The 57313-nt window shown below is 43.1% G+C and carries 57 protein-coding genes (2 of these 57 cut by a window edge); 22 read left to right on the plus strand and 35 right to left on the minus strand.

Going from position 1 to position 57313, the window contains the following annotated elements; translation table 11 throughout:
- On the minus strand, positions 1 to 731 hold the 5' portion of the coding sequence (locus IAE45_RS02540; RefSeq protein WP_200124785.1) for a glycerate kinase family protein. Its footprint begins 421 nt before the window's first position; only the first 731 of its 1152 coding nucleotides appear in the window; its start codon is at positions 729 to 731; its stop codon lies off the left edge, out of view.
- A gap of 170 nt (positions 732 to 901) precedes the next feature.
- Between IAE45_RS02540 and IAE45_RS02545 the strand changes: the two genes are divergently transcribed.
- Genes IAE45_RS02545 through IAE45_RS02560 form a run of 4 tightly spaced genes read left to right on the plus strand, consistent with a single transcriptional unit; the run spans position 902 to position 3981 of the window.
- Positions 902 to 2092 (plus strand): helix-turn-helix domain-containing protein, encoded by a 1191-nt coding sequence (locus IAE45_RS02545; protein ID WP_200124787.1) that lies wholly within the window; start codon positions 902 to 904, stop codon positions 2090 to 2092.
- On the plus strand, positions 2085 to 2312 hold the full coding sequence (locus IAE45_RS02550; RefSeq protein WP_074931695.1) for a PLD nuclease N-terminal domain-containing protein: 228 nt from the start codon (positions 2085 to 2087) through the stop codon (positions 2310 to 2312). The genes IAE45_RS02545 and IAE45_RS02550 overlap by 8 nt, the downstream gene beginning before the upstream one ends.
- On the plus strand, positions 2309 to 3220 hold the full coding sequence (locus IAE45_RS02555; protein ID WP_200124789.1) for an ABC transporter ATP-binding protein: 912 nt from the start codon (positions 2309 to 2311) through the stop codon (positions 3218 to 3220). Before IAE45_RS02550 ends, IAE45_RS02555 begins: the two co-directional genes overlap by 4 nt.
- Positions 3217 to 3981 (plus strand): ABC transporter permease, encoded by a 765-nt coding sequence (locus IAE45_RS02560; RefSeq protein ID WP_200124791.1) that lies wholly within the window; start codon positions 3217 to 3219, stop codon positions 3979 to 3981. The genes IAE45_RS02555 and IAE45_RS02560 overlap by 4 nt, the downstream gene beginning before the upstream one ends.
- Positions 3982 to 4027: 46 nt before the next feature.
- Here IAE45_RS02560 and IAE45_RS02565 read toward each other — a convergent pair whose 3' ends face one another.
- The 4 genes from IAE45_RS02565 to IAE45_RS02580 form a co-directional block, all read right to left on the minus strand.
- Positions 4028 to 4651 (minus strand): YitT family protein, encoded by a 624-nt coding sequence (locus IAE45_RS02565; protein ID WP_200124793.1) that lies wholly within the window; start codon positions 4649 to 4651, stop codon positions 4028 to 4030.
- Between the two features lie 166 nt (positions 4652 to 4817).
- Positions 4818 to 5378, minus strand: coding sequence for an NAD(P)H-binding protein (locus IAE45_RS02570; RefSeq protein ID WP_200124795.1), 561 nt, complete (start codon positions 5376 to 5378; stop codon positions 4818 to 4820).
- A gap of 67 nt (positions 5379 to 5445) precedes the next feature.
- Positions 5446 to 5850 carry a MerR family transcriptional regulator gene (locus tag IAE45_RS02575; RefSeq protein WP_096741333.1) on the minus strand — a complete coding sequence of 135 codons (405 nt, stop codon included), beginning with the start codon at positions 5848 to 5850 and terminating at the stop codon, positions 5446 to 5448.
- A 75-nt stretch (positions 5851 to 5925) separates the two neighbouring features.
- Positions 5926 to 6906, minus strand: coding sequence for an aldo/keto reductase (locus IAE45_RS02580; RefSeq protein ID WP_200124797.1), 981 nt, complete (start codon positions 6904 to 6906; stop codon positions 5926 to 5928).
- 209 nt (positions 6907 to 7115) lie between these two features.
- Between IAE45_RS02580 and IAE45_RS02585 the strand changes: the two genes are divergently transcribed.
- Positions 7116 to 7481, plus strand: a complete 366-nt coding sequence (locus tag IAE45_RS02585) for an HIT family protein (protein ID WP_074931717.1) — start codon at positions 7116 to 7118, stop codon at positions 7479 to 7481.
- 66 nt (positions 7482 to 7547) lie between these two features.
- Here IAE45_RS02585 and IAE45_RS02590 read toward each other — a convergent pair whose 3' ends face one another.
- Genes IAE45_RS02590 through IAE45_RS02600 form a run of 3 tightly spaced genes read right to left on the minus strand, consistent with a single transcriptional unit; the run spans position 7548 to position 11760 of the window.
- Entirely contained in the window at positions 7548 to 8396 is an 849-nt protein-coding gene (locus IAE45_RS02590; protein WP_077454460.1) for a PRD domain-containing protein, read from the minus strand.
- A gap of 20 nt (positions 8397 to 8416) precedes the next feature.
- Complete coding sequence (locus tag IAE45_RS02595) at positions 8417 to 9880, minus strand: glycoside hydrolase family 1 protein (protein ID WP_200124799.1); 1464 nt, start codon at positions 9878 to 9880, stop codon at positions 8417 to 8419.
- Positions 9881 to 9927: 47 nt separating this feature from the next.
- Positions 9928 to 11760, minus strand: a complete 1833-nt coding sequence (locus tag IAE45_RS02600) for a beta-glucoside-specific PTS transporter subunit IIABC (protein WP_200124801.1) — start codon at positions 11758 to 11760, stop codon at positions 9928 to 9930.
- Between the two features lie 335 nt (positions 11761 to 12095).
- On the opposite strand from IAE45_RS02600, the gene IAE45_RS02605 reads away from it, so the two are divergent.
- The 8 genes from IAE45_RS02605 to IAE45_RS02640 all read left to right on the plus strand — a co-directional run bounded on the left by IAE45_RS02605 (position 12096) and on the right by IAE45_RS02640 (position 19400).
- Complete coding sequence (locus tag IAE45_RS02605; protein WP_200124897.1) at positions 12096 to 12986, plus strand: dihydrodipicolinate synthase family protein; 891 nt, start codon at positions 12096 to 12098, stop codon at positions 12984 to 12986.
- Positions 12987 to 13008: 22 nt separating this feature from the next.
- Entirely contained in the window at positions 13009 to 13656 is a 648-nt protein-coding gene (locus IAE45_RS02610) for an HD domain-containing protein (RefSeq protein ID WP_200124803.1), read from the plus strand.
- Positions 13657 to 13969: 313 nt separating this feature from the next.
- Entirely contained in the window at positions 13970 to 15034 is a 1065-nt protein-coding gene (locus IAE45_RS02615; protein ID WP_005235249.1) for an ABC transporter permease, read from the plus strand.
- 11 nt (positions 15035 to 15045) lie between these two features.
- Positions 15046 to 15762, plus strand: a complete 717-nt coding sequence (locus IAE45_RS02620) for an ABC transporter ATP-binding protein (protein ID WP_005225713.1) — start codon at positions 15046 to 15048, stop codon at positions 15760 to 15762.
- A complete protein-coding gene (locus IAE45_RS02625; RefSeq protein WP_200124805.1) occupies positions 15759 to 17246 on the plus strand; it encodes a phytoene desaturase family protein in 1488 nt (495 codons plus the stop codon). Before IAE45_RS02620 ends, IAE45_RS02625 begins: the two co-directional genes overlap by 4 nt.
- Positions 17236 to 18159 (plus strand): phytoene/squalene synthase family protein, encoded by a 924-nt coding sequence (locus IAE45_RS02630; protein ID WP_200124807.1) that lies wholly within the window; start codon positions 17236 to 17238, stop codon positions 18157 to 18159. Before IAE45_RS02625 ends, IAE45_RS02630 begins: the two co-directional genes overlap by 11 nt.
- Before the next feature lie 2 nt (positions 18160 to 18161).
- Positions 18162 to 18722: a TetR/AcrR family transcriptional regulator gene (locus tag IAE45_RS02635; RefSeq protein WP_200124809.1), complete on the plus strand. Its 561-nt coding sequence runs from the start codon at positions 18162 to 18164 to the stop codon at positions 18720 to 18722.
- Positions 18723 to 18821: 99 nt separating this feature from the next.
- A complete protein-coding gene (locus tag IAE45_RS02640) occupies positions 18822 to 19400 on the plus strand; it encodes a TMEM175 family protein (RefSeq protein ID WP_010747949.1) in 579 nt (192 codons plus the stop codon).
- Positions 19401 to 19506: 106 nt separating this feature from the next.
- On the opposite strand, the gene IAE45_RS02645 is transcribed toward IAE45_RS02640, so the two are convergent.
- From IAE45_RS02645 to IAE45_RS02680, 8 genes are all read right to left on the minus strand, one after another.
- Positions 19507 to 20511 (minus strand): sugar kinase, encoded by a 1005-nt coding sequence (locus IAE45_RS02645; protein WP_140964961.1) that lies wholly within the window; start codon positions 20509 to 20511, stop codon positions 19507 to 19509.
- 9 nt (positions 20512 to 20520) lie between these two features.
- The gene (gene dagF / locus IAE45_RS02650; protein WP_200124811.1) at positions 20521 to 21270 is read right to left on the minus strand and encodes a 2-dehydro-3-deoxy-phosphogluconate aldolase; all 750 of its coding nucleotides are present in this window, start codon (positions 21268 to 21270) and stop codon (positions 20521 to 20523) included.
- Positions 21267 to 22373: a DgaE family pyridoxal phosphate-dependent ammonia lyase gene (locus IAE45_RS02655; protein ID WP_200124813.1), complete on the minus strand. Its 1107-nt coding sequence runs from the start codon at positions 22371 to 22373 to the stop codon at positions 21267 to 21269. Before IAE45_RS02655 ends, dagF begins: the two co-directional genes overlap by 4 nt.
- The gene (locus tag IAE45_RS02660) at positions 22357 to 23469 is read right to left on the minus strand and encodes an amidohydrolase/deacetylase family metallohydrolase (protein ID WP_200124815.1); all 1113 of its coding nucleotides are present in this window, start codon (positions 23467 to 23469) and stop codon (positions 22357 to 22359) included. Before IAE45_RS02660 ends, IAE45_RS02655 begins: the two co-directional genes overlap by 17 nt.
- Positions 23470 to 23473: 4 nt before the next feature.
- Positions 23474 to 24568 carry a DUF871 domain-containing protein gene (locus tag IAE45_RS02665; RefSeq protein WP_200124817.1) on the minus strand — a complete coding sequence of 365 codons (1095 nt, stop codon included), beginning with the start codon at positions 24566 to 24568 and terminating at the stop codon, positions 23474 to 23476.
- Between the two features lies 1 nt (position 24569).
- The gene (locus IAE45_RS02670) at positions 24570 to 24821 is read right to left on the minus strand and encodes a hypothetical protein (protein WP_200124819.1); all 252 of its coding nucleotides are present in this window, start codon (positions 24819 to 24821) and stop codon (positions 24570 to 24572) included.
- 27 nt (positions 24822 to 24848) lie between these two features.
- Positions 24849 to 26147, minus strand: coding sequence for a PTS sugar transporter subunit IIC (locus IAE45_RS02675; RefSeq protein WP_005225702.1), 1299 nt, complete (start codon positions 26145 to 26147; stop codon positions 24849 to 24851).
- A 304-nt stretch (positions 26148 to 26451) separates the two neighbouring features.
- Entirely contained in the window at positions 26452 to 26937 is a 486-nt protein-coding gene (locus IAE45_RS02680) for a GNAT family N-acetyltransferase (RefSeq protein ID WP_086292127.1), read from the minus strand.
- Positions 26938 to 27108: 171 nt separating this feature from the next.
- On the opposite strand from IAE45_RS02680, the gene IAE45_RS02685 reads away from it, so the two are divergent.
- On the plus strand, positions 27109 to 27372 hold the full coding sequence (locus IAE45_RS02685) for a hypothetical protein (protein ID WP_086292126.1): 264 nt from the start codon (positions 27109 to 27111) through the stop codon (positions 27370 to 27372).
- A 117-nt stretch (positions 27373 to 27489) separates the two neighbouring features.
- Here the strand turns inward: IAE45_RS02685 and IAE45_RS02690 are convergent, their stop codons facing one another.
- The 3 genes from IAE45_RS02690 to IAE45_RS02700 form a co-directional block, all read right to left on the minus strand.
- Complete coding sequence (locus tag IAE45_RS02690) at positions 27490 to 27660, minus strand: hypothetical protein (protein WP_170924020.1); 171 nt, start codon at positions 27658 to 27660, stop codon at positions 27490 to 27492.
- Between the two features lie 131 nt (positions 27661 to 27791).
- Positions 27792 to 28667: a cation diffusion facilitator family transporter gene (locus tag IAE45_RS02695; RefSeq protein ID WP_077454478.1), complete on the minus strand. Its 876-nt coding sequence runs from the start codon at positions 28665 to 28667 to the stop codon at positions 27792 to 27794.
- A 200-nt stretch (positions 28668 to 28867) separates the two neighbouring features.
- A complete protein-coding gene (locus IAE45_RS02700) occupies positions 28868 to 29893 on the minus strand; it encodes an NAD(P)/FAD-dependent oxidoreductase (protein WP_077454479.1) in 1026 nt (341 codons plus the stop codon).
- Positions 29894 to 30159: 266 nt separating this feature from the next.
- On the opposite strand from IAE45_RS02700, the gene IAE45_RS02705 reads away from it, so the two are divergent.
- Both IAE45_RS02705 and mprF read left to right on the plus strand, forming a co-directional pair.
- Complete coding sequence (locus tag IAE45_RS02705) at positions 30160 to 30885, plus strand: alpha/beta fold hydrolase (protein WP_005225694.1); 726 nt, start codon at positions 30160 to 30162, stop codon at positions 30883 to 30885.
- A 2-nt stretch (positions 30886 to 30887) separates the two neighbouring features.
- On the plus strand, positions 30888 to 33434 hold the full coding sequence (mprF, locus tag IAE45_RS02710; RefSeq protein WP_200124821.1) for a bifunctional lysylphosphatidylglycerol flippase/synthetase MprF: 2547 nt from the start codon (positions 30888 to 30890) through the stop codon (positions 33432 to 33434).
- 66 nt (positions 33435 to 33500) lie between these two features.
- Here the strand turns inward: mprF and IAE45_RS02715 are convergent, their stop codons facing one another.
- On the minus strand, positions 33501 to 34460 hold the full coding sequence (locus IAE45_RS02715) for an SPFH domain-containing protein (protein WP_200124823.1): 960 nt from the start codon (positions 34458 to 34460) through the stop codon (positions 33501 to 33503).
- Positions 34457 to 34669, minus strand: coding sequence for a hypothetical protein (locus tag IAE45_RS02720; RefSeq protein WP_005225691.1), 213 nt, complete (start codon positions 34667 to 34669; stop codon positions 34457 to 34459). Before IAE45_RS02720 ends, IAE45_RS02715 begins: the two co-directional genes overlap by 4 nt.
- Positions 34670 to 34918: 249 nt before the next feature.
- Between IAE45_RS02720 and IAE45_RS02725 the strand changes: the two genes are divergently transcribed.
- Together IAE45_RS02725 and IAE45_RS02730 are read left to right on the plus strand one after the other, a co-directional pair.
- Positions 34919 to 35329 (plus strand): organic hydroperoxide resistance protein, encoded by a 411-nt coding sequence (locus IAE45_RS02725; protein WP_081118133.1) that lies wholly within the window; start codon positions 34919 to 34921, stop codon positions 35327 to 35329.
- Between the two features lie 58 nt (positions 35330 to 35387).
- Positions 35388 to 35822, plus strand: coding sequence for a MarR family winged helix-turn-helix transcriptional regulator (locus IAE45_RS02730; protein ID WP_081118006.1), 435 nt, complete (start codon positions 35388 to 35390; stop codon positions 35820 to 35822).
- A gap of 50 nt (positions 35823 to 35872) precedes the next feature.
- Here the strand turns inward: IAE45_RS02730 and IAE45_RS02735 are convergent, their stop codons facing one another.
- The 5 genes from IAE45_RS02735 to IAE45_RS02755 all read right to left on the minus strand — a co-directional run bounded on the left by IAE45_RS02735 (position 35873) and on the right by IAE45_RS02755 (position 41400).
- Positions 35873 to 36235 (minus strand): hypothetical protein, encoded by a 363-nt coding sequence (locus IAE45_RS02735; RefSeq protein ID WP_077454481.1) that lies wholly within the window; start codon positions 36233 to 36235, stop codon positions 35873 to 35875.
- Between the two features lie 276 nt (positions 36236 to 36511).
- On the minus strand, positions 36512 to 36880 hold the full coding sequence (locus IAE45_RS02740) for a DUF7006 family protein (RefSeq protein ID WP_077454484.1): 369 nt from the start codon (positions 36878 to 36880) through the stop codon (positions 36512 to 36514).
- Between the two features lie 682 nt (positions 36881 to 37562).
- Positions 37563 to 39731 (minus strand): L-type lectin-domain containing protein, encoded by a 2169-nt coding sequence (locus IAE45_RS02745; RefSeq protein ID WP_200124825.1) that lies wholly within the window; start codon positions 39729 to 39731, stop codon positions 37563 to 37565.
- Between the two features lie 33 nt (positions 39732 to 39764).
- On the minus strand, positions 39765 to 40808 hold the full coding sequence (locus IAE45_RS02750) for a DUF916 and DUF3324 domain-containing protein (RefSeq protein WP_200124827.1): 1044 nt from the start codon (positions 40806 to 40808) through the stop codon (positions 39765 to 39767).
- Between the two features lie 16 nt (positions 40809 to 40824).
- Positions 40825 to 41400 carry a WxL domain-containing protein gene (locus tag IAE45_RS02755; RefSeq protein WP_200124829.1) on the minus strand — a complete coding sequence of 192 codons (576 nt, stop codon included), beginning with the start codon at positions 41398 to 41400 and terminating at the stop codon, positions 40825 to 40827.
- Between the two features lie 180 nt (positions 41401 to 41580).
- On the opposite strand from IAE45_RS02755, the gene IAE45_RS02760 reads away from it, so the two are divergent.
- On the plus strand, positions 41581 to 43089 hold the full coding sequence (locus IAE45_RS02760) for a helix-turn-helix domain-containing protein (RefSeq protein ID WP_200124831.1): 1509 nt from the start codon (positions 41581 to 41583) through the stop codon (positions 43087 to 43089).
- A gap of 85 nt (positions 43090 to 43174) precedes the next feature.
- On the opposite strand, the gene IAE45_RS02765 is transcribed toward IAE45_RS02760, so the two are convergent.
- From IAE45_RS02765 to IAE45_RS02795, 7 genes are all read right to left on the minus strand, one after another.
- Complete coding sequence (locus tag IAE45_RS02765) at positions 43175 to 44062, minus strand: SDR family oxidoreductase (RefSeq protein ID WP_005225682.1); 888 nt, start codon at positions 44060 to 44062, stop codon at positions 43175 to 43177.
- Between the two features lie 238 nt (positions 44063 to 44300).
- Positions 44301 to 46001 (minus strand): DUF4091 domain-containing protein, encoded by a 1701-nt coding sequence (locus IAE45_RS02770; RefSeq protein ID WP_200124833.1) that lies wholly within the window; start codon positions 45999 to 46001, stop codon positions 44301 to 44303.
- Positions 45998 to 46975, minus strand: coding sequence for an alpha/beta hydrolase (locus IAE45_RS02775; RefSeq protein WP_200124835.1), 978 nt, complete (start codon positions 46973 to 46975; stop codon positions 45998 to 46000). Before IAE45_RS02775 ends, IAE45_RS02770 begins: the two co-directional genes overlap by 4 nt.
- Positions 46976 to 46978: 3 nt before the next feature.
- Positions 46979 to 48343 carry a glycoside hydrolase family 1 protein gene (locus IAE45_RS02780; RefSeq protein ID WP_200124837.1) on the minus strand — a complete coding sequence of 455 codons (1365 nt, stop codon included), beginning with the start codon at positions 48341 to 48343 and terminating at the stop codon, positions 46979 to 46981.
- The gene (locus IAE45_RS02785; RefSeq protein WP_200124838.1) at positions 48336 to 49241 is read right to left on the minus strand and encodes an ROK family protein; all 906 of its coding nucleotides are present in this window, start codon (positions 49239 to 49241) and stop codon (positions 48336 to 48338) included. The genes IAE45_RS02780 and IAE45_RS02785 overlap by 8 nt, the downstream gene beginning before the upstream one ends.
- Before the next feature lie 9 nt (positions 49242 to 49250).
- On the minus strand, positions 49251 to 50603 hold the full coding sequence (locus IAE45_RS02790) for a PTS sugar transporter subunit IIC (protein ID WP_200124839.1): 1353 nt from the start codon (positions 50601 to 50603) through the stop codon (positions 49251 to 49253).
- A 19-nt stretch (positions 50604 to 50622) separates the two neighbouring features.
- Complete coding sequence (locus IAE45_RS02795) at positions 50623 to 52824, minus strand: glycoside hydrolase family 3 N-terminal domain-containing protein (protein WP_200124840.1); 2202 nt, start codon at positions 52822 to 52824, stop codon at positions 50623 to 50625.
- Positions 52825 to 52983: 159 nt separating this feature from the next.
- Between IAE45_RS02795 and IAE45_RS02800 the strand changes: the two genes are divergently transcribed.
- From IAE45_RS02800 to IAE45_RS02810, 3 genes are all read left to right on the plus strand, one after another.
- Positions 52984 to 54159, plus strand: coding sequence for a helix-turn-helix domain-containing protein (locus tag IAE45_RS02800; protein ID WP_200124841.1), 1176 nt, complete (start codon positions 52984 to 52986; stop codon positions 54157 to 54159).
- A 106-nt stretch (positions 54160 to 54265) separates the two neighbouring features.
- Positions 54266 to 54523 carry a hypothetical protein gene (locus IAE45_RS02805; RefSeq protein WP_200124842.1) on the plus strand — a complete coding sequence of 86 codons (258 nt, stop codon included), beginning with the start codon at positions 54266 to 54268 and terminating at the stop codon, positions 54521 to 54523.
- A gap of 341 nt (positions 54524 to 54864) precedes the next feature.
- Positions 54865 to 55128: a hypothetical protein gene (locus IAE45_RS02810; RefSeq protein ID WP_200124899.1), complete on the plus strand. Its 264-nt coding sequence runs from the start codon at positions 54865 to 54867 to the stop codon at positions 55126 to 55128.
- Here the strand turns inward: IAE45_RS02810 and IAE45_RS02815 are convergent.
- Together IAE45_RS02815 and IAE45_RS02820 are read right to left on the minus strand one after the other, a co-directional pair.
- The gene (locus IAE45_RS02815; protein WP_077454569.1) at positions 55097 to 56566 is read right to left on the minus strand and encodes a glycoside hydrolase family 1 protein; all 1470 of its coding nucleotides are present in this window, start codon (positions 56564 to 56566) and stop codon (positions 55097 to 55099) included. The two genes, IAE45_RS02810 and IAE45_RS02815, sit on opposite strands and share 32 nt — an antisense overlap.
- 91 nt (positions 56567 to 56657) lie before the next feature.
- A protein-coding gene (locus IAE45_RS02820) for a beta-glucoside-specific PTS transporter subunit IIABC (RefSeq protein WP_200124843.1) crosses the window boundary here: on the minus strand, positions 56658 to 57313 show its 3' end. Its footprint extends 1261 nt past the window's final position; the window shows 656 of its 1917 coding nt (coding positions 1262–1917); the start codon falls outside the window, past its right edge — the gene reads right to left on this strand; its stop codon occupies positions 56658 to 56660.

Here is a 57313-nt window from a genome sequence, read left to right on the forward strand (position 1 = left end):
GCCGCACCAGCACCAGGGACTTCCAGATCGGTCCCCGTGGTTTGCTTGATGTGTTCAGCCAAACGCTTTGCTTGCTGATCCAACTGCTGGATCGTTTCTTTGGATGCCCCTTTTTGCGGACCAAAAACCGGCGCAAATCCTTGTTCACCTGAATAAGGATTTGTTACATCAGCTAAGGCAAACAATTCAATTTGCTTAAGTAGAGGATTCAACTCGCTGAGTTTTAATGCATCTGTTTGCAACAATGGATTTTTTTCCATTTGCCCATTTGTTGTGATTTTTGCTCCTAACGCAAGTAAAAAGCCTACGCCCCCATCAGAAGTGCCGCTACCGCCAAGGGTCAGGTAAATTTTTTTCACTCCTTTCTTGCAAGCTGCTAAGACCATTTGGCCTAACCCAAAAGAAGAGCTATTGCGGGTGGTCTCATCACTAGGTTCCACGAGTTGCAACCCAATCACTTCTGCAGATTCAATCAGGGCTATTTTTTCTTCCTTGATTTTTGTGATCAATATACGAGCTTGCAACTTACCGCCTAATGGCGCGGTCACTGAAACCGTTTCGTAATTTCCTCCCAGCGCAGCAATGACTGCTGCCATTGATCCTTCTCCCCCGTCAGCGATGGGAATACTGCGTTTTTCCCACTGGTCTGAGAAGCCGCTTAAGACCGCTTGATTTAATTCTGCGGAAGTGGCACTTCCTTTGAAGGAATCAATCGCTGCTACAATTTTCATTTTTCTACCTCTCATTTACGACCATCTCTTTCCCAAAGATTGGAATACTTTGTCTTATAATCAACCTTTAGTTAATTAAATCAACCAAAAATTAACTAGCAATCCATTGTAAGTCATCCCTTCTCCTCTTATGATAGAAGTATACCAAACAAACCTATCGGAGGTGCACTATGGACTTACCAATTGGCGAGGAAATCGCTCGGAGAAGAAAACAACGAGGTATTACCCAGCAAGAATTAGCAGTGTTTATGAATGTGTCCAAAGCATCCGTTTCGAAATGGGAAACGGGACAGTCTTATCCAGATATCACCTCGCTGCCCTTATTAGCAGCGTATTTTGATTGCAGCGTCGATGAATTATTGATTTTGGACTCGCAGCTATCCCCTAAAGAGATTCAACGGATTTACCAACTATTAAAAGACGCCTTCCAAACAAAAACATCGACGGAAGTTCTCGCTCTTGCTCAAAGTTTTACCAAACGGTATTACTCTTGTTATCCGTTCTTATTACAAATGGGATCCTTTTACTTAAATCATTGGGATCTACTGCCGGATGTCCCTGTAGAAAGCATCCCAGAAGGACAAACTTACGAAAACGCTCTAATGGAAGCGAAGAAAAACACCTATTTGAAGGAAGCAGAAACCCTGTACCAACGGATCATGGACCAAGGAGACAGTGAGCTGGCCCAACAAGCGAAACAGATCGATGCTTATTGTCTGCTGATGAGAAACAAGCCCGATGAGGTCTTGGCGATCCTTGGCACGAAAACGCCGACTTTTTTACCTAGCGAACCGTTGATTGCCGCAGCATTTCAGCAAAAAAATCAGTTGCAACAAGCTGAGATCGTTACGCAAAGTGCGATTTATCAATACTTGATCCTTTTTATGAGCTTACTGACGAATTATTTGGCAATGCTCACTCATGATGAAAACAAAATGGAAAAAACCTTCGAACGTGGATTAGCACTCATTGAGCATTTCCAACTGACCCAGCTGCATCCTATTTCTGTGCTGAACTTTTTAGCCGCTGGAATGGTTTCTTTTGCCGCTTTAGGAAAAGAGGACTTACTAGCAGATGCATTAGAAAAGTACGTCAAAACGATAGCAACAACACCTGAAGAAATCGTTTTAAAAGGGGATGATTATTTTAACGATATCGATGAGTGGATCAGTGAATTAGAATTAGGTAGTCAGATCCCGCGTAACTCAGGTAGTGTCAAAAAACAATTTCTCGAAATCGCGCAGTTCACACCATTATTTGAACCGTATCAAGAAAAACCCCCATTTAAAGAACTATTTCAGCGCTTGAGCAAACTAGCTGAGCAAGCATCTAATTCCCAAAGGAGTGATTCCCATGGATAGTGTTCAACTAAATATTCCAAACAATATGGCTGATTATTTGCCCATACTGATTCCCCTAATTATCTTACAACTGGTCTTAATCGTCCTGTCAGTTCGGGATATTTTAAAGCAGGAACAGTTTAAATTTGGCTCTCGCACGTTATGGCTTTTAATATCATGTTGTATTAGCCTGATTGGTCCTATCCTTTATTTTGCTTTCGGAAAAGAGGACCAACAATGAAGATGATCGAGATCAATCATTTATCCAAGCGTTTTGGGCACAAACAAGTGCTACAAGACCTAACCTTTTCGGTTCCAAAGGGCAGCGTTGTGGGTTTTGTCGGAGAAAATGGTGCCGGCAAAACAACGACCATGAAGGCGATTTTAGGATTACTCCCCATTGATGAAGGAGAAATCACCGTTTGTGGCGAACCGGTGCAATTTGGCTCAGCCAAGACCAATCGCTGGATCGGCTATCTGCCAGACGTGCCGCAATTTTACTCTTTTATGACAGCTGCAGAATATTTGACTTTCTGCGGGAAAATCCAGCCCAATCAAGAACCTTTTCAACCTCAGCGGGTAACAGAAGTCTTAGAATTGGTAGGTCTAGAAGCTTCGAAACAAAAAATCGTTGGCTTTTCTCGTGGTATGAAACAGCGTCTCGGGTTAGCCCAAGCTCTGATCAATCGCCCGGCCATCTTGATCTGCGATGAACCAACATCCGCACTAGACCCTTTAGGTCGCAAAGCGTTTCTTGATGTATTGGCAAAAATCAAAGAAGAAGCAACGGTTCTTTTTTCATCACATATTCTTGCAGATGTCGAGCAGCTGTCAGATTACATTGCGATTTTGCACAAAGGCCAGATCCTGGCATTTGAAACGATGGATTCCTTAAAAAACCGTTATCGAAAAACCGCCTTTGGGATTGTCTTTGCCGACGAAGGTGAGCATGTGAAATTTGCCAATGTGTTAGCATCCCACGGCATTGCGGCGAAAAGAAAGAACAATCAATTATTGATCGACGAAACTGCTGACACGAATGTTGGAAAGCAGTTGCTGCGATTGCTCAATGAACAACAGATAGTACCTGAATCCTTTCAACGAATCGAACCAACGTTAGAGGCGATTTATTTGGAGGTGATCAAATGAAGACGTTTCTTGTTTTCTTAAAGAAAGAGTTTCTCGGCGGTCTTCGCAGCAAGAAATTGTTGATTTGCTTGATCCTGTTTGCCCTGATAGGTATGCTTTCTCCCTTTACTGCCAAAATCATGCCTGATCTGATGGCCAGTATGATGCCGGAATCGATTGAAATCACGATTGCTGATCCGACTTCGATCGATGCATGGCTTCAGTTTTACAGCAACATCGGCACGATCGGGTTACTAGTGTTTGTGATTCTTTTTACCGATACGATCTCCGCCGAAATCAGTCATGGCACCTTTATTCAACTGATCACGAAAGGCTTACCGAAAACCACGATCGTCTTAGCCAAAGCTTGCTATTTATCGATCCTTTGGTCTTTGAGTTTCGTCCTAAGTGCCAGTGTCAGTGCTTTTTATACGATGATTTATTTCCATGATGACAGCGCTGTTCAAGTCCCTAGCGCTTTGGTCAGCTATTGGCTCTTCGGTTTATTAGCAATCAGCATCCTGCTCCTGGGTTCTAGCTTTGCTAAAAGTATCTATCAAGGACTGTTGTTTCTTGGTGTCTGTTATCTGATGGGCATGTTAGGCAATCTGTGGAGTCAATTAACAAATTGGAACCCTTACTCCCTTTCCAGCCAATTTCCTAACTACTTAACCGACCAAATCAAGTTAGGGGAACTGCTGCCAGCACTGTTGTTAACTTGCTTTTTGATCATCGCTTGTTTGACTGGTGCCATAGCTGTTCTAAGAAAAAGAAAATATTAAAAAACATCGGTGCAGATTTTTGCATCGATGTTTTGTTACTGCTATTTTACTCAACTTTTGCTGTCTCTTGGACTTCAATAGATTTTTTAGCCTGCATTCTTTGCTCGAGCCGCATGAAAAGCCGCATGAAGAAGGCAATCAAGTAAATTGAAAAGGCAGAAATAAGCGCTTCTTGCCAAGAAAAGATCAAAAGGTTCAGCAAGATGATGATCAAATTAGTTAAGAAAACCCCACTAGATCTGCGAATGCCATAGTATTTTTCCAAAATCAGCGGTGGGATCGTTACGCCACCGTTAGAAGCACCAATTTTATAGAGCGAAAAGATGCCAAAGCTAAAGAAGAAACTACCTAAAATCAATGAGATGGAATAAAAGCGCAGTACCATGATTTCCGGTAAAAGCGCCAGTAGAACGGGAAATGACAAACTACCGATAACCGTATTGACAAAGACCTCTCGTTTCAAAAGTAAAAACGCAAGGGCTAGCATCAATAAATTGATGCCCCAGACAATGATGTGCCGATTAATGGACCATCCAGTTTCAATAAGATACCCAATCGAACCAACGCCGGCAGAAGCAATGCTATGAGGTAACAGAAAAAAATTTAAAGCAATGCAAATCCACAGCACCCCAAGCAATAAAGCAAGATTTTTTTTGATTAATGAGTCCATCAACGTTCTCCTTTCAATCTGGCACCTATTTTTATGTAGAAAAGCTTCTGTTTATTCTATCAAAAAAATACTAAAAGAAAGAACCAATTTTTTCATGAAAACATGAAAAAATTGATTCTGACCTTCAAGAAAGTATTCTTGGTTTTTTTCACCAGAGAAGGTGGCCTTATGCAGCACAACCATGAAATATCGCCAGAATCTCATCTGCGATCGCTTTTTGCCAGGCATTTCGCTGCGCCATGCGTTCCTTCTCTGACGGCAAATGGACAAAGGAAACAATCAATTCTGATCCCGCAATCAAATGATAGGACATCAACCGATTTTTTTGCTGCAAAAGCAGCTGATGCGTTTTTGGGGGAAGGGAAAGATCAGATGAGGTTGCCAATTGCTTTAATGCCTCTGGCTGACACAGGTTTCTTTCTGGTGCAATACTGATCAACTTTTTGACGCCTGCTAATTTCATTGCTTCGATCACCCGTAGCGTTGCCCGCGGATCGTGAATGTCCGTCAGACAAACATACTGACATCCTTGAAAAGCGCGAACCAGTCGACCCAAGTCCAGAAAGTCACCATCTATGATGGTCTCACGTTCTGGATCTGCTGATTGCAAACGCTCCTTTGCACGACGAGCATAAAGTACCAGGGATAAATTGGTTCTTTCTAAAATTTTTTTACGTGTCAGCTGCCCAATCGTCCCAGCAGCACCTAAAATCGCAAGTTGTTTCATAAGCTTCCTTTCTTTTCGATTGTATTATGCAGAATGCTTCTGGTTTCCATTGCAACAAATTCAGTCATTAAGACTTAGTGACTAAATTGGCTTTTCGTTGACGCAATCGTTCTTCTGTCGGTAAAACATGCTCATCATAATGTTCAAGTTTGTATTCTAAGCGCTCGACAGCTTCCGTCATATCAGAGATTTTCTCCCTCAGTACCGCTATTTGGTCTGCTAGGAGCTGCTTTCGTTCAGGAACCGTCTCTCGTCCTTCTTCAAATAAAGCCAGATAATGACTTAGACCCTCAATCGATAATCCAGCATTGCGCATTTGCCTTGCAAACGTGATCCACTTTAAGTCGTCATCATCAAATTCACGAACACCGTTTTTATTGCGTTTGACCGGCGGAATCAGCCCAATTTTTTCATAGTAACGGATGGTATCAGCCGAGACACCGCTCAGTTCACTGACTTTTTTGATATTCATGGCTTCACTTCCTTGTTTTGCATTTTTTCCTTGATCGTTTTGTATGCTACGAGCCAGAAGCCCTTTTGTTACTCGTTATACCGCCCCTACCACTGCATGAGGCAAGTAAGGTTCTTCCAAATACGCAATCTCTTCGGCTGTCAGCTTCAAGTCAAGGGCTGGTAATGCATCCAATAAGTGGCTTTCTTTTGTTGCGCCAATAATTGGTGCGACCACTTGTTCTTTTTGTAATAACCAAGCCAAGGCGATTTGCGCCCGTTTGCTTTGGTGTTTGTCAGCAATTTGTGCGACCCGCGCCACGATCTCCCGGTCTTGTTCCATCGTTTTGTCGTACTTTTGATTGGCGGTTTTATCCGTTAAGTACCGCTTGGTCTCTGCACCCCAATCTCTTGTTAAACGTCCGGCTGCCAATGGGCTATACGGCGTCACGGCAATTTTTTGATCGGCACACAAGGGCATCATTTCTCGCTCTTCTTCTCGATAAAGCAAGTTCAAGTGATTTTGCATCGAAACAAATTTGGTCCAGCCATTTTTTTCAGCGACTGCTTGCGCTTTGGCAAATTGCCAAGCATACATCGCGGATGCACCAATATAGCGCACTTTTCCAGAAACCACCAAATCATGTAAGGCCTTCATGGTTTCTTCAATTGGCGTGTGGTAATCCCAACGATGGATGATATACAAATCAATGTAGTCCATTTGCAGGCGTTTTAAGCTTTGCTCGACTTGATAAAAAATCGCTTTTCGGGATAAGCCTCCACTGTTAGGTCGCTGCTTCATTTTAGAATATAGTTTTGTCGCAACCACGATCTCATCCCGGGGCGCAAAATCATACAATGCTCGACCGACGATTTCTTCGCTCGCTCCATAAGAATAAACATTTGCCGTATCAAAAAAGTTGATGCCTAGATCCAAGGCTTTTTTGATGACTTCACGACTATCGTCTTCTTCTAAGACCCACTCATGAAAGCCGCTGTTGGGATCGCCAAATCCCATTGTCCCTAAACACAAAGGTGACACATCTAGTCCTGTATTGCCAAATTTTACATAGTCCATTTGTACGTCCTCCTGTTTTTTAAGTTACACTAAGCATACAGGTTGAAGTGCACTCTAAGTCAAGTGAATCTATAAACTTTTTTTATTTTACTCGCAAATGATCCAAAATGCCATTTCATTAGCATTGTGTATTCTTTTAAATCAGCTTTTGGTAAACTAAAACCAAGTATCGATTCGCTATCTAGCTGATAAAAAAGGAGCGGAAGATTTTGACTTGTATTTTTTGTACTGCCTCAAAACATGCGATCATTGAAAACGAACGCTTTTATGCGATCGCTGATAAATACCCCGTCACCCCTGGACACCTGCTATTGATCCCCAAAGCGCATCGCAGGGATTATTTTGCCCTCACCCAAGAGGAATTACAAGACTTGCAGGCCTTGTTGCAGGAAGGCAAAGCCTATTTATTGGAAACCTATCGACCAGACGGCTTCAACATCGGCTTCAATTGTGGGGAGGCTGCTGGACAGACGGTCTTTCATTGCCATTGTCATTTGATCCCACGTTACCAAGGCGACGTGGAGCAGCCAAAAGGTGGCGTTCGAGGCGTGATTCCTAACATGCAAGCCTACTAAACCCAAACAAGCCGTTTCCTCCAGTGAAGGGAAACGGCTTGTTTGGGTTTGTTAAAATAAGGACGCTTAGGAATTGATCGCTGAATGGTTCATCAACCGATTGATATGAACGCCTAGATAGACGATTTCATTGACAGGGATCTTCGTTTGGTATTCTTTATCGATATAGGCTTTGACTTTTGTCGCGATCTCCATAGCATTTGGATAAAGAGCCCACATTTGACGGTATAGTCCTTCATCTTCTTCTTGCAGCAGACCATCCAAAAAGAACCGGTCAACGAAGAAACGCACGTGGGTAATAAAGCGATTGTAATGGATCGAATTGGTGTTGACGTCTTGCTGGATCGAGTAGCGCACCATATTGACGATCAACCCGATCAATTTGGCTTTTTTCAGCCCATCTTGATTTTCCTCGGTGTTCGACTGGGCATTGATCAAATGAAACGCGATATTGGAGGCTTCTTCTTCTGGTAGATCAATTTGATACTGCTCTTTCAACAAACGTAGTGCCTGTTCGGCGGCTCGAAATTCCTCCGTATAGTAATTCTTGATTTCCCAATAGAGCCGATTCGTCACACTCAAGCCTTTTTGCTGACGTTCCACAGCAAAGTGCAAGTGATCCGATAAGGTGAGGTAAATCGTTGAATTTAGCGGATATGGCAGCATTTTTTGCGCTAGCTGAACGATTTCTTTGGTCATTTCAAAATAGTACAACGGAATCTCATCCACCAAATCGGCAAACTGACCCGATTTTTTTTCATCGATCGGCAGAAAAACTTGATCGATCTGGGTATCGGCTATGCTGTCGCCGACTTTTTTTCCATAGCCGATCCCTTTCCCAAGTGCAATCATTTCTTGGCCTTCCTTATCAACAAGTACGACACTTGAATTTAAGACTTTCTTGATGTAAATCATGCACTCTCGCTCCTCACTGTTTATTCTGCCAAACTTGCGCCATTGGTGGCGATCACTTCTTTGTACCAGTCGAAGGAATCTTTTTTCAAACGGTCATAACTGCCATTACCTTCATCATCGGCATCCACATAAATGAAGCCATAGCGTTTCGTCACTTGTGAAGTCCCCGCACTGACCAGATCGATCGGTGCCCATGAAGTATAACCAATCAAATCGACCCCTTCATCGATGGCTTCCTTCATTTGTTTGAAATGTGCCTTGAAATAATCGACCCGATACGGATCATGCACGTGCCCATCTTCGAGGATATCAATGGCCCCCATGCCATTTTCAACGATCATCAATGGCACTTGATACCGATCATACAATGAAAGCAAGGAGATTTTCAAGCCTTTAGGATCGATCTGCCAGCCCCATTCAGTTGATGGCAGCTTGGGATTTTTTACTCCTAAAACTGTATTACCTGGCGTCCGTTCGGCATTTGGATCACCAGATTCAGCCATAGACATATAATAGCTAAAGGAGAGAAAATCAACGGTGTGATCTTTTAAGATTTGGCGGTCTTCTGGTGCCATTTCAATCTTGATGCCGCGTTTTTCCAGATCTTTTTCAATCATTCGCGGATAAGCACCTTTGACTTGAACGTCTGCATAGAAATCATTTTCTAAGTTTTTCTTTAAGGTCAATTCAACATCCAGTGGGTCACAAGTCAATGGATAGGTCATCAACTTCGTGATCATACAGCCGACTTTGTTGTCAGGATTTATCTCATGGGCGATTTTGGTCACTAATGAACTGGCCACAAATTGATGATGAAGGGCTTGATACACATCTTGCTCTTCCTTGCCAGCTTCTGATTGCTCAGGAATGAGGCCTGCTGTCGTAAAGGGATGACGATGGATACTGTCGATTTCGTTAAAGGTCAACCAGTACTCCACGTATTCCCCGAATTCTTCAAAACAGACGGTCGCAAAGCGGACAAAGTCATCGATCACTTTGCGTTCCACCCAGCCATTGTACTTCAAGCTCAGCGCGAGCGGCATCTCATAGTGAGACAACGTTACGATCGGTTTGATCCCCAAGCGCTGCATTTCTTGGAAGACACTGCGGTAAAAAGCGATCCCTTCTGGATTAGGTGTCGTTTCTTCCCCGGTTGGGAACAAGCGGGTCCACGCAATCGACAGGCGCAGTACTTTAAAGCCCATTTCCGCAAACAAAGCCAAATCTTCTGGATAGCGATGATAGAAATCGATCCCTCGGCGCTTTGGATAAATGGTATCCGTTTGATCCGCCATTGCTTCTTTGACGGCATCAACAGTCACACTCATGTGTGCTGCATAGTTTTTCACGTCGACATGCGGTTTGTAAGTCGCTACATCTGCCACCGACAAACCTTTGCCGCCAAGATCCCAACCTCCTTCTACTTGATTTGCGGCGATAGCGCCGCCCCATAAGAAGTCCTTTGGAAAAGTTGTTTTAGTCATTTGTTCAATCTCCTTTTTACATTGTTTTTGTTGCATTGCTCATTTGTTTAGACGAGCGGTGCAATCGATAGGACACCATGGTCGCTTTGATCATCGGTTGATTCGATCGTTTTGACCGTAAAGTTTTCTTGATTGGTGACCACACAGATCACGATTGGATCAAAACCAGCTGCTTTGATAGCCTCGAGATCAAATTGGATCAGGGGTTGCCCTTGGTTCACTTGATCCCCCGCTTTTACGTAAGGGGTAAAGTGTTTGCCTTCTAATTGAACGGTATCCAAGCCGATATGAAAGAGCAATTCTGCGCCATTACGGGTTTTTAACCCGATCGCATGGTTGGTTTCAAACAGCATCGTGATCTCGCCATCTTCTGGTGCGATCAATTCGCCAGACGTCGGGATGATCCCGAACCCTTCTCCGATCATACCGCTTGAAAAGACTTCATCATTGACTTCAGATAAAGCTACCACTTGGCCTTCTACTGGTTTACTCAATACTTCGGCTTTCGGATCGGCAACAGTCGTCTTATTTTCTACCACTTTGTCTTTGAATAAGAAAAGGACAAGGACGAAGGAAACAGCAAAGGATACCCCTAACGTGACCAAAGCCCACACAAGATTCATCGGGTTGGCTTCATCAACGAACATAGTGATACTTGCTAGACCGGGACCAACTAATGCGAAGGCCTTGATGGCAAACAACCCCGCCACTGCACCACCAACTAGGCTGGAAGCCATCACGCCGTAAAGCACTCGTTTATGCAGGATCGTTACCCCATACAAAGCAGGCTCAGTGATCCCAAAAAGGGCGGAGATGCCTGCAGAAACAGCGGTTGAACGAAGTTTTTGGTCTTTGGTTCGAACACTCACCGCAAAACAAGCACCGGCTTCTGCGATGTTATGTGCCAATGAGGCAGGCAAGTATAACAGTTCTGCCCCCATCTCACTCATGGACGAAACAGCATAAGGAATCATGGCTTTGTGCATACCGGTAACCACCATCAATGGTAAAACAGCGGCTAAGATCCCTGTTGCCACCCAACCTAAATGGGCATACAGCCAAATGATCGCTGCTGAGAAAATCGTTCCGACTTCAAAGCCTAATGGGCCTAAAATCAATAAAGCAACTGGAACCGTAATAACTAAGCTCATCATCGGAACAAAGAAGATACGGATCGGTTTTGGTGAGATTCGGGTAAACAGCTTTTCAATTTGAGCGTAAAATAAAACCGTTAAAATTGCTGGAAATACTTGTGACGCATAGGCGATATTTTGTAAACCGAAGCCCATGAAGGATGCGCCATCTGTCAATAGTGTCGTTAGTTCAGGCAAAATCAAGGCACCGACAGCGGAAACCGCCACCAATTGGTTGACCTTTAATTTATTTGCCGTGGTGATCGCCACTAAAATCGGTAAGAAATACAATGGTGCGCCACCGATCAGATTCAAAATTTGATACGTCTGGCTCGTATTGTCCATCAATCCAGTGACAGAAGCAAGTAATAGTAAGGATTTCAAGACGCCCCCACCAGCGACCGCTGGAATCAACGGTTGAAAAATCGAGATAATAAAATCAAGCAGGACCGCCCCCCACGATTGTTTTTGTTTCGCTTCACTTCCTCCATCCGCTGTTAGCTCATGACCTAACACGTTCATCACCTCATCATACACTTCGACGACATCATTGCCGATGATGACTTGGCATTGGACATTTTGTCGCACACCAATCACACCAGCGACTTTTTCCAAGGCATCTTTTTGTACGAGGCTATTGTCTTTTAAAGTAAAGCGCAAGCGGGTGGAGCAATGTTCCAAATGTGCGATATTTTCTTTTCCGCCAATCAACTCAACGATGGCAGTTGCCGTTTCTTTTACATTCATAATTTTCTTCTCCTTTAATTAGTTTTCCTTTGTTGGCCAAACAAAGAAAAAAGCAGGCAGCACCTACAAAAACATTGAACGGAATCCAACGATCCCTTCCATGTTTTTTATAGGTCCTGCCTGCATTACCAGTCACATGCCTGTTTTATTACTTGCATAATACCATGCTTTTTTTGAAAACGCAACCACCGTTTTAAAAAATTTCGCTAAGCCTTTTGCTGAAACGAGAAGTTTGCTACACTTAGTGGATAATCAGTTGTTTTGTCTTACTAGGCTTGCACTATAAGCAAGAAGAACATCGCTGGCTAAACGTATCTCAAGAAAGGATGAATCGGATGACTCCATTGAATCACTCACTGCATGTTGCCGTCCCCACAGCATTTGATCATGAAGAAAGACTTGACACGAAAAGGACGATTGCCCATATCTTGCAGCTGCAAAAACTAGGGATCAAATCGGTTTTGGTGTGCGGCTCCACCGGTGAACAACACTCATTGACTTTAACAGAAAAAAAACAGCTTCTACATGCCTTAGCGCAAGAAACCAGCTGGCCAGCCGATTTCGAAGTCCTCTTTGGTTTAGCTGGCATCGTATTTCATGAAACGCTCGCGTTGGCAGAAGCAATCAGCAAAAATCCCCGAATCGATGGTGTGGTTTTAGGCTTTCCCCCTTATCTTTGCCTGACCCAAAAGGAAGCCGTGTTCTACGCTCAGGGATTGATCCATACTTGCGAAAAACCAGTTATTTTATACAACAATCCCCGCCGCACGGGCTTTGATTTATCTGCAGAAAGTCTCTTGACCTTGATCGCTGACCCTCGGGTGATCGGCTTAAAAGAAGCTGGTAGTAAGGAGCGAGTGCCTCAACTAAAAACAAAGACGGCTGTCGATTTTCGCTTTTATGCCGGTGGTGAAGCGGACTTGGCGGAAAAGGTCGCACTAGGGTTTAACGGGCTGTCATCAATGGCAGCCAACCTTTGTCCCAAGGAGGTCCAGGTGATTTGGCAAGGGTTACTCAAAGGTGTTGCAACGATTCCTACGTCGAATGAATGGCAGAAAATGGAACAAGCAGCTGCCGGCGATCCAACAGATACCATCAGCTATCTTCCGTGGCTTAAGCAACAAATCACCATTGATGGACAGCCCTTTGGCTTTTGTCGTCAGCCGCTAGGTCTAGAAACGAGTGATCGGTTTGGCACTGGCTCAATTCCCTCTGATCTAGCATAAGAAAGGCAGGAGAACCAGACAAATGAAGATTGATCCACACCTAAAGCACTATATTGAAAGCTCCATCATCCCGCAATACAACCAATTGGATAGCAGTCACTCCCCAGCGCACGTCCACCAAGTGATCCAAAATACTTTTGAGATTGCTGAAACATTGCCTGTTGACCTGAATATCGTCTATACGGTAGCTGCCTACCATGATATCGGCTTGCTCTATGGCCGCAAAAACCACGAAAGCAATTCTCGCAAGATCGTTGAACAAGATGCTGTGTTGCCACGCTTTTTCTCTCCTTCAGTCATTTCAATGATCGGTGAAGCTGTAGAAGATCATCGCGCCTCGCTGCCCTATGAGCCTCGCTCGCTTTATGGCAAAATTATTTCCGAAGCCGATCGCGACTTAGATTTTGAGCGAATCCTCAAGCGAACCTTGCTTTTTGCTTATGAGAAAAAGCAGCTCACAGATTTAGAACAATTGCATCATGAAGCGTATCAGTACATTTCAAAGAAATACGGTCCTCAAAGTGAGCTGAAGGTTTGGTTGGATTATAGCAAAAACCAAGACGGTTTGGCGATCATTTATCAAAAATTAGCACAACCTGAAAGCTTCCGTCACTCCTTTGAAAAAATCGTGCCGTTCGTTATCGCTACAAGTGGAGAAACTGACAAGTAACAATTCATTCCAACAACTTTCTTTAAAATAGAAACCCTCTGATTTAGCGTCGCTTCTGTGTGTGCGCTGAATCAGAGGGCTTTTACTGTTATTCTAGTTCTTTTTTCACTATAGTCCCCCCTCTCCTTCACTGCTCCCTCGCGCCTATTGAAATCAGGGAGCAGCAACTGGTTTTCTTCAATCAACAGACGCCCCTTCTACATAACCTCCTTTTTTTAACCGAATTTACTCTTTGTAAGCAAGATAGTTTGCTGAAAATAAAAAAAATGGTATTTTTATTTTATCAAGTGATAAAATAGTAGGAGGAATCGTTATGTTTTTGGCAATCAATGAAATACGCCATTCCAAATTGCGTTACGCCCTAGTCACAGGGGTCATGTTTTTAATCGCCTATTTGGTCTTTTTTTTAACTGGGTTAGCTTACGGGTTGGCTCAAGATAATCGGATGGCGGTCGACAAATGGGAGGCAGATCAAATTTTGTTGACCGAAGAAGCAAATGATAATTTAAACATGTCGATGCTTCCTCGCAGTCTTTATGATGAAGTCGATGCACCAGAAAAAGCAGTTTTGGCGCAAACCGCTGGGGTTGTGACCAAAGAAGACAACGGTGAAAAAGTCGATGTCACCTTTTTCGGCATTGATCCAGATCAATTTTTAGCACCAAATATTACCGATGGCGAGATGTTTGCGTCAGATGATGAAGCGGTCGCCGACAGCAGTATTGAGGAAGAATACGGGATTTCCATTGGTGACACCATCAAATTAGCCGGCAGTGACAAAAAATTAAAAATCGTCGGTTTTACAGATAACGCCCGCTTCAGTGTCGCTCCGGTCCTCTACACGTCGATCGGTGCCTATCAAGAAATTCGTTTTGAAAAAGAAGATGATTCTGAAAATGCCCGTATCAACGCGATCGTAACTCGTGGCAAAATCAAAGAAGTGCCAGATGATCTGGTCGCTACGGATATCAGCAAATTTATTAATGAATTGCCTGGTTACAACGCACAAGTGCTGACCTTTGGCTTTATGATCGGGTTCTTGATCGTGATCGCTGCCATCGTTATCGGAATTTTCATCTATGTGCTAACGATGCAAAAATCAGAAATTTTTGGTGTCATGAAAGCTCAAGGGATCTCTAGCCGCTACATTGCTTTTTCAGTGATCGCCCAAACGTTCTTATTGGCAACCTCAGGTGTTTTGATCGGTGGGTTGGCAACGATCGGTACCGCCCTCGTGTTACCTGCGGCAGTGCCTTTCCAAATCAATCTATTATTCTTTGCTAGTATCAGTGTCATGATGATTCTGATCGCGATGCTAGGTGCTTTCTTCTCGGTACGAACGATTGTAAAAATCGACCCATTGAAAGCAATCGGATAGGAGGAAAAAACATGAGTGCCATTGAATTCAAACAAGTCAAAAAATCATTTAAAGATGGGGACGCGACGATTGAAGCCTTGAAAGAAACCAACTTCTCGGTAGAAAAAGGCGAATTTGTCGCCATCATCGGTCCTTCCGGCTCTGGGAAAAGTACCTTTCTAACGATCGCCGGTGGTCTGCAAGCCCCCTCTGAAGGCGAAGTGTTTATCAATGACGAACCCTTCAGTAAACAAAAAGAAAAGCAACGGGCAAAAACTCGTTTCAAAAAGATCGGCTTTATTTTACAAGCTTCCAACCTTGTCCCTTTTTTGACGGTCAAAAAGCAACTTCAATTGGTGGATAAGGTCAGCAAAGAAACCCAAGAGCAATCAGCAACTGAATTGTTTGAACAACTTGGGATCGAAAAGCTGCAGAACAAATACCCCGATGAACTTTCTGGTGGTGAAAGACAGCGTGTGGCTATTGCCCGAGCGCTCTATCATGATCCCACCATCATATTGGCAGATGAACCAACGGCGAGTCTTGATTCAAAAAAAGCCGTAGAAGTCGTCAAAATCTTAGCAAAAGAAACCAAAGAAAAACAAAAAGCCACCATTATGGTGACCCATGATACCCGTTTAACAGATTATTGTGATCGGGTTCTCGTCATGAAAGATGGCGTTTTAGAAGAAAAAGAACACACGAAAAAAGAAGCCGAATCAGATGATTCGCAGAAGGAGCAAGCATGAAAAAAATTATTGTTGTCGGTGCGGGCGTGTCAGGATTAGCTGCTGCTGTCCGTTTGCAAAAACTTGGCTATGACGTCACCCTCTACGAAAAAGAAGGGCAACCTGGGGGCAAAATGAATCAGATCAAGGAAAACGGCTTTACCTTTGATGTGGGCCCCACCATCGTGATGATGCCGGAAATTTATCGTGAAGTGTTTGAATTTGCTGGCGTTGATCCGAATGACTATATTCCTATGGAGAAAGTCGATCCGATGCTGCAGCTGTATTTTGCTCAAGACGAACCGCTGACCTTCTCAAATGACTTAGTAGAATTGACCAAAACCCTCGAAGCGATCTCGGAAGAAGATGCTCAAGGCTATTTTGCCTTTTTAGCAGATATCTACAAACGCTATGTGATCGCCAAAGAGTCCTTCATCACCAAATCATTTCGGACATGGCGAGACTTTTACAATCCCAAATCCTTATGGGCAGGGTTAAAGCTGCGGACGTTTAGTGACGCCTACTCTTCTATTTCTAAATTTGTCAAAGATGATCGCCTGCGAAAATCATTGGCGTTTCAAACCTTGTATATCGGTGTCTCCCCTTACCAAGGGCCGTCCCTTTATACCATCATCCCTATGATCGAGTTGATGTATGGGGTCTATTTCATCAAAGGCGGCATGTATACGCTAGCCACTGGGATGGCACGTTTGTTCCAAGAATTAGGCGGTACGATCCATTACAATACCCCGATCGATGAATTATTGATCGAAAACAAGCAAACCAAAGGCGTTCGTGTCAATGGAGAAACGATTACCGCAGATGCCGTGATTTGTGCGGCTGATTTTCCTTATGCCATGGAAAGCTTGATTCCTGATGAATCAAAACGCGGCAAATACACCAATCAAAAAATCGCTTCGATGGATTATTCTTGTTCTTGTTTCTTGCTTTATTTAGGTCTGGACAAAAAATATGAGGATAGCGCACTCCACAGCATTTATTTTGCCAATGATTTCAAACGCAATGTAGACGATCTTTTCGAAGCTGGCAAACTGCCAGAAGATCCTTCCTTCTACTTGTATCGTCCAACCCTGAAAGACTCTTCCTTAGCACCTGATGGTCAAGAAGGTCTTTATGTTTTAGTCCCAGTGCCTGAATTATCTAAATTTGATCAATGGACGGATGAAACGATCCAAAGCTACCGCCAGCAGATCATTGGATTATTAAAAGAAAAAACGATCTTTACGGATATCGATGAACACATCGTGTATGAAAAAATGTATACGCCAGATACGTTCAATGACCGGTTCAATGCCTACAATGGTGCGACATTTGGGTTGAAACCAACCTTGGCGCAAAGCAATTACTATCGTCCCCATAATAAATTTGATTATGCAGAAGGTTTATACTTCTGCGGCAGCAGTACGCATCCGGGAGCGGGTGTGCCAATCGTGATGCAAAGTGCCAAGTTAGCTGTGGAGGAGTTGTTAAAAGATGACCGTTAAATCATTAAGCGTCTTTGATGAATACGACAACGATTTTTTATACTGTGAGGCCATCATAAAAAAGCATTCAAAAAACTTTCATACCGCCTTTTCTCAATTGCCAAAAGACAAAGCACGCGCCGTCTATGCCGTCTACGCCTTTTGCCGACGCGCCGATGATGCCGTCGATGAAAAGCAAGACCCTTTGTTGATCGAAGCCATGAAAAAACGCTTGGAAGAAATGCAAAAACAAGTATCAGACGATGCGATCGACTTGCCGCAAGCCGTCAAAGAAGAAGATCCTGATGAAGCCATTTGGCGGGCATTGACCCTTTCTTTCCAACAGTTTGATCTGCAGTTTCAACCCTTTTTCGATCTATTGGTTGGGCAAAAACAAGACCTTGACTTCCAGCAGCCCACCTCTGAAAAAGAGCTTTCTGACTATAGTTACTACGTAGCTGGCAGTGTGGGTCTGATGCTCTTGCCGATTCTCTCGCAAGCAGCCACTGCGATTCAAGAACCCGCCATCAAATTGGGTGAAGCGATGCAGCGCACCAATATTTTACGTGATATTGGCGAGGATCTGCGGATGGGCCGCATCTATTTGCCGCAAACGGTCTTGGCGCAATTCAACCTTTCGCGAGAAGCATTAGCCTCTGGCAATCAAAACCAGCAGTTTATCGAGATGTGGGAACACGAGGCGCAACTGGCAGAGACGCTTTATCAAGAATCTTTTGTCATGATGCCGCAAATCGATGAAGATTGCCGTGAAGCTCTATTAGCAGCTGCTTTGATCTATCGGGAAATCTTGACTGTGATTCGCAAAAACAACTATCAAGTCTTTGCTGAAAAAACAGCGGTACCGAAACAACGGAAAATCCAACTTTTGTTCACCGCGAAAAAAATGCTTCGTCAGGAACGTTGGGAGGGCTGACTTTGAACTTGCGGGAAAAAATATTACGAGTCGCAGAAAACCTGTTTATGCAGCAGGGGTATCAAGCAACTTCTACTAGACAGATCGCAGAAGCCGTCGGCATCACCCAACCCAATCTTTATTATCACTTCAAAGGCAAAGAAACCATCTATTATGAAGTGATGGTCTCTTTGGCACAAGAGGTTTCTGGAAAGCTAAATCAGACCGTTGAAGATACTTCCTTGACGATCTCTGAAAAAATCTTGAACATGTTTCTTTTTTTAAGAAGTCGGCATCGCATCAATTTTTATATGATGATGCACGACATTCAGCATACCGTTTCTGAGGATACTTCAAAAAAACTCTACTTGCTTTGGCGGAAAAATTACAAGGAACCGTTTCTTGACTTGTTTCGTCGCAGCGATTCCAATCTCCGTTCGGATGTCGACCCAGAATTTGTCACCAGTCAATTGTTAGTACTGATGGCGGCTCATTTGGACTCACCAGAAAAAGAAGACAAGATGCCAGAAGCGATCGATTTGTTTTTATTCGGTGCACTAGGCAATGGGCCAATTGCGAAATAGCTGGAACGTTGGCTTTTGTCCCGAGAATAATCATTCGACGAATTTCTGACAATCGCGTACACTGATCCAGTAAACAGAAACTTAAAAGGATGGATGTACATGTCAAAAAATCGAATCGAAGCCTTTACCGATGCGGTCATTGCGATCGTAATGACCTTATTAGTATTGGAATTGCACCAGCCCGAAGGCGATACCTTTGCTTCTTTTTTAGGAGTGGAACAGCAATTTATTATTTATTTGATCAGCTTTGTGATGTTAGCGATCTACTGGAACAATCACCATCATCTATTTCAAGTAGTATCTAAAATCGACGGTTGGACCTTGTGGGCGAATCATTTATTGATCCTGGCACTGACCCTCTTTCCTTTTGTAACGTCATGGGTCAGTCGTTATCCAGTCGCTCTTGCCCCACAGCTACTATACGGGGCTGTCATTTTATTGACGGATTTCAGCTATTTCCTAGTTGGAAAATCCTTGGTTCGTGCCAATCCTGACAATCAAGCCATCGTAGAACTGTTTCGCGGATATAAGAAACTCTATTTTACATTGTTTATCAATGTGCTGGCATTGCTCCTCGGCTGGCTGATCCATCCCCTATTCATCATCACGCTGGATAGTCTCGTGCTATTATTGTGGGTGATCCCTGAGAAAAAAGTAGAAACCTTTTTAAAACAATAAAAACACTTGCGTCCTTCTCCTAAAAGCGATGGATGATTGCGCAAAAGCAGCCGATTGGTCTACTTTTGCGCAGCCATCCCTCAAGAGAAGGACGCAAGTGTTTTTTCTAGCGAATCAAGTCTTTCCCAGGTGCCTGTAAGACTTGTTCCACTTGTTCTTTGGTGGTTAAGGGAACATCTCCCAGCATCGTATGAGCCAAAACTGCATTCGTGATTGCAAAATCAGCGGTGCGTTGGAGTGACCATTTTTCGGCATAGCCTAATAATACGCCAGCGGCATAGGCATCCCCTGCCCCGATCCGATCCAAGACTTGCAGCAGCTGCGGTGCCGTTTCATAGGCATCCTGTACCGTAATGATCCTTCCGCTGATAAATTGCTTGTCTTCCACGGCTAGACGCCGTGTCCCACAGAACCATTCTAGTTGATACTGGTCAATAAAGGATTGGATCAACGCAAGCTCGGCGCCTTCGGTTTCCTCTAAGGGATAAGCCAATAGCTCCTCCAAGTCACGGACAGAGCCGAAAACTAGGTCACAATAGGGTAGAATCGTTTCATACCGCTGTTTCAGTACCTCCCGATTTAAATCTTCATTCAAGCTTGGACGGAAGTTGAAATCAAAGCAGACGCGAATCTGCTTGGCATGGGCCTGTTTCGCCAAAGCCAATGCAGTTTGCCAGGTTTTCTCAGTCAAACTAAGTGAGATCCCGCAAATATGAATGAGATCGACCGTTTCTAAAAACCCATCGATGGCATATTCTTCTGGACCTGAAACACCAAAGGAACTATGATGGCGATTTTGATACGTCACATAGGTCGGACGAGCGCCGTAGCCGATCTCGGCGAAATAACTGCCGATATGACTATATTTTTTGCCAACAAATGCCGTTTGAATCCCATAGGAACGCAAGCTGGCTTTTGCCGTATCTCCTAATCGGTTGGCTGGCACCTGTGTCAGCATCGACGTCGTCAAGCCGAAATGCGCCAAATTACCTAACAGATTGACCCCTGTTCCCGTAAAATCCATCCGCAAAGAGTGGGTCTGTTCCAATGTTCGATATTCTGGTGGCGTCAACCGCATCATTACCTCACCGTAAGCACCGATCCGCATCATTGATCCCCCCTATTTGGCTGCTGCCAACACCTTTTTCGTCATTTCTGCTAATGTCTGTACATCTTCAGGGCGTGTGTCCCCTGTTTCGCCATCGATGATCGAGCTGTAAATATGGGGAATGATTTTTTTCACGCCTGCATCAACAGCGATCTGCAAGATTTCTTCAAAGTTTTCTAAATCGATACCGCCGGTCGGTTCCAGATAAAAATCATTCGCAGCACAAGCTTCGGCTACCGCTTGATATTCTGCTTTATGAGCCAACCCTTTCATTGGAAAATACTTGATAGAACTAGCGCCCATGTCTTTTAATAAAGCGATCGCTGTTTCGACTGGGACTTCTGCAGCTGGAGTTTGTGAACTCAATGGTCCAGTAGCAATATTGACATAGCCGACTTTTCCCGTTGGTGAAACAAGGGCATTGACGATCGTTTCAGATTGTCCTAGCAAAGCTCGTGAGGTCCCCGCTCCCGTGAACACTTGGTTAACATGCTGTGGCTGTAGAACAGCGGAAATTCGGGAGACCATTTCACTTTGGTTGGGGTCGCCAGCACCAAGCCCTACAGAAAGGGCATTATTTGTTGCCGCTTGATAATTCTTCATGTCTGCGATGGCTGCTTCATCGCTAGCATAGTTTTTTGATAAAACACCTAGGACGATGTTGCCCTCTGCTGCTTCATAACAAGCTTTCGCATTTTCAATGGAGTTTGCTAACACATTTAGGCAGACACGGTCAGCGAAATAATTGGGTGAAGTTTTCATTTTTGGGTTGCTCCTAACATAATTTCTTGTAAGCGATCGGTGATCACTGCCATTTCTTGTTCATTGACTGCACGGATATCAAATTCAATAATGCCGTTATTGGCTTGGTATTCACGGGTATAAATCGCTGGTTCTCCCGCTTTTAGCGCGTCGATCACTGCTTTGGCACTTGGTTCTTTCACTTTGACACTGGCCCGATAAATATCTCTGCCGGCGCTGTCTTGAACGATTTTTGCTTCGAAACCAGTGATTTCATTGATTGCCGCAATAAATGGTTGCAGACGCTCTTGCATCGAAGCCCCAGATTCTGTTCCCTCCGCTAGATAATCCGTCACGGCTTGGGTAAATCCGAGAATATTGTCTTTACCGATTTTCATTGCTCGACCAATCCCTTTGGATTGCAGGCGTACCCAAGAGACATAGGGCTGCTTGCCGATCACTAAGCCAGCACTTGGTCCTGACAGTGCTTTCGCACCTGAATAGATCACTAAATCAGCACCGGCTTGGGTATAGGCAAACAAATCTTCCTCAGCAGCCGCATCAACGATCAATGGAAGATCGTGTGCCTTGGCAACTTGGGCCGTTTCTGCTACTGTCAACATACTTTTTTGAACGGTGTGATGACTCTTTATGTAGAGGATCGCCGCCGTTTCGGGCGTGATCATCTGTTCAATGTGCTCGGGTGTACACATATTGGCATAACCTGCTTCCACGACTTTCCCGCCGCCTTGCGCCACCATCACTTCCACTGGTGTGCCATAATCTACGTTGTGGCCTTTGGGCAAAATGATCTCCCGTTTACTGATTTTCTCACTGTAAGGGTGGTACAAATGATAGCTGTCGCCTTGACCGATGAGTGCCGCCACTGATTGGGCGATCCCCGCTGAAGCAGAAGAAACGATCTGTGCATCTTCCGTTTTCAACAATTTTGCCAAATAGGCACCGGTTTTTTCTGCTAGATCTGCCATTTCAAAGAAATGTTCCCCGCCATAGCGCTGGGCTACAAGTACGCTTTCGCTGACTTTCGAGACACCTAGAATCGTCATTTTGCCAGAAGCATTGATGACTTCTTTCAAGCCTAATTCTTCAATATTCAGTGTCAAAAAGTTCCCCTCCTATCACCGCTTTTTGCGGCACGATCTGTTGTGTCGTGATTCGGCGATTGCCGTTAGAATCCGTCAATTCCTTTTCGCCCGCTTCAAAGCGGAAAATCGTAAAATCAGCATCATACCCCAATGCGATCTCGCCTTTGTTCTGTAAATGAAATTGCTTCGCAGGGGCACTGGTCACCTTCTCGATGATCTCACGCCAATCATACCCTACGACCGCTAATTTTTCCATAGTCGTCGCTAAATCAAAGACTGGTCCATTGGTACGATTGCGGATGTAAATATCCGTACTAATGGAAGAAGCCTTCAGCTGATTGGCAAAAGCCGTCTCCGCCACATCAAAATTGAAACTGTCTGTCCCATGACCAATATCAAAGACCAAGCCTTTTTCATAGGCAGCAAAGACGAAAGGCTTGATGGTTTGGTGCGTCTGATCCAAAATCCCATTGGCTTTGCCGTTAAAGCAATGGGTCACCACATCTCCTGCTTCCAATTCAGCGAGAATCTCTGCTAAATTCGGTGGTGCTGACCCAATATGGACCATCAGAGGCAGCGGTTGATTTTCAGCCTGGATCGCTTTGGCTAATTTCAACGGTGTGATGCCATTTTCGCCGATCACCGTTTTGCTCATTCGGGCTTTGATTCCGACGATAAAGTCAGGAAACTTCTGCAGCGCTTCTTTGACCAATTCTTTTTTGACTTTTGACAGATCCGCAAGTTCATCCTGCTCTACGATCCCCCATTTGGAAATATTGACTAAAGCAAAGACATTGGTTTTGGCTTCTTTGGCTAAATCATAAAACCGATGGATATTTTCGGCGCCAGTCGTCCCCGCATCGATAACGGTCGTGACACCTTGTTTGACACCGATCTCGTCTGGATAATCATAATAGAGCGTCATTTCCTCGAAACAATGGACATGGTCATCGATCCAACCGGCTGACAAGAACTCCCCTTCTGCTAAGGTCAGCTCTTGTTTCGCCTGCTCCTGTAACGTAGGTGCCAAGGCAGTGATTTTGCCGTCTTGAATCCCAATATCAAATACTTTTTCATCGATTGTGCGAGCTTGACGAATAATCAAATCAAACATCTCATTACACCTTCCTCTCTGTGAAAGTGAATTTCGACCAAGGATGGATAAACGGCAGCAGAACTAACTCTTGTTCGACGATCGAACCGATTTTATTTTTTCGTGGATCTGAGTGGGGCTCCAGCACTACTTGTAGCTCGTTTTTGTACTTGCCAAAACGATCATTGCCGATCACAACATCCCCTCGTTGAAAGACGCCTTCGTGGTCATGGACAGGATTGTCATGGTTCTTATACTTTTTACGAACTTCTGTGGAACGGATCATCCGGTCAGTGATATCGCCTCGACGGTAATGCTGCTCGTCAAGGGCGATTCGGCGTTCAACTTCATTGATTTCAGGCACAAATTCAATCGCAAATGCCGTCTGGTAGCGATCAATCGCTCCTAGTGCCGCCAATTCTGCTTCCGAAGCATAAGCATTGCCGATAATGACATCGTCAATCAAGCCTGTGGCAAACAAATGCTTTGCGGCAGTTTCTACAGGCATTCTTCGGTGCATTTCTAAGGTCGGTAAGCCATCATTGATATCCCAAGGTCCGATCGTTCCCGTTTGAGAAGAGATAAACGCGGCGGTTCGAATGCCTTTTTCCTTGAAACGACGACTGCACTTCTCAAAGAAATTATAGGGCAAGGCAGTCCCTTCTTGCGGATAGAAATTGTGGCAGCCGTATAAGTAAGGAATGTTGGCTTGATAAGTCAAAATATTGTCTAAATACGCCACATCATTGCTCATATTCAATTCAACAGCTAAGCCAAAGGGATTGTAGGTCAACATCGCTTCTTTATTGCCGTCAAAACCTAAATCTAAACGAATCCCATCGGCTCCTAGTTCATGGAAAAAGGTCAAGTCATCATAGGAGATGCCTAGTTCAGAAAAGATGGCTGGTGCCACGTCTAAAATCGTTTCATAGCCTAATCCTTTGGCAAAATCAATCAACGCTTTAAATTTTTTCTGCACGTTTTCTTTGCCGTCACTCACTTCCAACATACTCATAAAAATGCGGCTAAAGCCATAATCATGGGCTAATTGCAGATAGGCTTTGTCTGTTTCAAAATCACTGTGATCGGGATACACCGATACTCCTAGTTGTCTTTTCAACTTATCTCATCCTCATTTCTTCATAAAAAGCAGTAAAACGTGTCAGTAAAAGCGAACTGCAAACAATCGTCGTCGTCATCGTCAAAAATGGTCCCCACGGAAACTGACGGCTCAGTAGGATCGCTGCAGCAACGCCAAGAATCCCGAACAAAAGCATCCGCCAAAACGGCACTTCTTGAATTTTTTTCCCTTGTGCTGATTTTGTTAACCAAATTTGACAACCAAAAAATAAACAAATGGCATAAATTCCCATGTTTGCACCTCACTTTTTTTGTCTTGCTTAAGCGGCAGTTTCTTCTTCTTGTTCGCGGGCAATCTGCTGTTTCTCAAAGACTTTAAAGAATGGGTAGTAGATTGCGAGTGTGATAAAGAAGTTGACGATTACTAAAATCGCTGCTGCGATACTCCAGTCCGTACTCATCCAGGCGGCGATTGGTGCTGGAATGGCAAACCCAAGTCTGGCAGCCATCATCGGTACGACGCCCGTAATGGTCGCGAAGTAAGAAATCGTTGTCGTAATCAACGGTGCCACCAAGAAAGGAATGCCTAAGATTGGGTTCATTACGATCGGTGCACCGAAAATCACTGGTTCATTAATATTGAATAGGCCTGGCAAGATGGACAAACGGCCCAATTGTTTCAAGTATTTTGATTTGGAGAAGAAGAACAAAACGACCAACGCTAAGGTCGTACCGGCTCCACCGATCCACACGAACCATTGTAAAAATTGTTCCGTAAAAATATTAGGCAATTCATGCGCATTGCCAGATGCTTGGAACGCTTCCATATTTTCAGCAATGGAAATATCCCAGAATGGACGAATGACAGGACCCATGATGGCTGGTCCATGAATCCCCAGTACCCAGAAGAAACAGATCAAGAAGACAGTCAATAAACCACCAAACAAGCTGTTACCAGCTAGCACGTCTTTTAACGGCATCAACAAGTTACTTAAAAAGCCATTGATATCAAAGCCTAACATATGACGGATCACCCAGAACAAAATCAGGATCGCTCCTCCAGGAATCAACGCCATAAATGAATTCGTCACTTCTGGTGGCACACCATCTGGCATTTTGATGGTGATATTTTTTACGATAAAGAAACGATAGATTTCAACGGACAAGATGGCCGTGACGATCGCGCCAAACAAAGAGCCTGACCCTAAATTTGCCACATTGATATAACGTCCCGCATCAATGATGCCTTCCACAGAATCAAAGACTCGCAACGGTGGTGCAGCGGTTACAAGAAAGGACATCGTTGCTAAGATACCCGCAGTCAATGAATCCAGCTTGTAGCTTTTGGCTAGCGATGAAGCAATCCCATACGTTGCATACAATGCCAATAATCCGACTGTATAACGAAAGGGAATATCCAAAACTTCCCGATACGGTTCGATCACCGCAGCGACTGATTCGATGGGAAAATTCAGTAAGATCGTGAAGAACGACCCAACGATCGTTAAAGGTAAAGTAGCGATGATCCCCTTGCGAATCGCTACCATGTGCCGTTGCATCCCCACTTTATTTGCAATCGGCATCAATTTCTGTTCAATAAATTCTACAAACCCTTTCATAATTGCCTCCTTAGTTTATAACATTATAATGTTTATACAAGGATAATAGCACAGAGCTTCCTTTGAGTAAATATGTTTTTTACGAATAGATGAAACTATTTTTAACAACTCAAAATAACATTTACTAAACGTAAATTTACACAGTATACAACTATTTTTTTGTGTTGATAAAGGATTTTTTGAATTAGCTAGATACAAAAAAACCTATTGGCAATGTTTTCCAATAGGCACGATATTAAAATAAAAAATAGTATTCTTGATTCATTAAATGTTTTTTTGTTTATCAAATGAATTTTCTACTTAATTAGACTTTCTTCTCATAAATAAAATCATCCATCACAAATCCCGAACCAATTGCAACGCTACGTTCAGAAATGCGCTTAAAGCCGCGATGCTCATAAACAGCGATCGCCTGCTGGTTTTGTTTGTTGACGTTTAAATGCAGCGTTTTGCCTGATGCGATCTCCTCATACCAATCAAAGACTTGGCTGGCATAGCCTTTGCCTCTAGTGGATTGATGGAGATACAATTTACTTAAATAAATCTGATGCTGCGTTTCTTCATACGCTGTATATCCTACTGCTCGGTCTCCTTCTAATAACAAAAGATAGACTGCTCCTTGCTGGACTTCGTTTTGAATTGCTGCTGGTGATTGGTAATGAGCCAGCATATACGCGACTTGATCGGACCCAATGATAGGTGTAAACACTTCTGGCCAGATTTCTCTGATCAAACGATCCAACGTTTGGAAGTCTTCTGGTGATTGAATGATTTTTTTTGTGATTGCCATAAGAACCCCTTCTCTCTGTTGCTGTAAGAAACAGAAACTCGTTTATAAATATCTCTATTATAAGGGAAGAAGCAAAAAAAGAAAGGGCACGTTGAATAATGCCCCCTAAAAGTCTCAAAAGATGGTAAACTAAAAGTGAAAAAATGGCTACGAAAAGGAGGTAGCAACACGATGCAACTCTTACAACTACTTTTACTGGCAATCATTTTTGTTTCTTTCTTCATGGCGTTGATTGGCTGGGTTTTATCGATGACCAATGGCTTAATCTTTTCTCGTTCTCCTCAGCAATTTAAAGCGCACGCTCATGATCCTAACTATGAAAAAGAGCGACAAGCAGGCAAGCGTTTGAAAGAGATTATATTCCGACGTATTGTTCCTTTAGGAATAGCTTCTTTGATCGTCTATGGGTTATTCGCATTATTAAACGTCCTTTAAAAGTTTTTTAAAAGACTCAAACAAATTTAAAAATAACCGGCATCTTTTCCTGTTGATCAACACTCCTTTCGCTTTTGCTGAGAGGAACATCAATGCGTAAGATGCCGGTTTGTTTTTTTATTTGCTTACTGCTGCTTTAGAGGCTTGAACTTTTTTCAGTAAAGCAAAGAGGACTTGGCTATCATCGATAGCCGCAATATATTGTTGGCAAAGTGCCATCATTTCTGTTTCATCCATTTTATCTAAAGAAATAACTAAATCATTTTCTACTACCTGTTTATTATTCATAAGGCTCCCTACTTTCTTCCTTTGTTACCTCTAGTTTGCCATGAATCAGCAGGTTCCGTAAGAACTTTTCAGTTTACAAATAGGAAACGGGTGGTTTACATCCTTGTCCTATCAAGGTTTTGCCATAAAATTTATTCGGTAGCAGGCTCAATGTGGATGTCAGTATCAAACACCTGAAAACGATCAGCTAAGAGATCTTCAATAGCATCTGCCACATTATGACTCTTTTCAACCGTCAAAGATTTGTCCATCGTCACGACGACATCGAGAAAAACATTGGCGCCATACATTCTTCCTCGAATCGATTTGACAGATTTCACTTCAGAAAAACCAGCGATTGCCGCTTCATACTCCACGACTAACGATTCATCAAACCCATCAGAAAGTGAAAAGGCACTCTCACGAAAAATATCGACGGCGGTTTTGATAATCAAAAGAGCTACCACGATCGCAGTCAAACTGTCTAACCAACCGATACCAAATGAGGCGGCAAAAATAGCGATCGCCGTTCCAATACTCGTCCAGGCATCACTCCGATTGTCTTTAGCAGCTGCTAGCAAAGCGGAGCTTTTTACACGAGCAGATAATCGCTTATTGTAGTAATACATGCCATACATCAAAATAGCTGAAATGATACCGACGACTGCCGCGATCATATCGGGACTTTGCGTTTCACCGAGTAGAATTGTTTGAATGGAGGACCATAAAACCTGCAGACCAACCGCCAGCATAATCAAGGATGTTACGAGACTCGCCACATTTTCTGCTTTCCAGTGTCCATATTTATGGTCTTCGTCTGCTGGTTTTTGTGCCAAACGTAAACCGATCAAGACAGCAATAGATGCCACGATATCCGTCGCATTGTTTAATCCATCTGCCCATAATCCTTCAGAATTTGCCAAACGACCGATGGCAAGTTTGGCGATGGAAACAAAAATATAGGCAACGATACTTAAGATAGCGCCTCTTTCTGCTTGCTTTAATTCTGCATATCTTGTTTGATTCATGTCATCCCCTCCAATTAGTCAACTTGAAAATAATAGCTGAAATTTTCATCCATTGCATCATTTATTTGAGAGATTTTATTTTTTAGGAGCGGCAAACATTCACTTCTAGTGAAACGAATTTCTGTTCTGAGGACACCAAAAAAGCAGGACTCATACGGGACTCCTGCTTTTTCTACTTTTTCATTCACAAAGAAGCATGGCTACTCATTCACCAACAACTGACGATTTCTTTCACTGAATTTCTCATTGTGGGAAGAAACCATCGCCTGTGGGACACTGGTCGGCTCTAAATAGTGTTTGATTTGGTTGACTGCTTGCGCAGCATCTTGAAAGGCTCCCGCCAAAAGATTCACTTTGCCTTTGAAATAATGAATGTCGCCCGCCGCAAAAACACCTGGATGGCTAGTTTTTGTTGGAATCTCACAGTTCAAATAAAAATCTTCATGACGTGCAAGATCAAAGGAAACTTTATCTAACAAGCCACTGTCACGGTCATACCCGTGTTGGATCAGTAGATGATCGCATAAAAAATCGATCGTCTCATGGTTGGCACTGTTTTTTAGTCGTAGAACCATATTGAATGTTTCTGCTTGATTCACCCCATCGATGGTGTGATTCATCAGCACTTGAATCCCTTCTGCTTTCATCTTCTTTACTTGTGCTTCATGGGCTTTCAGTTTTTCCCCTCGATAGCACAGCGTGACTTTGGCACCATAAGACACTGCTTCGATCGCATAATCCACTGCCGCATCGCCGCCGCCAGAGATCACTAGATGTTTGCCTTGGATCGCTTGCTGGTCAGGAAACTGATAGTGGATATAGTTGTCGACATTATTATGGATGAAACATGGCAATTTTTGCGGAGAAACGACACCGCCGCCAATACAAACTAAAATGGTGCGTCCAACATGGGTCCTCCCTTGGTCATCCACTGCATAAAAAAGGTTGTCTTCCTTGGTCAATTCGATGATTTTCGTTTTCAGATAGATCGTTGGATCAAACAACTTAGCCTGTTCAATCAAGTGTTCTTTGACTTTCTTTCCCTTGGTTGGCGGCAATGCACCCACATCCCAGACCATTTTTTCAGGATAAAAATTGATCTTCCCGCCTAATTCGGCTTGTGCTTCAAACAATACGACCGATAGATCACGTAATCCGGCATAAAAACTTGCATAGAGCCCCGTAGGCCCTCCTCCGATAATCAGAACATCTGCTATAGTGGTCATTGGCTAGCCTCTCTTTCGTAAATGAAAATCATTCTCAATTAGTTAGTTCGATTATAGACAACGTATCCGGGTTTGTAAAGAATTTTCTGAAAACAAATTAATTAACTTAGCCGATTATTTTTCTTTACATTGTAAAGAAAAAAGCCTTTTCCTGAACTTATGGTAAAAAAAAGATGAGCAGATTGTTATTTTTTCTCATTTTATCTAGTGATATGTTTGTGATAGCCCCTGACTTCAAGGTATACTCTTAGAAAGTAGGTGAAAAAATGGAAGTTGAAAAATGTTACGCGCCCTTACCGGACGGGTCTGTCCTCTATTACGAGAAAACCGGTTCAGGACGACCACTTTTTTTACTGCACGGAAATGGCGGCAGCAGTGCCTATTTCTCAAAGCAGGTCGACGCTTTGCGTCAAAAACATCAACTGTATTTAATCGATAGTCGAGGACATGGCAAATCCACCAATACGCAGAAGAAAATCGATTTTTTTAAAATGGCAACAGATCTCTTAGCAATTATTCAGCAAGAAAAGCTAACGAAAATCGCCTTACTAGGATTTAGCGATGGTGCCAATCTGGCGATGGTCTTTTGCCATCTCTACCCAGAGCATGTCAGCTGCATGATTTTAAACTCTGGCAACACGGAACCGCGAGGTGTACGGCTCTTTTCTCGAATCGGCAGTGTTTTGCAATATCTGATCGTTTGGCTTTGTTCTCCATTCTCCAAAGGCATGCGGGGCTTTCTGCCTATTTTGGGATTGTTGTTTCGTCCAATCGGTCTCTCCACCGCCGATTTGAATCACCTCAGTGTGCCGACATTGATCTTGGTTGGCAAACGTGATTCGATCAAGCTCTCCCATTCTTTTTATATTGCAAACAGTATTCCTCAGTCCAATTTTATCGTCGTCAAAGGACAAGGACATAGTTTTGCACGAAAGAATCCAGAAGTATTTAATACGAAAGTATTATCTTTTTTAGAAAAGGTCGGTGAATAACTATGAGAATCTTTACTTGGCTCCGCGACCACCGCTCACTGTTTAAAACACTCTTCTTAATTGCAGTCGCCGTGATCGTGTTCGGCGAGCTGCTTTCCTTAAGCAAGACGATCTCGATTGATCAACTAAAACAATTGTTTGCGCAACTATCCCTTTGGCGAGTGGCTTTAATGGCTGTCATTGGCTTACTGTGTGTCTTTCCCATGGTCTTATATGATATCGTCTTGAATCGCTTGCTAGGGGACAAACCTGATCGCCGTTATTTACTAGAAACCAGCTGGATCATCAATACCATGAACAATTTGATCGGCTTTGGCGGTTTCATCAGTATCGGGTTACGGTCGGAATTTTATGGCAAAGGAAAAAAAGGCAAAGACGTTGCCCAAGCAATTTCGAAGATTTTTATCTACTTAATGTCTGGTCTTTCGATTTTGTCGCTTGCTGCGCTGGCATTCGTCCTCTTCGGTCCCACGACCGATTATCTCCAACAGTATTGGATCTGGCTTTTAGGCGGCAGTCTTTATTTTCCAATCGTCTATGCTCTTAGTTTTTCCAAAAAAAATGCCTACTTGGGTGGGCTACAACGACGTGATCGTCTGCAGCTGATCGCCGCTTCCTTATTGGAATGGCTGGGTGTTTTTGCCGCCTTCTTCACGACGGGTCTCTTGATGGGTATCTCGGTCGATGTGTTTCAACTGTTGCCGCTTTTCATTGCTGCTTCCGTGATTGGAATCGTATCGATGATTCCTGGGGAACTTGGAACGTTTGATGTCATGATGATCATGGGAATGGGTTCACTGCAAATTCCCCGTGAAAGTGTTATTGCTTGGCTCTTGCTGTTCCGCCTGTTTTATTACATTATTCCCTTTTTGATCGGTTTGATCTTTTTCTCAAAAAATGTTGGCGTCTCCCTCAACCAGCGCTTTTCTGGGATTCCCAAAAGCTTGTTGTTGGAAGTATTCCATAAGATCGAAGTATTGCTGCTTTATCTGACGGGAACGATGTTGGTACTCTCCGCCACGATCCCAGAAGCCTTTGACCAAATCAAATGGTTAGCCCATCTAAATCCGATTCGCTTGAATTTCGTGATGCAGTACCCGAGTATCTTTCTCGGCTATCTCTTTTTGATTGCTGGTCGCGGCATCTCTGCCCGTGTCAGTCGTGCGTATGTGCCGACACTTTTGTTGATTGCAGCAACGATCGGTTATGCTATTTTTGCGGGTTTCCGCTTTTCGACCATGCTGTTTCTTCTATTATTATTAGCGATCATGATTTTTTCAAAAAGCGAGTTATTCCGTAAACAGCTAGTCTTCTCGTGGGAATGGTTGACGGTCGATGGTTTGTTGATTGGTTCGCTGACGATCCTCTATGTCATTATTGGGGTCTACAATATGCCTCATCTCAATCGACATCCGACGCACCACCATTCGATGGACTTTTTGCTTTTCCCCTCTGAAAAATTGTGGCTCCAAGGCTTCGTTGCGATTTTATTTGTCGCCGTTGCGATGCTGCTGTTTGCCCGCTACTTGATGGGACCAAAGCACCAACTAGGCGTCAGTGCTGCTACTGATAAAGTGAAACATGTTTTGAACACCTATGGCGGCAATAGCGACAGCCATCTTGTTTATTTAAAAGACAAGCAAGTGTACGTTTATCCAGAAATCGGCGAGCCGACGGTCTTTTTTCAGTTTACGACCTTTAATAATAAATGCTTGGTCATGGGGGATCCTTCTGGGAAGCAAGCAGACTTTCCGCAGGCACTGGAAACCTTCTTAACAGAGATGGATCAGTGGAATTACTTGCCGGTCTTTTATGAAAGTAGTGAAGAAATGGTGATGCTGCTGCATGAATTCGGGTATGACTTTATCAAATTCGGTGAGAAAGCTTATGTGGATCTACCTAGCTTCACCCTTTCAGGAAAAAAAATGAAGGGACAGCGGGCATTGAACAACAAGATCACCAAAGAAGGCTTTACTTTTGATGTGCTCACTCCACCCTTTTCAGCCGAAACCTTTGCAACCCTTAAAGAAATTTCTGACAACTGGCTAGATGGACGGAAAGAAAAAGGGTTCTCCCTTGGATTTTTTTCAGAATCTTATCTAAGTACCGCACCAATTGCAGTCGTCCGCAATCAGCAGCAAGAGATCGTCGCGTTTGCCTCCTTTATGCCCACGTATCAAACAGGTCTGGCCTCCATCGATTTGATGCGCCACGATCCTGAAAAAGCGCCAAATGGAACGATGGATTTCTTGTTTATTCAGCTATTCGACTATTTTAAAGAACATGGGTATCAACAATTCGATTTAGGCATGGCACCGTTAGCCAATGTTGGTACTTTCCGCAGTAGTTTCTTGCAAGAGCGGATCGCCTATCTCGTTTACACCTTTGGTTCTCGCTTCTATTCTTTTGAAGGGCTACGAGAATACAAACAGAAATATGCCGCTTCTTGGTCCCCTCGCTACATCTTATATTCTCGGGACAGTTGGATCGGTTATGTCATGATTGCCCTGTTGATTGTCGATAATCAATCAGCAGACAAAACGAAATAAAAAAAGCTCAAATGCGCCGATTTGTACTCGGAGCATTTGAGCTTTTTTAATTGTTGTGCTTAGAAGTTATTCTGCTGATTTAGATGGTGCATTTTCCCAAAGTTGTTTGACGACTGGAATATTTCCCAGTTCCGTCATGTTTGATGGCAGAATGACCGTATTGGTATTGCTATTGACCACATCTTTAAAAGCTTCGATTCCTAGATATGATAGTGAGCGCTCGTCTAGTTGACTTTCTTTGATAGCTTCATTGATGGCTAAAATCCGCTTGCGTTCGGCTTCTGTGATTTTGGCGATTCGTTCCGCTTCTGCCTCGGCATCGATCCGGACACGTTTTGCCCGTGCCTCCGCATCGATTTGGGTTTGTTCCGCCCGAGCTTGCGCATCGATCGTCATTTGAGAAGCTTTGGCTTCGGCACTTAAGACAGAGGAAGATTTCTCCCCTTGGGCTCTTGTGATCATCGACTCTTTGTCTCTGGAAGCTGTGATCAATTTATTCATTGATTCAATGATTTCTTGAGAAACTTTGATTTCCCCAATGTTGATTCGGTCGATCGCTAGCCCATAGCCGGCCGTGATGTCTTTGATTGAAGTAAACAGTGCTACGTTGATTTCTTCTGTCCCATTTAAAACCTCATTCAAATCCATTTTCCCAATGATCCCCCGTAAGTTTGATTGGGCATCTTGAATCATTGAGATAACGGAGTTTTCATTTTCGTAAACAAAAGCACGAACATCTGTGACGTGGTATTTGATTGCTTCATCGATCTGCACGATCACGTTGTCTTTCGTAATTGCACTTTGCGGTTCGATCTCCAAAGGAATCTGTTTCAAGGACACTCTTTCTCTTACTGTATATAAAATCGGAACAAGAAAATGAAGACCTGGTTCCAACGTTCGAACATATTTCCCAAAACTTTCCACGACTTTGACTTCCCCTTGACGAACGATCACAGCAGTGCTTGCGATCAGCCAAATCAGAATCACTAATACTAAGATAACTAAAATAATTTGGATAATGATCATTGTAAAAACCCTCTTCCATTTTCAAATAATGTATTGTTTACACGGGTCAATAAGACACCGTTTTCAACCCCGATAATCTCTAACATCACATTTTCAGCAGGAATCCCTGCAATCACCCGATATTCTGTGTAGGTGCCATAAAGACGGATATAACCTGAATAATGATCCGTCAGCGATCGAAAATAGCGTCCAACCGCTCGTTGTTCCATGTAGTCTACGATGATTTTCCACCCTCTTTGCCTGCATGCAGTAAATTCTTCGTTTCAAACTAATTGTTCATTCTGTTACAAGTGTTACTAACTATAATAGCACGTTTCACCCAAGAGAACAGTAAACTTTTTATAATTCCCTCCTTTTTAGAAAAAAAAGGCAAACTGAAAACCAATTCCTTGCATTTTTCAATTTAATTGCATACAATTAAATTGTACAAAATACAAAAACGCAGGAGTGAAGAAATGATGAAAAAAATGTATTCAACAAAGATGATCAACACTGGTGGCCGTTCAGGAGAAGTACACAGCCCTGATCATTCATTTGAACTAAATATCACTGCACCTGGCAAACGAGTAGAAAATGCAACGAATCCGGAACAACTTTTTGCAGCTGGCTTTAGCGCTTGTTTCAATAGTGCCCTTGAATTGGTGAAAAGCAGCAAAGGGATCGAAGGTGCTTCTACCGTGAGCGCACAAGTGACCTTATACGCAGAAAGTGAATCAAGTTTTGTCTTGGGTGTGGAGATCGAAGGCCAAATCGAAGGTTTGTCAACAGAAGAAACACAAGAATTGCTTGAGATCGCTCATACCGTATGTCCTTACTCAAAAGCTACAGCTGGCAACATTGAAGTGACGGTCAAAGCCGTTAGCGAGTAGACTTTCGTTGAAAAAACAGCTATGATAAGAGGCGGATGTTAGAAAAAGGGGTGAAAACATGAATGTCTTAGCGTTAGAAAACCAATTGTGTTTTCCTCTATACGCCGCTTCAAAAGAAATTATCAAACAGTACAAAGACTTACTAGATCCGTTGAATTTGACCTATACCCAATATTTAGTGATGTTGGTGTTATGGGAAGAAGAAGCGATCAGTGTCAAAGCATTGGGGAAGCAATTATGTCTCGATTCTGGCACACTGACACCGGTTTTAAAAAAGCTTGAGGCAAAAGGCTACCTCGCAAGAAATCGAAATCAAGACGATGAACGTTCCTTGCGGGTTACACTGACGGAATCCGGCAAAGCACTTCATAAGCAAGCGCTAGAGATTCCCTACAAAGTGACTGAATTCTTGCCCCTTGAACCGGAAGAACTGTCAGTCCTCCATGAATTGACGACAAAGATGGTACAAAAATTTCAAGAACAAGAAAAATGATCCGCTGTTTTCACAGCGGATCGTTTTTTTATCATCCAAACGAGTTTTATTTAAGAAGCTTTGGTTTTCAATTCACCGATCACATTTAGTAACTGAGTTAATTGTTCTGGGTCCTCAATTTTTTTGATGGCGATTTTCACTAATTCAAAAATTTGATCATCGGTTAGACCGGTCTGCAATATCTCTAATTCACTTACAGCTGGTTGAAAACGACGAGCCAAAACTGATCCACTCATTTTAATGCTCGCAATTTCTAGAACTCCTTGGTTAACTAATTTGCGAATCACGGACAATGATGTGTTACGATTCAAGTTGAAACGTTCACTAAATTCTGTACAGCATAATGGTTCATCTACAGCCCAAAAACAAACTAAGACTTCCCACTCTTTTTTTGAGAAACTTAAGTAATCCATAATTGCTCCTTTCCACGCCGATTAGGCTAGTTTCTATTTTCTAATTAAAACAATCGCAGCTTTTTCAATCAGCTGGCTATCCTCTTCCTCTTATCGATTGTTTTTTCTTTCACTAAAAGGATTATATATCAATAATAATCTATTTTATTCATAATTTCAAAATATTTTTTATTTTAATGATAAATAACGTGTTTAATTATTCTTTTTCTTGATAAAAAAAACGACTAGCTTACCTAGTCGTTTTCTTACTCTACTTGATACTCCTACGAAAAATAGTTATTGAACACTAAAGATCAAACTCTCATGCTCTTGTTCTTTCAAGGAATAGCCACAAAATTCTTTATTCAAATTCGGATAATCCCGTTCGATCATTTGAAGGATTTCTAGCTCCGTCAACAATTTGTCTTCTGACAATTGCAGAGAGTTCAACAAAACAAAACGAGAATCATAGCCTAAAATTTCCGGCATCAACTGCCAAAAGTTCGTGCTGTCAATTCGTTGGATCGTTTCCTCCATAGAAGCGATCAGTTTTTGGACATGATCATAGACTTTGGGATAATCAGTTTTTAATAGATCCAACAGCGCTTGGTCCAGCACTTTATCAAAATAAGCCTTTGTGTCAGTATAAATTATTGAAGAAATCACTTGTTTCATCAATCCTTTCATTCAAATGCCATATTCGACATCGTCAAGGATGGCTCCTTGTTCCTATATATAGCATACTATCGGTGATTTTCGTTCTCAAATTAAGGACAGAATTTAGAAAAAAAAGAGAAGCTACTATTCTAACCCCTAATCTTACTCAACAATAGCAAAATTTTGCCAAACTGATAAGCAAAGCGAATCAGCCGTTGTCGAAAATGAGAAAATTGTCAGATTCCCTTCCTTTTTTTACTAAAGCGATCACTTTCCAACAGGAACTGCAACTGCATTCCCTCAGTAATTATACACTTCTACGCTTCCCTAATAAATATAGGTTTTGTCTCATTTTCACAAACGACTGACACAGCATAATTTCAGACAGAACCTTATACAACATGTATAATTAAACTATAGAAAGACATCAAAATAAAACGAAACGAGGAGTGGATCACAGATGAAGAGTCATTGTAAATGCGGAAAAAAATTGAGTACCCATGAAAAAAGCTGTCCAGACTGCAAACACAAAAAACAGCAAACTTTAGAATCCTTGGAAAAATTCGTTAAATACGGCAGCTTCGCATTAGCCGGTCTGTCATTAGTTTTGAAAATTGCGAAAAGCCGCCAAAGCTAACTTTATCGCTTCAGTCAACAAAAAAAACGCCCAGATGGCGTTTTTTTTTTGTTGCTATTCATCGATGATCGTACTTTCCAACCGCCAATTGATAGCGCCTGTATAAGTTCCGGGTGAAATTAGCTCCATTTTGGGAACAAAGCGAAAGTAACAATCGTATTCTTTAAGATCAACCGTTAAATTTGCTTCGCCTGTTGGTTGCTGTTGAAAAATCACTTGTTCCTCAGAGGTTATGGAAGCCATCAGCTGATTGGTCTCCGGATCATAGAGAACCAATTGGATTTCATCCGCCAGCAGTTGTTGCTCTTGCAAAAAATCCGTCATCTGACCATTTAATTGCCAAGTTCCCTCACTAGTATTCGTGATTGATAAAAGAGGTGGTTCTTCGTCATAAGAAAGTGCTAGATAAGCATAGCCATCGTCTCTGATGGAACGCGCCAGCTCATTTACCGTAACTACAGTTGCATTGATTGAGGTAGGCGCCTGGTGAAATTCCACGATCCCACGAAAGTCGATGCCATAAAAACGGGTCTCCGATCGATTCCCTTCTGTGTCGATCACATAAACCGCCAGATAATACGTCGTACCCGGTGCCAACGCATTGGTATCCAACATCAATGTATCCGTCAAAGGCTCGGTTATTGCACTTCGTTCAATGAGTGCCACCTCTGAAAAATCATCTTCAGTGATAGCCGTTTCTTCGGTAAAAAAATCCGTAGCGTACACTTTGGCTTGAGTCGAGTTTTGGTCCTCGATCGTAATTGGTAGATAACAATTACGCTTTTGTCGCACGATCTGTCGGTTTGCTTTTGCTTCTGTTAACGACACCAAACCTGTGGTCAAGCTCGGCGGAAAGTTTCCGGTCATTTGATAATAGTGGGTTTCTGGATCCACCGAGGTCAAACTAGAGACAAAGGCATTCCCGTTAAAAATCGTTTGGACAGGAATGATGGCATCCAGATTCTCATCGATCGGAGCTTCTGTGTAATTGACGGAAAAATGAACCATGTAGTCGTTTCCTTTGACCATGTCAGGCAGTGTCGTAATTAACTGCCCATTTTCAATGACAAAGGGTAAGGCGGTTCCGCCTTCCGGCAGACCATTGACCATAATTTCGCTGGCCTTACCGAAATAAACAGCTTCCGGTACGAGAGACAAGCCCTCCGGAAAAAGGCTGGAAAGCGTGATGCCTGATTCTAAATCAGCTAAATCGCTGGTGTCCTTGTAGGAAAGATAGGTCGCATAAGTGATCGTCTTGCTGTTATCGACAGTGGCTGGCTGGGTCAGGTTCGTCTCAGTATCCAGTAACAATTTCACTGGCTCCTTTTCAAACACACCCGTTCGTACCGTCATATCGACCAATCCTTCGACGTCGACGAATGCCACCGCCTTCTCTTGAACATAACCACCATTCGCACCAGTAAAACCGAAGTAAACCGGTGCGTTATTAGTTAAATTTAGATTTGCTTTAAAAGTATCATCCACAGGTACTATGACATCGACCCCAAAATCTGGGACTGTGTATTGTAGTGTTTGATCAGGCTGATCAAACACGACTGTAAAGAGATGCCATTGACCATCTGAAATATCTGAGACGGATACCGTATCACGATGATTTAAAACTTTGTCAATAATCAACCACCCATCAGTCGTATAGGCATCATTTGAACCAGGAAAATTCCAGGCAATATGATGGCTGTTGGGCACATCTCGGTCCAGCATGCTCCCGCCTAAGACAGTGGTAGTATTGTTATAATACGTGTCAAATTCAATCGCAAAACTTTGCGGGATCGCCCCAGAACTTAGTGGATCTGTTCCTCCGATATCCGCCCAAACGCCAATGGTGGGACCGGCTTGATTAGCCAATGCGTTTAACCCACTACTTTGCATAACAAATGTCAATCCATCACTGTCTGTATCCGTATTGTCGATAAAAAAAGCCATCTCCAAGCGAAAGGATCTTGTAAAGGAAACGGGTTTATTGAACCAGACACCGCCACTTGAGTTTGTGGTTGTGCCATCATTAATTTGAACGTAATTGAATCCCGGCTCCCCTTGAGGCGCCCCCGCTTGTCCAACGTGGGTAATCAGCGAATCATCAATTGGCAAAGTTGGAAAATCGGGTGCCACGATTGAAGCATAGATTTTTACTGGTCCAAAGCTAAACAAGAATACACTAAATAAGAATACACATAACCATCCCTTAATGCCGAACTTTTTCATAGCTATCCTCCACTTTCTCTCCCTTTACAAACCTCACTCTATCGGGTCATCGCTTGAGCCTTTGTCCTTTTTTTGTCGTATGTACCACAGGAACAACAGAACAAGTAGCAGAATAACTAGGAACAAAAGCAGTCCGACGATCCAAAGCCAAACGTTGTTTTTCAGGGACGCTGCACCTAGCATGTTTTTTTGATTGACTTGGTTTGCCACTGCGCGATCAATCACGATCGTGTCATCAAAGACCCAACTTCCTTTTGGGGCAGTAAGTTCGATCCGCAAAGTATAAGTACCTGGTTCAAGAATCTCTTGATCAAATTCACTGAAAAGAGAGAGAATGGAATTCGGTGCCATCTGAAAATTTTCGGCAGAAAAACCGCCAACTCGAGTATTGCTTTCTTTTTCACGGATCGTCGTTGTTACAGCAATCTTACCAAAAGCCGTCGGTTGGTTATTGCGGATACGACTCATAAGTGTAGCTATACCATTTCGCTCTTTTGCTTTCGTCTCAATCAAGTCCAATTCAGGTAGAGGCAATGAATCGATACGTTGACGCAAGCGTACGCCTTGTTGAATTTTATAATTTGCTTGGAGATTCGTTTCTTGCCGATCGACTGTTTCTGGCAGTTCTTCTTCGAAGGAAAAGACCCCTAATATCTCACCATTGAATTTTCTTTTATCCATTGATAGTAAAAAAGTGATCTGTCTCGTTTCACCAGGCTTCAGCTCTACCGTCTGAGAAGGATTGCTGATCAATGTCGTAAACGAGATTCCTTCATTCTCTTCGGCGGTTTCCTCTTCTTGATAAGCAATGATGCCGCTGGAAGCAGTGTAGCTATTCAGAGCCGCTGCCCGTATCGTTAGTGTCTCTGAGCTTGTATTATGAAGGGCAACAGTCAAATCCTGTTTGGTCTCATCCGTTACCAGTAAGTCAAAGTAACTGACATCGCTAAGTTGATTTTGGGGAAGTTCTGGGGTTACTGTGAACCGCGTCGTTTGTGCATAACCGGTAACTTTTATAAAGCAAAACAGACTAATAAAAAAGCTGATGAGTACCAACCACTTGATTTGTTTTTTCATTGTCGCCCTTCCTTTGTTATTCTGCTTGATAAGTATTTGATAATGTCCAAGTAATCGTGCCAATATAAGCACCACTGTTGATGTTTTGTTTTGGAATCGTCAAGGTTGCACTTGTAAAATCAAAATCATTTGTTGCCAGACCCGTCGTTCCATTAGCACTAGCAATCAGCGTAGGATCCGTTGCCCCTACCATCAATTCTGTTCCTGAGACGAGGGAGGCATCGCCGGAATCAATTGACCCATTGAGGGTGACTTTTGCATTTACAAGTTCATTGTTTGCAGCATTTGTCATTTTTGATAATTGAGCAGTCAACTGCCAGCCAGCTTCATTGGGTCCACGATAATCGGTAATTGACGTTGCCTCATTTGTTGCAGTGGTAAGCACTTGATCGCCTGTCGCAATATCTTTGATGCTCGTAGTACCAAAATCAAAATTCGTCACTTGATCTAATGATAAGATTCCTTGTTCGATGGTTATTGTCGCCTGACTGGTCATTGAAGCAGTCGGATTCGCTTCCGCCGCAAAAGCCAATACAGGTGATAGTGCCATACTGATACCGATTAAACCTAATACTCCCGCCTTTTTCTTCATTTTTATCTCTTCCTTCCTTTTTTGATGAGTAGTTGATGGATGAAAAAAGCACCGATAAAAAATAATAATTTAGTTTGTATTTTTTCATCTTATTCTCATCTATTATAAGTATAATCCATCATGGTTATCATACGGTTCACAGATTTAGCGTAAAAAAAACGCCAAAAAGGAGAATGCCTTATGTATCGAGAATTTATTTCTCCCGCAGAAGAAAAGAAATTAGCTATTTTCAAGTATGTGTGTAATTCGAATGGAGTAACACTCGTTAAACTCTCAGAAGCCCTAAAGATCCCATTAAAAAGCTTACAAAAGTACATCTATTTTTTAAACGAAGATTTGCAGCAACTTTCACCAACGTTACTTTTGAATAAAAACAATTACAATCAATATTTTGTGGATTGTGGTGAAGAAGAAGAGCAACCTTTTTATTCCAAGCTGATGTATCATTATTTGCTCAACTCCACACAATATCACTTTATCCATTCGTTGATTGGCCGTAATCAAACAACCCTCACACAGCTATGCCTTGATTTACACATTAGTCAGTCTCATGTGTACCGCTTGATCAAGAAAGTCAATCAATTACTAGAAAAGTTTCAGATTGTTATCCGAACAGATCACCAAAACCGGATTGAATTAGCGGGCAAGGAACTTGATATCCGTATTTTTATTTATAGCTTTTTAACTCAAAGTGCGCCTGCTGAATTGTGGCTTTTGTCAAGTATCTCTCCAAAAGAGACTGACAAGTTTACCGCCTATTTTGAAACTTCGGCTTTTGATCAACTAACAAAAAACAAATTAGCTGCATTTTGGCAAACCGTTGTTGGCCGCAGTATCAAAAGAAAATATCTGCCAATAATCCCTGATAAGTTTTTGGAGATGATGGAATTCTACTGCTTTTTACCAGCAGATATTCTTGACTCACTCTTCTTAAGTGCTGAGTATGTTTCAGACAAAACGCGTCGATCAGAGTATCTGTACTTGAATTTCTTCCTCCATGTCTTTTTACCGGGGGTTGTTCCCCAAGAGAAAACACAAGCCATTATTCAAGCAATTAAGTACTCTAAAACGGATCTTGTCTGTTTTTTCACTACTATGATCGAAGATTGGGATACTACCTTTGCTCCTAATCAGGGAAAAGCCGAATTCGAAAAGCTTTTGAGCAGTTGCCTGCTAGTCTTCAACCTATCGATCATTATTGGGATCGATCTCTTGGAGGTTTGGCAGCTAGAACACGAAATGCTGACGGAAAACGCTCCAACAAATGACGAGACCTATGAGGCCATCAGCCAACTTTTACTGACCCACGTTGAAAACTACCCATTTGCCGACCTGGATAAAGACTATTTTAAAAAGACACAATTGCCTTATCTGGCTCATCTCTTATATTTGGAAACACTGATGAACACGCCCCCTACCGTATCGATCTATATTCAAACGACGATCCAATACCGCACAAAGCAAATGATTGAGACGAGGATTCGTTCGATTTATGCTAAAGCTTCTGTGACTTTCGTCAAACAAATGGAAACCGCTGATTTATTGATCACGGATAATTATGAAGAAGTGATGTTCTCCGAAAAATTAGTCTTGCTGTCAAACCTGCAAGATGAACAAGAGTGGGCAGCGATTTTTGCAAAAATCAATCAACAAATGATGACAAAGATGTTTGCGAAACAAGAGAAGTAAGCTGCCGATTCCATTTACATCCGCAAAAAAAAGCCCGAGCACCTTTGCTCGAGCTTTTTTACTACTATTTTTAGTCCTGACAATATTAAGCGAAGAAGCTACCACCAGTTACACTGTACACTTGACCAGTTACATAACTTGCTTCATCAGAAGCTAAGAAAACGTAAACGGGTGCTAATTCCACCGGTTGACCGGCACGTTTCATCAATTCTTTTTGACCAAATTCTGGGATCGCAGATTGTGGTTGACCACCAGAAATTTGAAGTGGCGTCCAGATTGGACCAGGCGCAACAGTATTGACTCGAATGCCTTTTTCACTTAATTGCGCAGCTAACCCCTTACTAAAAGAAGTAATGGCACCTTTCGTGGCTGCATAGTCTAACAGATGGGCACTTGGTTCCGCACTTTGGATCGAAGTGGTGGTGATAATGCTTCCACCGGCTGGCAAATAATCCAATGCTTCTTGAACAGTCCAATACATGGAGATGATATTCGTTGTAAAGGTGTCTTGAATTTGTTGCGTAGTCAACTCTTTGATGTCCTTCACCGCTTGTTGCATCCCAGCATTTAGAACTAACGTGTCTAAACCGCCTAATTCTTTGGCTGCTTCATGAACCAATTGACGAGCGAAAGTCTCATCTTTTAAGTCTCCTGGGATCAAGACTGCTTTGCGTCCAGCTTTCTCGATGACTGCTTTAACTTCTTGCGCGTCTTCTTCTTCAAAAGGAAGATAGTTGATTGCCACATCGGCGCCTTCTTTGGCAAAAGCGATGGCTGCAGCTCGACCAATACCAGAATCACCACCGGTCACTAATGCTTTGCGTCCAGCTAATTTGTCTGAACCTGAGTAGCTTTCTTCCCCGCAATCAGGTACTGGCTGCATCTTTCCTTGAATCGCCGGTGCTTCTTGCACCTGTTTTTCAAATTTGCCATCATAATACTTCGTTAACGGATTGTTGATTTTTTCTGACATGCTCGTTTCCTCCTTGATTATTTCTACTTCAATTTGCCATATTTTCTTATGACCTTACTTAAAAGTGTAAAGGAAGATGGAGGGAATGAGAAACGAAACGCTCAGTTGAACAAATGAAGCCCAGAGGAAAAGGAGCTTTGTCCATGCTGGAAATCGCCCTAGATCACAATCGAAAACGTCACCATCGATGATCCATTCTTTGAGGAAATGACTCATCAATGGTGACATTTAAAAATGTCTATTTTACCAAAAGTGCGCGAAGTGCCTGACGAAACGCCTCCATCTCCTCGGCGGTCTGTAGAAAAACATCGGGATGACTGTGGTGGCTGTCGATCATCCAATTTTTAGTATCTGTAACGTTAAGAAAATCTACTACTAAGGCATCCGTTTGCTGCGGTTGAGTAGCTTGGGCGGTCTTCAAGAGATAGAAATCTTCAATTCCCCGCTGTAGTTGTTTATACCGTAAGGACAACAACAAATGTCCATGATTGCCGGGATAAATGAAACATAGATCGCCGATGGGTAGTGAGCTCGTATTGTAGCGGATATCGGTTCGGGCATTTTGCGGCCAGCAATTGTAAGCCCACCGCAAGAAGCCGTCTGTTTTAAACTGATAGGCCAAGATTCCTTGCAGTCGCGTCTCTAATAAAGGACTGTGCAAAAAAGTGTTGGGTTTGTCTGGATAATTGCAAACATAGTACTGAGTCCGACCCGGATGACTTTGCGTCAGTGTTTCGTAATGGTTGCAGGTACAGTAATAGGAAGTCACGGGATGATCGATCACTGGCAGCAACTCAAACAAAACGTCTTCTTTATCAAACGCTGCTTTGATCTGGATCGTCTCATCAATGTCTTTTAGGACAGCCAAAGAAGCTCGGAAACTGTCGATTTGATGTTTCTTCGGTTCGTCAGAAACGATCCGAACCTTCTCCCACAGATTCTTTTCTTTAAAATAAACAAATACTTGACGTAGATATTCCTGCAATTCGGCCTTTTGATGAATAAAGCCGAAGGTGCCTTTTCCCTCATCGTAAAAGCGAATCACCAATTTTTCTGGATGGTCCAAGTCGACCAGTGGGAAAAACGGCGGTTCCCAGACACCGAGTAAGCCAAATACATCGATTTCTTCGGAGATACCCGCTTCAAAAAAACATTCGAGGTAACGAGTAAGGACAGAAAAATCACAATGCAGCTGTCCGCCTTGAGTTTTTTTAACTTTGACCATCGAGTATCCATATAAATTGGCCGGATAGTCTTTGACGATATAGTTGAACCACCCCTTCCAAGGAATTTCTCCAGCAATCACCGTGATTGCTTTTTGTCCGATCGCCGCTAAGCTTTGCGCCATTTCTTTGATCAAGTCGAAATGGGCATCACTCCATAAAGGAACGTCAAAGGTGCGAGCCAAATTGCTGGGCTGCTGCCACATATTCAAGTGGAACGTCTCTAAATATTCTTTTGGAAAAGTAAAAGCGTCCACTTCGATCGTTAGGCTCTTTTCTAACAAGCACTCCTCTTGGCTAGTCAAGTGTGTCCGATAGACCTTGATTTTCACGGGATAAGCTTGCGGTTTGATCGTTTCATCGATCTGCCACTCCAAATAAAGCGGTGCATAGCGATCACCAGGATAGGTTTTGGCTGTTTGCTCAAGCAATTTATCGGCGTACGCCAATTCATGCTGTCCGACATAATAATCGATGAATTGCGCTTTGACCGGCAAATCGCTGATGATTTCAATGCGGATCATTGGAATCTCAATTTCATCGGGAATCGAAAATTCTTCCCCGATGATGTAATGATTCCGTTTGCCATCGTGTAGCAACAGCTGACAAGCAGCGTGGCTGTTGCGAACAGCTGATAGCGTGGTAATGGGTTGCGGCTCCCGGGTTAGCAACGCCGTTGATGCCTTATAACTTTCATGTACAAGGATTGCCTTCATGCTTCTTCTTCCTTTCTAGGATCAGTCAGCCGTGCAACAAGGGCTTGATAGGAAACTTGCTCAAATGCTTCCGGCATGATCGCTAATAACTGCTGCAGGCTGATATTCTTTACGATTTTTAAACGACTTTTGTCTGCCCATGATGGAAAAGCCTGCAACAGCAAGCGTTTGTTTTCATCTGAGTCGAACAATACCCGAATCGGCCACTGGCCAAGATCAGGCAGCAAAGCTGGTTTAGTAACCTTTTCTGCCCAATTCAACTCTAGCCATTCGACGCATTCATCAAACCAGCGAGCAAAGCGCGGATCGACCATTTCTTTACGATTGCCAAAGCGTTCGGTCGCCAAAGAAAGACCGTGACGTCCTTTTTGGAAAATATGACTTTCAAAAGGGACCTCATGCTCTTCTAGGGCTTGTAAGTAGGCCAGCGAGTTTTCGATAGGAACAACATTGTCTTCATAGGTTGAAAACAAAAAGGTGGGCGGCGTATCTTTCGTGACACATTCATTTAATGAAGGCGCGTCGATCTGCATGACTGTGGCAAATGAGGACAAAATCGCTGGATAGCCTAACAGACATAAACTTGGTTTCATAGGGGAGATCGTCGATAGCGCCGCCGCTAGATGACCGCCGGCCGAAAAACCGATCACAGCGATTTTTTCGGCGTCGATTCGCCATTCACTAGTTAGTTCTTGGATTTTAGCAATCGCTTTTTCGGCATCCACTAAGGAATGGCTGAAACTGCGATGGACCCCCACATGATAGCGTAAGACCCCGGCGTGAAAGCCTTGGGCAGCAAAATTTAAAGCGATCGGCTCGGCTTCTCGCTCACTGCAAAAGGAGTAGCCGCCGCCAGGGATCACCAAGACAAACGGTCGATCCCCCACCCGATCATACTCCGCTTTTTCCTCGTGCAGATAAACCGTCAACCCGGCTTGTGCTTCTTGATCAAATAGATATTCCTGAATAAACACCGCTTACTCTCCTAACCCGTTTTTATCGATGACGTTTTGATACCAATAAAAACTGTCTTTCTTGTATCGCGCCAAGTCCAGCAGCTGCTCATCCGTGCGATTGACATAGATAAACCCGTAACGTTTAGCGATGCCTTCATGAGTACTGACTAGATCGATGGCACTCCACGGACAATAGCCGATCACATCGACACCATCATCGATCGCGAGTGCCATTTGTTCAATGTGCTGTTGCAAGTAGTCGATGCGATAATCATCGTGGATTTTACCATCGGTTGTCAAAACATCTTTGGCACCGATGCCGTTTTCCGTGATCAAGAGAGGCAGACGATAGCGGGAATAAATTTCATTCAACGTAAAGCGAAAGCCTTCAGGATCAATGGGCCAGCCAAATTCAGTCATGGGCAAATGAGTGTTTTCTACTGCTTGAAAAAACCCGGGAATTCCAAAACCAGACTGTTGATCGAGTTTTGTCTCTTTTTGAAAATAACTGCTGACGGTCATCGTGCTGTAGTAATTCAATGCAATATAGTCACAGGTACCCGCTGCCAAAATCTTTCGATCTGCTTCGGTCACTGTGGGTGCTGCGCCAATCGTCTCTAATAAATGCCATGCGTTATGATTGTACGTACCGAAAACAGCGACATCTAGGAACAACCAATTTCTCAGGGCACTCATATAAAGAGCTGCCAGCTGATCGGCTGGTTTTTCAGATGCAGGATAGACACTGGCGATATTCGGTGCCGGGCCAATCCTGCCGCTAAAATTGCCTGCATGAAATTGCTGAGTAACCAATGCTTGTGCCACCAGCATATGATGATTTTCTTGAAATTTTTCTTTCATGGATTTTTGACTCGTACCAATGACCGAACCAGCAAGCGCCATCACATTTTGTTCATTGATGGTTTGCCATAGTGGGACTTGTTGACCAAAGTTCTCGAACAGCACTTGGCAATAATCAGCAAATGCTTGGATCGTTGCTCGGTTTTCCCAACCACCTTCTTCGGCAATGGCAACGGGCAGATCAAAATGAAAGACTGTTACGATTGGTTGGATCTCATTTTCAAGTAAAAGGTCGATCAACTTCTGATAAAACGCCAATCCTGCTGGGTTGACTATACCATCGGGCATGACTCGGCTCCATGAGATGGAAAAACGATAGGCTTTTAACCCTAATTCTTTAAACAATTTCACATCTTCTTCATAACGGTGATAGTGATCTGATGCTACTTTAAAATCAGTGGTCCCTTGCGGAATCTCTTTGATGTCTTGCACTGAGGGACCCTTGCCGTCTTCTGCCCATGCGCCCTCTACTTGATAAGCACTAGTGGATGCTCCCCACAAAAATGCTTCTGGAAAATTACTCATTCCAAGGTTCCTCCTTAACTGCACCGATCAAATTGGCATCCGCTTGAAAATAAGCGGCTTGGATCGCAGCTGGTTGTAATGTTTTTTCAATGATTGGTGCCGTTTTAAAAATTCCTTGATAGCTGGTGGTTATGTCATCGATCACACGCGGCTGACGACTGATACCGCCACCGATAACGATTTTCTCCAGTCCCATTAGACACTGAAGATCAAAACATAAGACGGCGACTTCTTGGGTATAGGTCGAAAGCAATGCCTCTGCTTCAGGGTCACTGGTTTTTTCAAGCGTTTCGAAAACCAGCGGGCCATCAGCTGTTACCTTCAAACAAGCAGCCAAACGCTCAATCAAGCCGACGGCGGAAAGACCGACCCCAACGAAGGAATTTCTGTCCATGATTCGCCGATCACGGATCATGAAACTGACCTCCCCTGCTTGACCGCGATTTCCACGATAGAGCTTTCCATCAAGGCAAATTCCGACACCAACACCCGTTCCTAAAATAATCGCCGCCCCATTTTGAATGCCTTGCAGATTTCCAGCTTTCATTTCTCCTAACACTGCGGCCTTTGCGTCATTTTCGACCGTAATGGTTGTCACCTTTTCTTCACTTAACTGGCAGAGCAAATCGGGTAAGTTCACCCCATCGAGGTACGGCAGGGCGCCGCCAAAGAAGACCGTTCCTGTTTCATCGACGGAACCAGGAACTGCGATAGCTACTTTGGTAAAAGAATCTTGACGAGCATAGGTCTGGAGGATCATTTTGATGGTTTCATTAAATGCCTTCAGTGTTGTCGGGGTGGGAAAACACTGTCTTTCATTGACCTCGTTGTTTTTGACCCATCCCGTTTTGATGTGCGTCCCGCCGATATCAATTCCTAAATAAACCAATTGTGCCACTTCCTTTGTTTACGCTTGTACTTCTTCGGTGATTTTTTCTGTCATTCCTGTTGCTTCACTTGCTTGCTTTTTTTCAGCAGCCAGTTCTAATTCATACTCTTTCTTGTCGGCAATTTTTAAGAATGGATACCACATAACAATCCCAATCAGCATACAGATGACCATCAAGATCGTGTAATTGAGCCCTCCTGAAAACGGCATTTTGATGAAGGTCGGTGTCGTCCACGGCAACAAGCTCATAGTAGGATTCAAGCTAATAGGTAAAATCGTTGTCGCCAATCCCCAGGTCACGAACCCAGCAATCAGTTGTGTGAATACCTGTGGGATAAAGAACAATGGATTCAAAATAATCGGCATCCCAAACATGATCGGTTCCGTGATGTTAAAGATCGATGGGATAAATGACAACTTTCCTAGTTGTTTCATTTTTGCCGATTTGCTGCGGATCATAAAGAAGGTGACAAAGCCCATGAAGCCAGCAGCATACATGCCCATATAAATCACAGAAGGAATCAGATAAGGCAACGCTTGGCCTTGTTGGTAGGCGGCAATATTTGAAACGACCATGGTCATGCTAATCGCCCCAAGCGGCCCTTGTAAGACTGCGTTATGGATCCCAAAGAACCATAAGACGGCTAATAATTCCATAATGATGATGATGGATAATGGGCTAGCAACCAATGAATTTAACGGTGCATTAATTACATCAATAAAGAATTGGAAAATCGAGCCTGATGAAGTAAACCCAAACAAGACGCGTATGACAAAAACGACGACAAAAATAATCGTGACCACAAACACTGGTGCTAAGGATTGGGTTACCATTGGGGGAACACTATCCGGTAGCTTGATCATGATATTTTTTCTTGATAAGAAAGCATAGAAACGTGTCACCAATAAAGCCGTCAGCATGCCGATAAACAATCCTTGTCCGCCTAGAAAATCAAGCTTCAAAGCTCCGATCGTTTGTTCCACTGCTTGGCCATCTTGCATGACAGTCGTTGCCACCGTTTGTGGCATCAACATGATGAAACTAGCTAATGAAATAATCGCCGAGTTGCGTTCGTTGCTTCCCAACTGTTTTGCGTAAGAATACGCCAAACTGTATACGACATACAATGCAAAGACGCCAGTTGCTCCGTTGGTGATCGCTTCAACATGTTGAAAGATGCAAATTTTCGTCAAATAGTCTGTCCAACCGGGAATCGGAAAGTTACCCACGATTGTGATAAAGGCGATCCCTAAAGTGATGGGACTTGTTCGAATAAACCCTTCCATCAAAGCCGCCAAGACTTTGTTTTGCTGCAATTTTTGTGACATTGGTAATAGTTTGCTACTTAAAAATGCTTCTAATTTTTCCATTTTCTCTCACTCCTTTAATTTATATGGTTACGGTAAGCAACGTTTCTTTTTGATCGATCCGCATCAGGAATCGATAGGTACCATTAGATAAGTGTTTTGTCCCTTGATTGTCATAAAATCCGAGTACTGATATCGGCAACGACAATCTTTTCTCTTTGTCTTCTTGGGGTGCCAATAAGACGAGGTCACTCGCAATCAATTGTCGACTTGGACGAACCATCGATGCAGGACGCTGCAATAGATAAATCTGAACGACGGTTTCTCCAGCTACATCCGCTTGATTTTTGATGCGATAGTCCAGTTGGATCGTTTCACTAAGGACCGCACTCCCTAGCCATTCACCAGTAAACGTACCATAACTGAGACCTGTCCCGAATGCGAATAAGGGTTCATTTGATTCATCGCGGTATTTTGACAAAAAGCGATCAGAATGCTCACTAGCTGTCAAAGGTCTCCCCGTTGGCAGCTGGGCACTGTATATTGGAATCTGCCCTTCACTGCGAGGAAAGCTCATGGACAGTTTTGCCGTCGGAGAAGCCTGACCACTCAGCAGATTGGCAATTCCGATCCCACCCATCGTTCCCGGATACCAAACTAGCAGTAGGCTGTCAAACAGCGGCTCCACTTGGGTCAAGACGAGAGGCCTGCCAGTGTAAAGCACGCCGATCAATGGCTTACCAGTCTTCTTCAACGCTTGGATCAAGCGAATTTGTTTCAGCGGCAGCTGCAAATGAGCTTTTGATGCACCTTCGCCGCTCTCCATAAATTGTTCTCCAAAGGTCAAGACGATGACCTCTGCTGCCTCAGCCGCTTTGACGGCTTCCACAAGCAGCTGATCTTCTGGTTCGATTGGTCCATTCAGCTGCTCGATGCCGGCTTTTAAAGGACCGAATTGCTCATAAGAATCAAACAAATTGTATCCGCGGGCAAAGATCAGGTTCTCAGCTGCGAAATGTTGCAACAACCCGGTTTTTAAAGGAATCGTGTCTTGTGGCTTGCCACTGACGGATGCCCAAAATCCTAAGGTCAACCGGCTTTCTCCATAAGGACCGATCACAGCGACGGTCTGGTCTTTTTTCAAAGGTAAGCTGCCATCATTTTTTAACAACACACAGCTTTTTTCTACTAGCTTAACGGCTAGCTCTTTGGCTTCATCCGATAAAACCTCTCCAGTGTGTTGCGTTCTCAACCCTCGATAAGGATTTTCAAACAGTCCTAGTTGATTTTTTAATACCAGAATACGCCAAACTGCTTCATCTAATAAAGCCGCAAGTTCAGGTTGCTTGATCAGTTCTGGTAAGTGAGTTGCATAGACCGAAGTCATCATATCAAAATCGACGCCTGCTTCCAAACCTTTTTGGGCGGCTTCTCGTTCATCTTTGGCAAACCCATGAGGGACCAATTCCTTGATGGCTGCATGATCGGAGACCAGTACCCCATCAAAACCGAAACGTTCGCGTAAAATCTCTCGGTTCAGCCAGCGACTGCCAGTTGCGGGCTCACCATTCAGTACATTGAAGGCCGTCATCACCAGCAATGCTTGAGCTTCGATTGCCGCCTGATACGGTTGCAAGTATTCATTGAATAAGCGCTGATTGGACATATCGACTGTATTGTATTCTCTACCCGCTTCTGGTGCACCATAGCCAGCAAAATGTTTGATGCAGGCAGCTACGTGATTTTCTGCCAGTCCATGGGTGAGATCGCCTTGATAGCCCGTCACGACACTTTGGGCAAAACGCTTTGCCGTATACACATCCTCTCCTGGCGACTCCATTACTCTGCCCCAACGAGGATCCCGAACAAGATCCAGCATGGGTGAAAAAATAACATGAAGACCATTTTGGTAACATTCTTTGGCGGTCATCTCAGCGGCTTGCTCGATCAAATCAAAATCGTAGGAACCTGCTTGGGCAAGCGGAATTGGAAAGATTGTCCGAAACCCATAAATGACGTCGGACATAAACAACATAGGAATCTTAAGTCGACTGTGTTCTAACGTTTCCCTCTGTAACTGAATCAATTTTTGGTAATCGTTCACATTATAAATCGAACCAATCTCGTGAATCTTCAAATTTGGTGGAAGCCCTAAATCGTGCATCGGGCCGGTAGTCATCACCTCATTTTCGATGACCAGACTCCCATTTAGTTGAATCGTCTGGGCGATTTTTTCTTCAGGAGTTAGTTGCTGAAACAACTCTTTCAATTTTTCACTATCCATGTTTGATCCTTTCTGTAACCGTTTTATTTAACTGAATTATAGAAGGAAAGAAATCTTATATATACTAAAAAACTAGTACTTATAGCAATATATTTATTGAATACGAAAAAAATTACGTTATACTAAAAGAAAAATACGACTAAACTTTGAGGTGTTTCCATGAATAAAACAACGCTGACCACCGCAATGGATCTGCTTTATCGCAAATACTTGATTCCCATGATCCTCTTGGACCAAGACGGGAGTCCTTTATATCCCTCACTGACCTTAACATCCAACAATTCCCTCAAACACTATTTGGAAGAAACGAATGGCCCAGTTGCCAACCTCTATCATTTTGGAAAATATATGCTGGGGTGTTTTGCGTTTCAGTTAGCCGGAAGAACCTGTTATATGGTCATCGGTCCCTGTGGCGTGATCGGCACACCCGAGACGTCTTACACGTTTCTTGAACATGAATACCACTATAATGTGCATTATTCCAAAGAAGATACATACTCCTTTGAAGAATACATCCAGCTGCTTTATACGCTGTTTGTGGAGCGGCCACTGGAAAAAGACCAAATCCATTGGCATTACCAAAATGATCCCCACGATCGATCAATGCAAACGGATCTGAGTCTGGAAACCAATCTTTATGAACGTCGTGTGCATGAAGCCACCTTTGATTCTTATCATTTTGAATTGCGTTATCTTGATTACATCAAGCGAAACGAGCCTGAAAAAGTGGTTTGGGTATTTAACAAAATGAAAGAGACTTATAGTGTTTCTCTCTCCCCTTATGAACTTGAAAGCTTGAAGCTAAAGTTCTCAGCCTTTGTCGCTGTCGTGACCCGCATGAGCATTGATGAAGGCGTACCAGTCAACCAAGCATTTGGTTTATCCGACTCTTTGATTCAAGGACTAGTTTATATTCATTCTGCCGAAGAATGCCTCCGCTATATCAAAGAAGCAACTTATCGTTTTATGGAACTTTTGCATAGCTATCCATTGGCAAAAAAATCACTATTGATCAAAACGATCGTTAATTATATTGATAGCCATCTCTATGAAAAAGTGACCATTGATGACCTCGCTGCCATTACTGAAAAACATAAGACGCATCTATGCAATCAGTTCAAAAAAGAAATGAACAAAACGATCCACAATTACATTCAAGAACGAAAAATCAGTGAAGCCAAACATCTATTGCTGTTCACCGATTATTCCTACGAGAAAATCAGCACCCAGTTGGCATTTGCGAATCAAAGCCATTTTATCCGTAATTTCAAGGCCGTTACTGGGCAAACACCAAAAGAATTTAAAGAAAAACATTACGCTCACGCTTTAAGTTAACACACGTTTTTCTTCACTACGCCTCATCAGCAAGGGTTATTATTTTTAATAACAAATGTTGTAAGCTATCCTTTTACTCAAATCAATTTGAATGAGGAGAGATAAAATGATCCAACTTGCTCGCTTGATCTTTTGGGTACCAGTCATCTTTTTTTCGTTAGGATTGATCATCGTAACGAAACGATTGCCGCGTTTCACATGGGTTTCCTTATCCATCACGGTTTCTTTAGTGATCTTTGTTTGTAAGATTTTAGAGTATTCCTATGAGATGGCTGATGCACTCTTAAACTTTTATTTCCTAGGATTTTTGCTTTCCGCTAGTCTCCTCGGCTATATTTTTTACTTACGAACTAGAAAACGTTGACTGGTAGTTGCTGACTACACACTTACACAGGTCGTGCATTCAGCAACTAAGGACACGTAGCTCCATCAAATATGCGGTTTCTTCCAATAGTTCCAACCACCAGCATCCCCTGAAAAGTTTTTTTTATTGAGGGCTCTGATTCTATCCTCAAGCATACTCAGTTACTCTGTTAGATTTTGAACTTAAGTTCGATGACATGCCAATCGTTTGTCTATCCCCTTCTTTCAAACGATCACTACTCCCATAAGCACCTTGCCTCCTTGATAGATTAAATATATAATCAAATTGTAATTTAAAACACACAACAAAAACCGCCAACACTCTTGAAAGGAGCGTGCTCTATGAATTGGCTCACCTTTATTATCCAACCACTGACCCTGTTGTTTTTTCTTACAGTATTCTCTCTTGTCTATTTGATGCCCGAATCCGTTGTGCCTAAATTAAAAATGAAAAAATGGGCGTTGACTGTTTCATTGATCTTTCTAGCATGGCAGCTGCTAACCCCCTTTCTCTTTTTTTTACTGAGCACAACAAAAAAGCGGCTCTCTTTGGTGAGAGCCGCTTTGGTTTATTTTAATCCTGTAACAAACTACCGCCATTGGTAGCAATGACTTCTTTGTACCAGTAGAAACTATCTTTACGGGAACGGTCAAAGCTACCGTTTCCTTCATCATCCGCATCTACATAGACAAAGCCGTAGCGTTTCGACATTTCTGACGTTGAAGCCGAAACTAAGTCGGTACAACCCCAAGGCGTATAGCCCATCAATTCCACACCATCTTCGATTGCTTCATACATTTGTTCGATATGCGCCTTCAAATAATCGATGCGATAGCTGTCATGGATTGAACCATCTTCTTCCACCGTATCCAAGGCACCTAAGCCGTTTTCAACGATAAACAACGGTACTTGGTAGCGGTCGTACAAGTTATTCAAAGTCACACGCAAGCCGATTGGATCGATTTGCCACCCCCAGTCAGAGGCTTCCAAGTAAGGGTTTGATTCGCCTAAAGAAAAGTTGCCGGCCGTTGCTTCGCCGCCTTCTTCAGGATTGTGGCGGGCAATAGAACTCATGTAGTAAGAAAAGGACATGAAGTCGACAGGGTATTGCGCAAGAATGTCTAAATCGCCGTCTTCGAAGGTCACTTCGATGCCGTTTTCTTTAAAGAAGCGCTTCGTATACGCTGGATACTTCCCACGAACTTGGACATCAGAGAAGAAGAGATTCTCGTGGTCACGCTTGATTTCTTCCATCACATCTGCTGGATTTGGTGTAGCTGGGTAGGCTTGCATCCGTGCCAACATCATCCCTACTTTGGTATCAGGATTGATTTCGTGGGCAAATTTTGTTGCTAAACTAGAAGCCACAAATTGATGATGCACAGCTTGATACATGTCAGAAAGGTTTTGCGTGCCATCTTCGGATAATAAGGCACCGCCAACATAGCCAGAGATCCCCATGATATTGATTTCATTGAAGGTCAACCAGTATTTGACTTTGTCTTTGTAACGGGTCAAGACGGTTTCTGCGTATTTAACAAACAAATCGATTACTTGACGATTTTTCCAGCCGCCATAGTTTAACGCGATCCCAATAGGTGTTTCGTAGTGAGAAAGGGTCACTAAGGGTTCGATCCCGTATTTTGCACACTCATCAAACACATTGTCATAAAATTGCAAGCCTTCTTCATTTGGCTGAGCATCGTCACCATTTGGAAAAATTCTTGACCAAGCGATGGATAGACGGAAGGTTTTGAAGCCCATCTCTGCGTACAAGGCGATATCTTCTTTGTAACGATGGTAGAAATCTGACCCCCAACGTTTTGGATACAAGCCTTCTTTGTCATTTAAGGCAAACAAGACTTTTTCCCGGGTCATTGGTGCAGCAAATTCTGCCATGTTTTTGCGGTCTTCTGGTTTGACAGCAATCGCTGTATCGGATGTCGCTGGACCACGTCCGCCTTCGTTCCATGCTCCTTCAAATTGGTTGGCTGCAGTGGCGCCGCCCCATAAAAATCCTTTTGGAAATTGTTTTTCTGTCATGATTAGCCTACTTTCTTTTTTCTCATTGATCGGCACAGTGGATCAGCAAGAAAGCAATCTTACTGATCCAACGACGTGCCGTTAAACCTATTTATTTTACGACTTCAATCAAATCGTCCTTCGCTGTTACTTCTTTTGATTGTGTCGTTTGGATGTCACTGTAGTCGCTAGAGTTCGTGACGATGACTGGTGTCAGCAAGGAATAGCCTTCCGCACGAATCGCCTCTGTATCAAAAGAGATCAATTTTTGTCCGGCTTTGACTTTATCCCCTTGGTTGATGTAGGCGGTAAAGTGATTGCCTTCTAATTCAACGGTATTCATGCCGATGTGGATCAATAGTTCTGTTCCATCTTCTGTCACTAAACCAATGGCATGTTTTGTTGGAAACAAGATTTTGACTTCTGCATCTGCTGGAGCAGTGATTTCACCGATCGCTGGTTCAACGGCGATCCCTTTTCCCATAGCACCTGAAGAAAAGACTTTGTCTTCCACATCTGCTAAAGCAACCACTTGACCGGTTACTGGGCTTTTGACTGTTTCATCTTTGACGCTGGCAGAAACGGTTTTTGCTGCTGGTGTTGGTGCTGCTGGTGTTGGTGCTGCTGGTGTTGCTTGACCGTCGACTGGTGAATCAACAGTTGTATACAAAGTTGGTACTTTCAACAACATCATGATGATAAAGGATGCCACGATCGCAATCACTGTACCGATTGCTAAGTGGATCACGCTATGGAAGCTGCCTGTTG

This window comes from Enterococcus sp. S53 (genome assembly GCF_016516865.1).
In the GTDB taxonomy this organism is placed as follows: Bacteria; Bacillota; Bacilli; order Lactobacillales; family Enterococcaceae; genus Enterococcus_D; species Enterococcus_D innesii.

What these genes read in the sequence shown, in the direction of transcription:
- IAE45_RS02545 (WP_200124787.1), top strand. Translation starts at nt 902, where the DNA reads ATGGACTTACCAATTGGCGAGGAAATCGCTCGGAGAAGAAAACAACGA.
- IAE45_RS02550 (WP_074931695.1), top strand. Translation starts at nt 2,085, where the DNA reads ATGGATAGTGTTCAACTAAATATTCCAAACAATATGGCTGATTATTTG.
- IAE45_RS02555 (WP_200124789.1), top strand. Translation starts at nt 2,309, where the DNA reads ATGAAGATGATCGAGATCAATCATTTATCCAAGCGTTTTGGGCACAAA.
- IAE45_RS02560 (WP_200124791.1), top strand. Translation starts at nt 3,217, where the DNA reads ATGAAGACGTTTCTTGTTTTCTTAAAGAAAGAGTTTCTCGGCGGTCTT.
- IAE45_RS02565 (WP_200124793.1), bottom strand. Translation starts at nt 4,651, where the DNA reads ATGGACTCATTAATCAAAAAAAATCTTGCTTTATTGCTTGGGGTGCTG.
- IAE45_RS02570 (WP_200124795.1), bottom strand. Translation starts at nt 5,378, where the DNA reads ATGAAACAACTTGCGATTTTAGGTGCTGCTGGGACGATTGGGCAGCTG.
- IAE45_RS02575 (WP_096741333.1), bottom strand. Translation starts at nt 5,850, where the DNA reads ATGAATATCAAAAAAGTCAGTGAACTGAGCGGTGTCTCGGCTGATACC.
- IAE45_RS02580 (WP_200124797.1), bottom strand. Translation starts at nt 6,906, where the DNA reads ATGGACTATGTAAAATTTGGCAATACAGGACTAGATGTGTCACCTTTG.
- IAE45_RS02590 (WP_077454460.1), bottom strand. Translation starts at nt 8,396, where the DNA reads ATGATTTACATCAAGAAAGTCTTAAATTCAAGTGTCGTACTTGTTGAT.
- IAE45_RS02595 (WP_200124799.1), bottom strand. Translation starts at nt 9,880, where the DNA reads ATGACTAAAACAACTTTTCCAAAGGACTTCTTATGGGGCGGCGCTATC.
- IAE45_RS02600 (WP_200124801.1), bottom strand. Translation starts at nt 11,760, where the DNA reads ATGAATGTAAAAGAAACGGCAACTGCCATCGTTGAGTTGATTGGCGGA.
- IAE45_RS02605 (WP_200124897.1), top strand. Translation starts at nt 12,096, where the DNA reads ATGACTCCATTGAATCACTCACTGCATGTTGCCGTCCCCACAGCATTT.
- IAE45_RS02610 (WP_200124803.1), top strand. Translation starts at nt 13,009, where the DNA reads ATGAAGATTGATCCACACCTAAAGCACTATATTGAAAGCTCCATCATC.
- IAE45_RS02615 (WP_005235249.1), top strand. Translation starts at nt 13,970, where the DNA reads ATGTTTTTGGCAATCAATGAAATACGCCATTCCAAATTGCGTTACGCC.
- IAE45_RS02620 (WP_005225713.1), top strand. Translation starts at nt 15,046, where the DNA reads ATGAGTGCCATTGAATTCAAACAAGTCAAAAAATCATTTAAAGATGGG.
- IAE45_RS02625 (WP_200124805.1), top strand. Translation starts at nt 15,759, where the DNA reads ATGAAAAAAATTATTGTTGTCGGTGCGGGCGTGTCAGGATTAGCTGCT.
- IAE45_RS02630 (WP_200124807.1), top strand. Translation starts at nt 17,236, where the DNA reads ATGACCGTTAAATCATTAAGCGTCTTTGATGAATACGACAACGATTTT.
- IAE45_RS02640 (WP_010747949.1), top strand. Translation starts at nt 18,822, where the DNA reads ATGTCAAAAAATCGAATCGAAGCCTTTACCGATGCGGTCATTGCGATC.
- IAE45_RS02645 (WP_140964961.1), bottom strand. Translation starts at nt 20,511, where the DNA reads ATGATGCGGATCGGTGCTTACGGTGAGGTAATGATGCGGTTGACGCCA.
- dagF (WP_200124811.1), bottom strand. Translation starts at nt 21,270, where the DNA reads ATGAAAACTTCACCCAATTATTTCGCTGACCGTGTCTGCCTAAATGTG.
- IAE45_RS02660 (WP_200124815.1), bottom strand. Translation starts at nt 23,469, where the DNA reads ATGTTTGATTTGATTATTCGTCAAGCTCGCACAATCGATGAAAAAGTA.
- IAE45_RS02670 (WP_200124819.1), bottom strand. Translation starts at nt 24,821, where the DNA reads ATGGGAATTTATGCCATTTGTTTATTTTTTGGTTGTCAAATTTGGTTA.
- IAE45_RS02675 (WP_005225702.1), bottom strand. Translation starts at nt 26,147, where the DNA reads ATGAAAGGGTTTGTAGAATTTATTGAACAGAAATTGATGCCGATTGCA.
- IAE45_RS02680 (WP_086292127.1), bottom strand. Translation starts at nt 26,937, where the DNA reads ATGGCAATCACAAAAAAAATCATTCAATCACCAGAAGACTTCCAAACG.
- IAE45_RS02685 (WP_086292126.1), top strand. Translation starts at nt 27,109, where the DNA reads ATGCAACTCTTACAACTACTTTTACTGGCAATCATTTTTGTTTCTTTC.
- IAE45_RS02690 (WP_170924020.1), bottom strand. Translation starts at nt 27,660, where the DNA reads ATGAATAATAAACAGGTAGTAGAAAATGATTTAGTTATTTCTTTAGAT.
- IAE45_RS02695 (WP_077454478.1), bottom strand. Translation starts at nt 28,667, where the DNA reads ATGAATCAAACAAGATATGCAGAATTAAAGCAAGCAGAAAGAGGCGCT.
- IAE45_RS02700 (WP_077454479.1), bottom strand. Translation starts at nt 29,893, where the DNA reads ATGACCACTATAGCAGATGTTCTGATTATCGGAGGAGGGCCTACGGGG.
- IAE45_RS02705 (WP_005225694.1), top strand. Translation starts at nt 30,160, where the DNA reads ATGGAAGTTGAAAAATGTTACGCGCCCTTACCGGACGGGTCTGTCCTC.
- mprF (WP_200124821.1), top strand. Translation starts at nt 30,888, where the DNA reads ATGAGAATCTTTACTTGGCTCCGCGACCACCGCTCACTGTTTAAAACA.
- IAE45_RS02715 (WP_200124823.1), bottom strand. Translation starts at nt 34,460, where the DNA reads ATGATCATTATCCAAATTATTTTAGTTATCTTAGTATTAGTGATTCTG.
- IAE45_RS02720 (WP_005225691.1), bottom strand. Translation starts at nt 34,669, where the DNA reads ATGGAACAACGAGCGGTTGGACGCTATTTTCGATCGCTGACGGATCAT.
- IAE45_RS02725 (WP_081118133.1), top strand. Translation starts at nt 34,919, where the DNA reads ATGAAAAAAATGTATTCAACAAAGATGATCAACACTGGTGGCCGTTCA.
- IAE45_RS02730 (WP_081118006.1), top strand. Translation starts at nt 35,388, where the DNA reads ATGAATGTCTTAGCGTTAGAAAACCAATTGTGTTTTCCTCTATACGCC.
- IAE45_RS02735 (WP_077454481.1), bottom strand. Translation starts at nt 36,235, where the DNA reads ATGGATTACTTAAGTTTCTCAAAAAAAGAGTGGGAAGTCTTAGTTTGT.
- IAE45_RS02745 (WP_200124825.1), bottom strand. Translation starts at nt 39,731, where the DNA reads ATGAAAAAGTTCGGCATTAAGGGATGGTTATGTGTATTCTTATTTAGT.
- IAE45_RS02750 (WP_200124827.1), bottom strand. Translation starts at nt 40,808, where the DNA reads ATGAAAAAACAAATCAAGTGGTTGGTACTCATCAGCTTTTTTATTAGT.
- IAE45_RS02755 (WP_200124829.1), bottom strand. Translation starts at nt 41,400, where the DNA reads ATGAAGAAAAAGGCGGGAGTATTAGGTTTAATCGGTATCAGTATGGCA.
- IAE45_RS02760 (WP_200124831.1), top strand. Translation starts at nt 41,581, where the DNA reads ATGTATCGAGAATTTATTTCTCCCGCAGAAGAAAAGAAATTAGCTATT.
- IAE45_RS02765 (WP_005225682.1), bottom strand. Translation starts at nt 44,062, where the DNA reads ATGTCAGAAAAAATCAACAATCCGTTAACGAAGTATTATGATGGCAAA.
- IAE45_RS02770 (WP_200124833.1), bottom strand. Translation starts at nt 46,001, where the DNA reads ATGAAGGCAATCCTTGTACATGAAAGTTATAAGGCATCAACGGCGTTG.
- IAE45_RS02780 (WP_200124837.1), bottom strand. Translation starts at nt 48,343, where the DNA reads ATGAGTAATTTTCCAGAAGCATTTTTGTGGGGAGCATCCACTAGTGCT.
- IAE45_RS02790 (WP_200124839.1), bottom strand. Translation starts at nt 50,603, where the DNA reads ATGGAAAAATTAGAAGCATTTTTAAGTAGCAAACTATTACCAATGTCA.
- IAE45_RS02795 (WP_200124840.1), bottom strand. Translation starts at nt 52,824, where the DNA reads ATGGATAGTGAAAAATTGAAAGAGTTGTTTCAGCAACTAACTCCTGAA.
- IAE45_RS02800 (WP_200124841.1), top strand. Translation starts at nt 52,984, where the DNA reads ATGAATAAAACAACGCTGACCACCGCAATGGATCTGCTTTATCGCAAA.
- IAE45_RS02805 (WP_200124842.1), top strand. Translation starts at nt 54,266, where the DNA reads ATGATCCAACTTGCTCGCTTGATCTTTTGGGTACCAGTCATCTTTTTT.
- IAE45_RS02810 (WP_200124899.1), top strand. Translation starts at nt 54,865, where the DNA reads ATGAATTGGCTCACCTTTATTATCCAACCACTGACCCTGTTGTTTTTT.
- IAE45_RS02815 (WP_077454569.1), bottom strand. Translation starts at nt 56,566, where the DNA reads ATGACAGAAAAACAATTTCCAAAAGGATTTTTATGGGGCGGCGCCACT.